This is a genomic window from Variovorax paradoxus (genome assembly GCF_040544635.1).
Classification (GTDB): domain Bacteria; phylum Pseudomonadota; class Gammaproteobacteria; order Burkholderiales; family Burkholderiaceae_C; genus Variovorax; species Variovorax paradoxus_R.
Window position 1 is genome coordinate 1 of the sequence record NZ_JBEPKJ010000018.1, and the last position, 53,707, is coordinate 53,707.

Annotated in this window: 59 protein-coding genes (1 of these 59 cut by a window edge); 34 read left to right on the forward strand and 25 right to left on the reverse strand. The window is 66.6% G+C overall.

What is annotated here, in order from left to right; translation table 11 throughout:
- The first annotated feature begins 306 nt into the window (after positions 1–306).
- The gene (locus tag ABIC94_RS25000; protein ID WP_354375691.1) at positions 307–1,044 is read left to right on the forward strand and encodes a metallophosphoesterase family protein; all 738 of its coding nucleotides are present in this window, start codon (positions 307–309) and stop codon (positions 1,042–1,044) included.
- A 10-nt stretch (positions 1,045–1,054) separates the two neighbouring features.
- On the opposite strand, the gene ABIC94_RS25005 is transcribed toward ABIC94_RS25000, so the two are convergent.
- Complete coding sequence (locus ABIC94_RS25005; RefSeq protein ID WP_354375692.1) at positions 1,055–1,591, reverse strand: isochorismatase family protein; 537 nt, start codon at positions 1,589–1,591, stop codon at positions 1,055–1,057.
- Between the two features lie 209 nt (positions 1,592–1,800).
- Here ABIC94_RS25005 and ABIC94_RS25010 point away from each other — a divergent pair, with 209 nt between their 5' ends.
- Entirely contained in the window at positions 1,801–2,931 is a 1,131-nt protein-coding gene (locus tag ABIC94_RS25010; RefSeq protein ID WP_354375693.1) for an MBL fold metallo-hydrolase, read from the forward strand.
- Between the two features lie 19 nt (positions 2,932–2,950).
- Here ABIC94_RS25010 and ABIC94_RS25015 read toward each other — a convergent pair whose 3' ends face one another.
- From ABIC94_RS25015 to ABIC94_RS25040, 6 genes are all read right to left on the reverse strand, one after another.
- Entirely contained in the window at positions 2,951–3,139 is a 189-nt protein-coding gene (locus ABIC94_RS25015; RefSeq protein WP_354375694.1) for a hypothetical protein, read from the reverse strand.
- On the reverse strand, positions 3,139–5,538 hold the full coding sequence (parC, locus tag ABIC94_RS25020; protein ID WP_354375695.1) for a DNA topoisomerase IV subunit A: 2,400 nt from the start codon (positions 5,536–5,538) through the stop codon (positions 3,139–3,141). The genes ABIC94_RS25015 and parC overlap by 1 nt, the downstream gene beginning before the upstream one ends.
- Positions 5,539–5,584: 46 nt before the next feature.
- Positions 5,585–6,706 carry a Kelch repeat-containing protein gene (locus ABIC94_RS25025; protein WP_354375696.1) on the reverse strand — a complete coding sequence of 374 codons (1,122 nt, stop codon included), beginning with the start codon at positions 6,704–6,706 and terminating at the stop codon, positions 5,585–5,587.
- A 41-nt stretch (positions 6,707–6,747) separates the two neighbouring features.
- A complete protein-coding gene (locus tag ABIC94_RS25030; protein WP_354375697.1) occupies positions 6,748–7,650 on the reverse strand; it encodes a lytic transglycosylase domain-containing protein in 903 nt (300 codons plus the stop codon).
- 26 nt (positions 7,651–7,676) lie between these two features.
- Positions 7,677–9,674: a DNA topoisomerase IV subunit B gene (locus tag ABIC94_RS25035; protein ID WP_354375699.1), complete on the reverse strand. Its 1,998-nt coding sequence runs from the start codon at positions 9,672–9,674 to the stop codon at positions 7,677–7,679.
- 91 nt (positions 9,675–9,765) lie between these two features.
- Complete coding sequence (locus ABIC94_RS25040) at positions 9,766–10,227, reverse strand: DUF2846 domain-containing protein (protein WP_354375700.1); 462 nt, start codon at positions 10,225–10,227, stop codon at positions 9,766–9,768.
- A gap of 183 nt (positions 10,228–10,410) precedes the next feature.
- Between ABIC94_RS25040 and ABIC94_RS25045 the strand changes: the two genes are divergently transcribed.
- From ABIC94_RS25045 to ABIC94_RS25070, 6 genes are all read left to right on the forward strand, one after another.
- Positions 10,411–11,634 (forward strand): MFS transporter, encoded by a 1,224-nt coding sequence (locus ABIC94_RS25045; RefSeq protein ID WP_354375701.1) that lies wholly within the window; start codon positions 10,411–10,413, stop codon positions 11,632–11,634.
- Positions 11,635–11,660: 26 nt separating this feature from the next.
- Positions 11,661–11,801: a hypothetical protein gene (locus tag ABIC94_RS25050; protein ID WP_354375702.1), complete on the forward strand. Its 141-nt coding sequence runs from the start codon at positions 11,661–11,663 to the stop codon at positions 11,799–11,801.
- Between the two features lie 5 nt (positions 11,802–11,806).
- Positions 11,807–12,376: a class I SAM-dependent methyltransferase gene (locus tag ABIC94_RS25055; protein WP_354375703.1), complete on the forward strand. Its 570-nt coding sequence runs from the start codon at positions 11,807–11,809 to the stop codon at positions 12,374–12,376.
- 80 nt (positions 12,377–12,456) lie between these two features.
- A complete protein-coding gene (gene dapA, locus ABIC94_RS25060) occupies positions 12,457–13,347 on the forward strand; it encodes a 4-hydroxy-tetrahydrodipicolinate synthase (RefSeq protein WP_354375704.1) in 891 nt (296 codons plus the stop codon).
- A gap of 145 nt (positions 13,348–13,492) precedes the next feature.
- Positions 13,493–14,581 (forward strand): outer membrane protein assembly factor BamC, encoded by a 1,089-nt coding sequence (gene bamC / locus ABIC94_RS25065; protein ID WP_354375705.1) that lies wholly within the window; start codon positions 13,493–13,495, stop codon positions 14,579–14,581.
- Between the two features lie 5 nt (positions 14,582–14,586).
- The gene (locus ABIC94_RS25070) at positions 14,587–15,363 is read left to right on the forward strand and encodes an MBL fold metallo-hydrolase (protein WP_354375706.1); all 777 of its coding nucleotides are present in this window, start codon (positions 14,587–14,589) and stop codon (positions 15,361–15,363) included.
- A gap of 104 nt (positions 15,364–15,467) precedes the next feature.
- Here the strand turns inward: ABIC94_RS25070 and ABIC94_RS25075 are convergent, their stop codons facing one another.
- The 3 genes from ABIC94_RS25075 to ABIC94_RS25085 all read right to left on the reverse strand — a co-directional run bounded on the left by ABIC94_RS25075 (position 15,468) and on the right by ABIC94_RS25085 (position 17,504).
- A complete protein-coding gene (locus tag ABIC94_RS25075) occupies positions 15,468–15,743 on the reverse strand; it encodes a hypothetical protein (protein ID WP_354375707.1) in 276 nt (91 codons plus the stop codon).
- 92 nt (positions 15,744–15,835) lie between these two features.
- Positions 15,836–16,372 (reverse strand): hypothetical protein, encoded by a 537-nt coding sequence (locus ABIC94_RS25080; protein ID WP_354375708.1) that lies wholly within the window; start codon positions 16,370–16,372, stop codon positions 15,836–15,838.
- On the reverse strand, positions 16,362–17,504 hold the full coding sequence (locus ABIC94_RS25085) for a JmjC domain-containing protein (RefSeq protein ID WP_354375709.1): 1,143 nt from the start codon (positions 17,502–17,504) through the stop codon (positions 16,362–16,364). The genes ABIC94_RS25080 and ABIC94_RS25085 overlap by 11 nt, the downstream gene beginning before the upstream one ends.
- A gap of 14 nt (positions 17,505–17,518) precedes the next feature.
- On the opposite strand from ABIC94_RS25085, the gene ABIC94_RS25090 reads away from it, so the two are divergent.
- Positions 17,519–18,043: an FKBP-type peptidyl-prolyl cis-trans isomerase gene (locus tag ABIC94_RS25090; protein WP_354375710.1), complete on the forward strand. Its 525-nt coding sequence runs from the start codon at positions 17,519–17,521 to the stop codon at positions 18,041–18,043.
- Positions 18,044–18,131: 88 nt separating this feature from the next.
- Here ABIC94_RS25090 and ABIC94_RS25095 read toward each other — a convergent pair whose 3' ends face one another.
- The 4 genes from ABIC94_RS25095 to coaBC all read right to left on the reverse strand — a co-directional run bounded on the left by ABIC94_RS25095 (position 18,132) and on the right by coaBC (position 20,923).
- Complete coding sequence (locus ABIC94_RS25095; RefSeq protein WP_354375711.1) at positions 18,132–18,632, reverse strand: glycine zipper 2TM domain-containing protein; 501 nt, start codon at positions 18,630–18,632, stop codon at positions 18,132–18,134.
- Positions 18,633–18,810: 178 nt separating this feature from the next.
- On the reverse strand, positions 18,811–19,257 hold the full coding sequence (gene dut, locus ABIC94_RS25100) for a dUTP diphosphatase (RefSeq protein ID WP_021008098.1): 447 nt from the start codon (positions 19,255–19,257) through the stop codon (positions 18,811–18,813).
- A gap of 2 nt (positions 19,258–19,259) precedes the next feature.
- Positions 19,260–19,700 carry a hypothetical protein gene (locus tag ABIC94_RS25105; RefSeq protein ID WP_354375712.1) on the reverse strand — a complete coding sequence of 147 codons (441 nt, stop codon included), beginning with the start codon at positions 19,698–19,700 and terminating at the stop codon, positions 19,260–19,262.
- Positions 19,700–20,923 (reverse strand): bifunctional phosphopantothenoylcysteine decarboxylase/phosphopantothenate--cysteine ligase CoaBC, encoded by a 1,224-nt coding sequence (gene coaBC / locus ABIC94_RS25110; protein WP_354375713.1) that lies wholly within the window; start codon positions 20,921–20,923, stop codon positions 19,700–19,702. Before coaBC ends, ABIC94_RS25105 begins: the two co-directional genes overlap by 1 nt.
- A 175-nt stretch (positions 20,924–21,098) precedes the next feature.
- On the opposite strand from coaBC, the gene ABIC94_RS25115 reads away from it, so the two are divergent.
- Genes ABIC94_RS25115 through ABIC94_RS25150 form a run of 8 tightly spaced genes read left to right on the forward strand, consistent with a single transcriptional unit; the run spans position 21,099 to position 27,886 of the window.
- A complete protein-coding gene (locus ABIC94_RS25115) occupies positions 21,099–22,778 on the forward strand; it encodes a CTP synthase (RefSeq protein WP_354375714.1) in 1,680 nt (559 codons plus the stop codon).
- Positions 22,775–23,629, forward strand: coding sequence for a 3-deoxy-8-phosphooctulonate synthase (kdsA, locus tag ABIC94_RS25120; RefSeq protein ID WP_337315002.1), 855 nt, complete (start codon positions 22,775–22,777; stop codon positions 23,627–23,629). The genes ABIC94_RS25115 and kdsA overlap by 4 nt, the downstream gene beginning before the upstream one ends.
- 29 nt (positions 23,630–23,658) lie before the next feature.
- Positions 23,659–23,964 (forward strand): DUF1330 domain-containing protein, encoded by a 306-nt coding sequence (locus ABIC94_RS25125; protein WP_319426735.1) that lies wholly within the window; start codon positions 23,659–23,661, stop codon positions 23,962–23,964.
- 26 nt (positions 23,965–23,990) lie between these two features.
- Positions 23,991–25,274 carry a phosphopyruvate hydratase gene (gene eno, locus ABIC94_RS25130; RefSeq protein ID WP_055805298.1) on the forward strand — a complete coding sequence of 428 codons (1,284 nt, stop codon included), beginning with the start codon at positions 23,991–23,993 and terminating at the stop codon, positions 25,272–25,274.
- 17 nt (positions 25,275–25,291) lie between these two features.
- Entirely contained in the window at positions 25,292–25,570 is a 279-nt protein-coding gene (gene ftsB / locus ABIC94_RS25135; RefSeq protein ID WP_354375715.1) for a cell division protein FtsB, read from the forward strand.
- Positions 25,571–25,587: 17 nt separating this feature from the next.
- Positions 25,588–26,208, forward strand: a complete 621-nt coding sequence (gene pnuC / locus ABIC94_RS25140; protein WP_354375716.1) for a nicotinamide riboside transporter PnuC — start codon at positions 25,588–25,590, stop codon at positions 26,206–26,208.
- Positions 26,205–26,903 (forward strand): ATP-binding protein, encoded by a 699-nt coding sequence (locus ABIC94_RS25145; RefSeq protein ID WP_354375717.1) that lies wholly within the window; start codon positions 26,205–26,207, stop codon positions 26,901–26,903. The genes pnuC and ABIC94_RS25145 overlap by 4 nt, the downstream gene beginning before the upstream one ends.
- Positions 26,903–27,886, forward strand: coding sequence for a hypothetical protein (locus tag ABIC94_RS25150; RefSeq protein WP_354375718.1), 984 nt, complete (start codon positions 26,903–26,905; stop codon positions 27,884–27,886). Before ABIC94_RS25145 ends, ABIC94_RS25150 begins: the two co-directional genes overlap by 1 nt.
- 48 nt (positions 27,887–27,934) lie before the next feature.
- Here ABIC94_RS25150 and ABIC94_RS25155 read toward each other — a convergent pair whose 3' ends face one another.
- A complete protein-coding gene (locus ABIC94_RS25155) occupies positions 27,935–28,732 on the reverse strand; it encodes an AraC family transcriptional regulator (protein WP_354375719.1) in 798 nt (265 codons plus the stop codon).
- Positions 28,733–28,876: 144 nt separating this feature from the next.
- On the opposite strand from ABIC94_RS25155, the gene ABIC94_RS25160 reads away from it, so the two are divergent.
- Together ABIC94_RS25160 and ABIC94_RS25165 are read left to right on the forward strand one after the other, a co-directional pair.
- Positions 28,877–29,656 carry an SDR family oxidoreductase gene (locus tag ABIC94_RS25160; protein ID WP_354375720.1) on the forward strand — a complete coding sequence of 260 codons (780 nt, stop codon included), beginning with the start codon at positions 28,877–28,879 and terminating at the stop codon, positions 29,654–29,656.
- Between the two features lie 29 nt (positions 29,657–29,685).
- The gene (locus tag ABIC94_RS25165) at positions 29,686–30,552 is read left to right on the forward strand and encodes an NAD(P)-dependent oxidoreductase (protein WP_354375721.1); all 867 of its coding nucleotides are present in this window, start codon (positions 29,686–29,688) and stop codon (positions 30,550–30,552) included.
- 22 nt (positions 30,553–30,574) lie between these two features.
- On the opposite strand, the gene ABIC94_RS25170 is transcribed toward ABIC94_RS25165, so the two are convergent.
- Together ABIC94_RS25170 and ABIC94_RS25175 are read right to left on the reverse strand one after the other, a co-directional pair.
- Entirely contained in the window at positions 30,575–31,585 is a 1,011-nt protein-coding gene (locus tag ABIC94_RS25170; RefSeq protein ID WP_354375722.1) for an Hsp33 family molecular chaperone HslO, read from the reverse strand.
- 34 nt (positions 31,586–31,619) lie between these two features.
- Positions 31,620–32,144: a gamma carbonic anhydrase family protein gene (locus ABIC94_RS25175; RefSeq protein ID WP_354375723.1), complete on the reverse strand. Its 525-nt coding sequence runs from the start codon at positions 32,142–32,144 to the stop codon at positions 31,620–31,622.
- A 37-nt stretch (positions 32,145–32,181) separates the two neighbouring features.
- On the opposite strand from ABIC94_RS25175, the gene ABIC94_RS25180 reads away from it, so the two are divergent.
- Positions 32,182–32,994, forward strand: coding sequence for a ferritin-like domain-containing protein (locus ABIC94_RS25180; RefSeq protein ID WP_354375724.1), 813 nt, complete (start codon positions 32,182–32,184; stop codon positions 32,992–32,994).
- Between the two features lie 11 nt (positions 32,995–33,005).
- On the opposite strand, the gene ABIC94_RS25185 is transcribed toward ABIC94_RS25180, so the two are convergent.
- The 5 genes from ABIC94_RS25185 to ABIC94_RS25205 all read right to left on the reverse strand — a co-directional run bounded on the left by ABIC94_RS25185 (position 33,006) and on the right by ABIC94_RS25205 (position 37,310).
- Positions 33,006–33,482, reverse strand: coding sequence for a MaoC family dehydratase (locus ABIC94_RS25185; RefSeq protein ID WP_354375725.1), 477 nt, complete (start codon positions 33,480–33,482; stop codon positions 33,006–33,008).
- 72 nt (positions 33,483–33,554) lie between these two features.
- Complete coding sequence (locus ABIC94_RS25190; protein WP_354375792.1) at positions 33,555–34,529, reverse strand: Bug family tripartite tricarboxylate transporter substrate binding protein; 975 nt, start codon at positions 34,527–34,529, stop codon at positions 33,555–33,557.
- 17 nt (positions 34,530–34,546) lie between these two features.
- Positions 34,547–35,320 carry a DUF72 domain-containing protein gene (locus tag ABIC94_RS25195; RefSeq protein ID WP_354375726.1) on the reverse strand — a complete coding sequence of 258 codons (774 nt, stop codon included), beginning with the start codon at positions 35,318–35,320 and terminating at the stop codon, positions 34,547–34,549.
- An 11-nt stretch (positions 35,321–35,331) separates the two neighbouring features.
- Positions 35,332–36,243 (reverse strand): site-specific tyrosine recombinase XerD, encoded by a 912-nt coding sequence (xerD, locus tag ABIC94_RS25200; RefSeq protein WP_354375727.1) that lies wholly within the window; start codon positions 36,241–36,243, stop codon positions 35,332–35,334.
- 92 nt (positions 36,244–36,335) lie between these two features.
- Positions 36,336–37,310: a tripartite tricarboxylate transporter substrate binding protein BugE gene (locus ABIC94_RS25205; protein ID WP_354375728.1), complete on the reverse strand. Its 975-nt coding sequence runs from the start codon at positions 37,308–37,310 to the stop codon at positions 36,336–36,338.
- A gap of 102 nt (positions 37,311–37,412) precedes the next feature.
- Between ABIC94_RS25205 and ABIC94_RS25210 the strand changes: the two genes are divergently transcribed.
- The gene (locus ABIC94_RS25210) at positions 37,413–38,330 is read left to right on the forward strand and encodes an AEC family transporter (RefSeq protein ID WP_354375729.1); all 918 of its coding nucleotides are present in this window, start codon (positions 37,413–37,415) and stop codon (positions 38,328–38,330) included.
- Here the strand turns inward: ABIC94_RS25210 and queG are convergent.
- Positions 38,278–39,405, reverse strand: coding sequence for a tRNA epoxyqueuosine(34) reductase QueG (gene queG, locus ABIC94_RS25215; protein ID WP_354375730.1), 1,128 nt, complete (start codon positions 39,403–39,405; stop codon positions 38,278–38,280). The two genes, ABIC94_RS25210 and queG, sit on opposite strands and share 53 nt — an antisense overlap.
- Here queG and tsaE point away from each other — a divergent pair.
- From tsaE to ABIC94_RS25230, 3 genes are all read left to right on the forward strand, one after another.
- Positions 39,391–39,900, forward strand: a complete 510-nt coding sequence (gene tsaE / locus ABIC94_RS25220) for a tRNA (adenosine(37)-N6)-threonylcarbamoyltransferase complex ATPase subunit type 1 TsaE (protein WP_354375731.1) — start codon at positions 39,391–39,393, stop codon at positions 39,898–39,900. The two genes, queG and tsaE, sit on opposite strands and share 15 nt — an antisense overlap.
- A complete protein-coding gene (locus ABIC94_RS25225; protein WP_354375732.1) occupies positions 39,897–41,489 on the forward strand; it encodes an N-acetylmuramoyl-L-alanine amidase in 1,593 nt (530 codons plus the stop codon). Before tsaE ends, ABIC94_RS25225 begins: the two co-directional genes overlap by 4 nt.
- Before the next feature lie 133 nt (positions 41,490–41,622).
- Complete coding sequence (locus ABIC94_RS25230; RefSeq protein ID WP_354375733.1) at positions 41,623–41,919, forward strand: glycine zipper domain-containing protein; 297 nt, start codon at positions 41,623–41,625, stop codon at positions 41,917–41,919.
- A gap of 62 nt (positions 41,920–41,981) precedes the next feature.
- Here ABIC94_RS25230 and ABIC94_RS25235 read toward each other — a convergent pair whose 3' ends face one another.
- Complete coding sequence (locus tag ABIC94_RS25235; protein WP_354375734.1) at positions 41,982–42,650, reverse strand: DedA family protein; 669 nt, start codon at positions 42,648–42,650, stop codon at positions 41,982–41,984.
- Between the two features lie 104 nt (positions 42,651–42,754).
- On the opposite strand from ABIC94_RS25235, the gene mutL reads away from it, so the two are divergent.
- The 4 genes from mutL to ABIC94_RS25255 all read left to right on the forward strand — a co-directional run bounded on the left by mutL (position 42,755) and on the right by ABIC94_RS25255 (position 47,508).
- On the forward strand, positions 42,755–44,647 hold the full coding sequence (gene mutL / locus ABIC94_RS25240; RefSeq protein WP_354375735.1) for a DNA mismatch repair endonuclease MutL: 1,893 nt from the start codon (positions 42,755–42,757) through the stop codon (positions 44,645–44,647).
- A 185-nt stretch (positions 44,648–44,832) separates the two neighbouring features.
- A complete protein-coding gene (locus ABIC94_RS25245) occupies positions 44,833–45,831 on the forward strand; it encodes an alpha/beta hydrolase (protein WP_354375736.1) in 999 nt (332 codons plus the stop codon).
- 37 nt (positions 45,832–45,868) lie between these two features.
- The gene (gene miaA / locus ABIC94_RS25250; RefSeq protein WP_354375737.1) at positions 45,869–46,861 is read left to right on the forward strand and encodes a tRNA (adenosine(37)-N6)-dimethylallyltransferase MiaA; all 993 of its coding nucleotides are present in this window, start codon (positions 45,869–45,871) and stop codon (positions 46,859–46,861) included.
- Positions 46,858–47,508, forward strand: a complete 651-nt coding sequence (locus tag ABIC94_RS25255; protein WP_354375738.1) for an ABC transporter ATP-binding protein — start codon at positions 46,858–46,860, stop codon at positions 47,506–47,508. Before miaA ends, ABIC94_RS25255 begins: the two co-directional genes overlap by 4 nt.
- A 1-nt stretch (position 47,509) precedes the next feature.
- Here ABIC94_RS25255 and ABIC94_RS25260 read toward each other — a convergent pair whose 3' ends face one another.
- Entirely contained in the window at positions 47,510–48,466 is a 957-nt protein-coding gene (locus ABIC94_RS25260) for a threo-3-hydroxy-L-aspartate ammonia-lyase (protein WP_354375739.1), read from the reverse strand.
- A gap of 114 nt (positions 48,467–48,580) precedes the next feature.
- Here ABIC94_RS25260 and ABIC94_RS25265 point away from each other — a divergent pair, with 114 nt between their 5' ends.
- The 6 genes from ABIC94_RS25265 to ABIC94_RS25290 all read left to right on the forward strand — a co-directional run.
- The gene (locus ABIC94_RS25265) at positions 48,581–49,282 is read left to right on the forward strand and encodes a GntR family transcriptional regulator (RefSeq protein WP_354375740.1); all 702 of its coding nucleotides are present in this window, start codon (positions 48,581–48,583) and stop codon (positions 49,280–49,282) included.
- The gene (locus tag ABIC94_RS25270) at positions 49,279–50,154 is read left to right on the forward strand and encodes a phytanoyl-CoA dioxygenase family protein (RefSeq protein WP_354375741.1); all 876 of its coding nucleotides are present in this window, start codon (positions 49,279–49,281) and stop codon (positions 50,152–50,154) included. The genes ABIC94_RS25265 and ABIC94_RS25270 overlap by 4 nt, the downstream gene beginning before the upstream one ends.
- Positions 50,155–50,158: 4 nt before the next feature.
- Positions 50,159–51,520, forward strand: coding sequence for an NAD(P)H-dependent oxidoreductase (locus ABIC94_RS25275; RefSeq protein ID WP_354375742.1), 1,362 nt, complete (start codon positions 50,159–50,161; stop codon positions 51,518–51,520).
- 141 nt (positions 51,521–51,661) lie between these two features.
- Positions 51,662–52,024: a YciI family protein gene (locus tag ABIC94_RS25280; RefSeq protein ID WP_354375743.1), complete on the forward strand. Its 363-nt coding sequence runs from the start codon at positions 51,662–51,664 to the stop codon at positions 52,022–52,024.
- Entirely contained in the window at positions 52,021–53,253 is a 1,233-nt protein-coding gene (locus ABIC94_RS25285) for an RNA polymerase sigma factor (RefSeq protein WP_354375744.1), read from the forward strand. The genes ABIC94_RS25280 and ABIC94_RS25285 overlap by 4 nt, the downstream gene beginning before the upstream one ends.
- A gap of 29 nt (positions 53,254–53,282) precedes the next feature.
- Positions 53,283–53,707 carry the 5' portion of an FtsX-like permease family protein gene (locus ABIC94_RS25290; protein WP_354375745.1) on the forward strand. It continues 2,176 nt past the right edge of the window, so only the first 425 of its 2,601 coding nucleotides appear in the window; its start codon is at positions 53,283–53,285; its stop codon lies beyond the right edge, outside the window.

A 53,707-nucleotide genomic window follows, 5' to 3' on the forward strand; every position in this document is an offset into this window, starting at 1 on the left:
CCGCCGACGGGGTACCTTGCTCCGCGAATGTCCCCCGGCCTGCGGCCTCCTCCTTTATTTCGCTGCGCAAGGCACCCCATCAGCGGGAGCGTTATACGGAGCAGTCGTTGATCAGCGGTGCACCAGCAGCGTGCCCCAGTGCACAGGGCATCGGGTGCTCCCCGCAGCGAAATAAAGGAGGAGGGCGAAGCCCGGGGGGACATTCGCGGAGGGGAGTACCCGGTGGCCTGTGCACGCGCCCTGAAACAAAGGCCCAAAACGCACCTCAGGACTAAGATCGCCTCGCCCCAAAGACGAAGCCCACCAATGCGCATAGCCCTAGTCTCCGACATCCACGGAAACCTCCCCGCACTCGAAGCCGTGGTCGAAGACATCGGCCGCCGCGGCGCAGATGTCATCGTCAACCTGGGAGACAGCCTCTCCGGTCCGCTGATGCCGCTGGAAACCGCGCAGTTCCTGATGGCGCAGGACTGGGTCCATCTCGCGGGCAACCATGAACGCCAGCTGCTTACAACGCCCATAGACAAGCGCGGCGCGTCCGATGCGTTCGCCCATGCCCGGCTCGGCACCAAGGAGTTCGAGTGGATGGCGTCACTTGGGCACAGCCTTCGCTTCAGTCCCGAAGTCCTCCTCTGCCATGGCACGCCCGCGAGCGACCTCGAATACTTTCTGGAGACCGTGGAGCCCGCAGTGTTCCGCGCCGCAACGCAGACGGAAATCGATGCACGGCTCGGCGAGGTCGATGCGCAGCTTGTTGCCTGCGGTCATACGCATGTGCCACGCGTGGCATATGCATCCGGCGGACAGTTGATCGTCAATCCGGGCAGCGTAGGCCTGCCGGCCTACGACGACATTCACCCGTATCCGCACGCCGTGGAAATCGGCTCGCCGAATGCGCGCTATGCCATCGTGGAGCGGCACGAAAGCGGTTGGTCTTCCCGGCTGATTGCGGTGCCTTACGACCACACGGCGATGGCGTCACTGGCGCTGAGGAACGAACGGCCGGACTGGGCCCATGCCCTTGCCACCGGGCGCATGCCCTAGCGTCCTGGAGTCAGTCGCCGAACGCAATCTGCGCGCTGGCCACCGCGCGGATCGGCACATCAAAGCTCGTGATGTCCGACAGCGTGGCGTTGTGGTGCGCACGAATGAAGGCGCCCGTGGCGTGCGGCTTGTCGTGCGAGGTGTGCGCATCGGCCGCAAGCACCACCTCGTAGCCCAGCGCGGCGGCACGCCGCACGGTGCTGTCTACGCAGAACTCCGATGAATAGCCGCAGATCACCACCCGCTGCACCGCATGGCTGGTGAGCCACGCTTCGAGCGGCGTGCGCAGGAACGAGTCGGAGGTGGTCTTGCGGATCTTCGTATCGCTCGCATCCACGCGCAACGCATCGGCCAGTTGCCACCGCTCGGAATCGAATTCCAGGTCGATGGTGTTCTCGTGCTGGATGAAAGCCACCGGCACTCCCGCGGCGCGGGCACGCTCGGTCAGGGCATTGACCCGCTGCGCGACCTCGCCGGCTTCGTGAGGGCGCGGCAGGTCGTCATAGAGGCCACGCTGCATGTCGATGATGAGAACGGCGGTTTTCATGATGGATGGAAAGCAGAGCCTTGAACCACCCGAGTATGACGCCGGAGCCAGCCTGGGTTCTGCCTCAATCCCAGGCGCTCACGTAGATGATGGGATAGCGGTTGCTGCTCACGAAATATCCCTGTGCGCCGAATGTTTCTGCCGTTGAAACCATTGGCAACGGCGACCCGGCTAAGCTCGCGCCGCAAAACCCCGGAACATCCGAATCCATGAACGACGCCGCACCCACTCCGACTCTTCCGAAGCGCCGTTTCGGCCGTTTTCGCCGCTATGGCACTTCGCTCTTCGCGGCAAGCTGCGCACTGGTCGCCGGCTGCGTGAGCAGCAGCGGATGCGAGGCACGCTACGACGCATCGCCGCAGTTCAAGGGCTGCAGCTTCCAGAATTCGCCGAACCCCGAGGTCCTGCCTTCCGCGAGCGCATGGCGGATCTGGTCGCGCTTCATCGTGGGCAGCAAGGTCGACACCGTGCCGGTCGACCCCATTCCCGTGCGCATGCTGAGCACCGCCGACCTGGACGCGCTCGATGCCAAGGCCAACCACGTGGTGCGGCTCGGCCATTCGTCGCACCTGTTCAAGCTGCAGGGCAAGTACTGGCTGATCGACCCGGTGTTCAGCGAACGGGCCTCGCCATTCAGCTTCGCCGGGCCCAAGCGCTTCCACAAGCCGCCGCTCAGGCTCGAGCAATTGCCGCCGATAGAAGGACTGATCCTCTCGCACGACCACTACGACCACCTCGACGTGGCCACCATCGAGTACCTTGCACTGCGCGTGAAGCACTACTTCGTGCCGCTGGGCGTGCGTGCGCGGCTCGTGGCCATGGGCGTGCCCGCGGAGCGCGTGACGGAGTTCGACTGGTGGCAAAGCGGCGAGCACGACGGCGTGAAGCTCACCGCCACGCCGGCCCAGCACTTCTCGGGCCGCACCCTGACCGACCGGGACCGCACGCTGTGGTCCTCATGGGTGGTGCAAAGCGGCGACCAGCGCATCTTCTACAGCGGCGACTCGGGCTACTTCCCGGGCTTCAAGCAGATCGGCGAACGCTTCGGCGGCTTCGACCTGGCACTGATGGAAAACGGCGCCTACGACGCCTACTGGCCCGCCGTGCACATGACGCCCGAGCAGAGCGTGCAGGCGTTCGAAGACCTGCGCGGCAAGGTGCTCTACTCGGTGCACAACAGCACCTTCGACCTCGCCTTTCACACCTGGCACGATCCGCTGGACCGCATCGCCAACCTGTCGCAGGCGAAGAAGATCGAGCTGGCAACGCCGGTGATCGGCGAAGTGCTGACGATAGGGAAGGCGCGCACCAACGAGCGCTGGTGGCAGGGCCTGCACTAGCTGCCGCCTGCCCAAGGCCCTAGCCGCGCTCCTTGCGCTCCCGAGCCCGGCGCTGCTGCCGGGTTTCGTTGGCCTGCGCCGCGATGCGGTCCTTCTCGCGCTGCTTGGCCCCACGCTTCAGGCGCATGCGGCGGCCGAACCAGAAACTGCCGATACCCGTGACCACCGCAATGAAGAGGCCGATGGTGCTGATGTCGATGCCGCCCATCACAGAACCCGCACGATGCTCGTCGGCTTGAAGCCGAGGTCGGCCGCCTTGCCCTTGCGCGCGCGGCTGCCGCGCGCGTTGTTCAGCGTGCGGATTTCCAGGGTTTCGTCGCGCTCCTTGCCGCCGCGGCCGATGCCCTCGATCTTCACGCTGCGCGTGTAGGCTGCGGCGCCGGCGAGCGTGTCCTTGGCGTCGAGGTCGATCAGCGTCAAGCCGCGGCCGCCCTTGGGCAGGCTCTTGAGCTCGGTGATGTCGAAGGTCAAGATGCGTCCGCCGGTCGAGGCGCAGGCCACGTGCGTGGCGGCGGGCATCGGCTCGGCGCCGCTTGCGCCGCCTACCAGCGAGGGACGGCAGAGCTGTTCGCCCTCGCCCACGTCGATAAAAGCCTTGCCGCCGCGCTGGCGCGACATCATGTTCTCGACCGTGGCGATGAAGCCGTATCCGCCGGTGTTGGCCAGCAGCACGCCGGCGCCTGCCGGGCCTGCGAAGAAATGCGTGACGTGCGTGCCGGCATCGAGCTCGATGAGCGTGGTGACGGGCTGGCCGTCGCCGCGTGCGCCGGGCAATGAGGCCACGGGCACGGTGTAGACGCGCACGGTCTTGTCCTTGGCGGAGCCGAACACCAGCAGCGTGTCGACGCTGCGGCATTCGAAGGCGCCATAAAGCGAGTCGCCGGACTTGAAGCTGTATTCGGGCGTTGCCGAACCATTGCTGCCGTTCGCTGCCTTCTCGCTGGCCCAGCCCTTCTGCGCGCGCACCCAGCCCTTTTGCGAGACGATGACGGTGACGGGCTCGTCGACCACCTTCACTTCGGCCACGGCGCGCTTCTCGGCCTGGATCAGCGTGCGGCGCGGGTCTTCGAAGGTCTTGGCGTCGGCTTCGATTTCCTTCACCAGCAGGCGGCGCAGGGCCGCAGGGCTGCCGAGAATGTCTTCGAGCTTTTTCTGATCGGTGCGCAATTCGTCCAGTTGCTGCTGGATCTTGATGGCTTCGAGCCGCGCAAGCTGGCGCAGCCGGATTTCGAGAATGTCTTCCGCCTGCACGTCGGAAAGATTGAAGCGCGCGATGAGCGCGGCCTTCGGGTCTTCCGCCGTGCGGATGATCGCAATCACCTCGTCGATGTTGAGCAGCACCAGCTGCCGGCCTTCGAGAATGTGAATCCGGTCCAGCACCTTGTTGAGCCGGTGTCGCGAACGCTTTTCAACCGTGATCTCGCGGAACGCGATCCACTCGTTGAGCATCTGGCGCAGCGACTTCTGCGTCGGCTTGCCGTCGATGCCCACCATCGTGAGGTTGATCGGCGACGAGGTTTCGAGCGAGGTCTGCGCGAGCAGCGTGGTGATGAATTCTTCCTGGCTGATGCGCGAGGTCTTGGGCTCGAACACCAGGCGCACGGCGGCATCCTTGCTCGACTCGTCGCGCACCACGTCGAGCACCGACAGCATCGCGGCCTTGAGCTGCGTCTGCTCGGCACTCAGGGCCTTCTTGCCGGCCTTGACCTTCGGATTGGTGATTTCCTCGATTTCCTCGAGCACCTTCTGCGTGCTGACGCCGGGCGGCAGTTCGTTGACCACCAGCTGCCACTGGCCGCGCGCGAGGTCTTCGATTTTCCAGCGCGCGCGCACCTTGAGCGAGCCGCGGCCGGTGCGGTAGGCATCGGCAATGTCGGCCGGGCCGCTGATGATCTGCGCGCCGCCCGGGTAGTCGGGGCCGGGCACGATCTGCAGCAGCTCTTCTTCGCTGAGCTTGCCGTTCGACTTGATCAGCGCCACGCAGGCATCGGCAATCTCGCGCAGGTTGTGGCTCGGGATTTCGGTGGCCAGGCCCACTGCGATGCCGCTCGCGCCGTTGAGCAGCGTGAAGGGCAAGCGCGCGGGCAACAGGCGCGGCTCTTCGGTGCTGCCGTCGTAATTGGGAATGAAGTCGACCGTGCCTTCGTCGATCTCGTCGAGCAGCAGGCTGGTGATGCGGGCCAGGCGCGCCTCGGTGTAGCGCATGGCCGCGGCGCCGTCGCCGTCGCGGCTGCCGAAATTGCCCTGGCCGTCGACCAGCGGATAGCGCTGCGAGAAGTCTTGCGCCATGCGCACCAGCGCGTCGTACGCCGCCTGGTCGCTGTGCGGGTGAAAGCGGCCCAGCACGTCGCCGACCACGCGCGCGCTCTTGACGGGCTTGGCGCCCACGGTGCCGTTGGTGCCGCCGAAGCCAAGCCCCATGCGCGACATCGAATAGAGAATGCGCCGCTGCACCGGCTTCTGGCCGTCGGACACGTCGGGCAACGCGCGGCCCTTGACCACGCTGAGCGCGTATTCGAGATAGGCGGTTTGCGCGTAATCGGCAAGGGTGAGTGTGGTGTCGCCGTCGGTGGGACCCTGGAGATCGAGCGGAGGTTGGGAATCCATGGAGAAAGGAGAAAGAGAAACAGTTGCGGGCCGTGCGCTTTCGCGTTCAGCCTAATGTGAAGGCCTCGTGCACCGCGGATTGCACGGAGCCGCCGAGCACCGCGCCGCCGCCGGCCACGTAGATCCAGTCGCCGACGACTGCGGCGCCGACGGCATGGCGCGGGGTGGTCATCGGTGCATGGCGTTGCCAGGTGTCGGCCACGGGATCGTAGCTTTCCATCTGGCCGAAAACCTTGGCCTGGCGCGGCACGCCGCCCACCAGGAAACCGCCCTCCCCGCCCATGGCGAAGAGGCGGCCCCGGTAGACCACGAGGCCGTGGCCCGATCGCGCGGTGGGCAGCGGCGAGCGCAGCTCCCAGGTGTCGCGCGCGGGCAGGTAAACGTGGTGCAGGTCGGTGTTGTATTCGAAGGTGTTGAAGCGCCCGCCGATCACGTGGATCTGGCCGCCGTGCGCCACGCAGCCGACGTGGTCGCGCGCGCCGGGCAGCGGCTTGCGGGTGCTCCAGCGGTCGGCCTTCGGGTCGTAGACCTCGTGCCAGCCGACGCTCGCGCGCTCGGCTGCGGGCTCGGAGGCGCCGCCAATCAGGTGCAGCTGCCCATCCAGCATCACGGCGGCCGCCGCGCCGCGTGGACGCGGCAACGGCGCGATGGCGGTCCAGCGGTTGGCCGCGATCTCGTAGACGTAGGCGTTGGTGTCGGAACGGCGGTTCTGCTCGACGAAGCCGCCGAGTGCATAGACGCGGCCTTCGTCCGCCGCAACCGCCACATGGTTGGCGCCGCGAGGCAGCGGCGCGCCGTCGAGCCAGCGGTCGGCCTTCGGGTCGTAGATGTGGTGGTAGTCGCGGTTCACCGCGCCTTCGCCGTAGCCGCCGACCACGTGCATGCGTCCCTGCGCGGCGGTGGCCCAGGCCATCTCGCTGCGCGGAATCGGCAGGGACGCGCGCGGCATCCAGCGTCCGGCAAGCCCGGCCGGTGCAAGACTATCCGTGACGCGCTGCGCCTCCTGCTCGGGCGTCATGTGATGCGGAACGCCGCCTTGCAGCCGCGCGTACGGCTCTTTCGACGAAGGCGCCGGCGGCAGCGTGTCGTGCGTGGCCGCATGTTGGGCGCGCGCAGTGCCGGCGATCGCGCAGGCGGCAGTCGCCAGCACCAAGCTTCGACGTTGCATGAAGGGCTCCTTCACCGACGAGGACAGGCGGGCGTGCGGCATCAGGACACCGGTGCTTCCGACGCGCCGCCCGGCACCGCCGGCTGTTCGGAGAGCTCGGGCATGGCCGGCATGCTGCTCGGCGATTCGGACGGCATGTTGCCACGCCCCACCGCCCCGCCCTTCGGAACCACCAGTTCCATGCGGATGCGGCCCGGCGTCTTGCCGCCACGCACGCCGCTCGCACCACCACCACCGCCGTCCATTGCCACCGCCGCCGACGGCTTGAGGTACGCGTAGAGCCGCAGCACCGTCTGCACGTAGTTCTGCGTTTCCTTGTAGTTCGGGATCTTGTTGCCCGCGCGCTGCACCGCACCTTCGCCGGCGTTGTAGGCGGCAAGCGCCAGCTCGATCTGGCCTGGGAACATCGTGATCAGGTCGCGCAGGTAGCGCGAGCCGGCGGCGATGTTGATGCGCGGATCGAACAGCTTCTTCTCGATGGTACTGCGCTTGTCCGCCGCGACGCCGTAGCGCTGCGCCGTTGCCGGCATGAGCTGCATGAGGCCCATCGCACCCTTGGGCGAGACGGCCTGCGCGTCGAAACCCGATTCGGTGGCGATCAGCGCCTGCAGCAACTCATAGTCGATCGAATGCTTGTTCGATGCATCGCGCAGCGCCGCCTTCGCGGTCTTGTAGCTCGGCGATGCTTCGAACAGCGCGAGCAATGTCTGCGACGCGGGCGGCACCTTGCCGTCGAGCCTGCGGCCGCCACGCCCGAGCGGCGAAATGCCCTTGGCCGTGTCGAAGCTCTGGCCGCCGCGAAAGAAGATCTGGTATCGCTCGTCGATCTTTTCCGAGGCGAAATGGGCAATGCCCTTGCTGTCGATATAGCCGTAGATGTCAGCGGCGTGCGCAAGCAGCCCCTGCTGCATGCACAGCAGCAAGGCCAGGAGCAACGGACGCATGAAATCTGAAGTTTTCACGAGGGTGGTCAAACATCGATATCGACATCGTCGGCGCGCAGTTCCATCAGTTCGCGCCGTGCGGCTGCCTCGCCCTTGCCCATGAGCTTGGTGATCTCCCCTTGCGTGGACGTGAAGTCGAAGCGCCCCAGCTGCACCTTCATGAGGCGCCGGGTATCCGGATTGAGCGTGGTTTCCCACAATTGTTCCGCGCTCATTTCGCCAAGGCCCTTGAAGCGGCTGATGCTCCACGCGCCTTCGCGCACGCCATCTTTACGCAACTTGTCGAGTGTGGCGGTCAATTCGCCCTCGTCAAGCGCATAGACCTTGGAGGCCGGCTTCTTGCCGCGCGCCGGGGCGTCAACACGGAAAAGTGGCGGCTTTGCGACATACACATGGCCGGCTTCAATGAGTTTCGGAAAGTGCCGGAAGAACAGCGTGAGCAGCAGCACCTGGATGTGCGAGCCGTCCACGTCGGCATCGGAGAGGATGCAGACCTTGCCGTAGCGCAGGCCGCTCATGTCGGGCGTGTCGTTGGGGCCGTGCGGATCGACGCCCACGGCCACCGAGATATCGTGGATTTCGGTGTTGGCAAAGAGCCGGTCGCGCTCGACTTCCCAGGTGTTCAGCACCTTGCCGCGCAAGGGCAGGATGGCCTGGCTTTCCTTGTCGCGGCCCATCTTGGCGCTGCCGCCGGCCGAGTCGCCCTCGACCAGGAAGACTTCGTTGTGGCTGATGTCCTTGCTCTCGCAATCGGTCAGCTTGCCGGGCAGCACGGCCACGCCGGAGCCCTTGCGCTTCTCGACCTTCTGGCCGGCGCGCTGGCGCGTCTGCGCGGCCTTGATGGCCAAGTCGGCGAGCTTCTTTCCGTAGTCGACGTGCTGGTTGAGCCACAGCTCGAGCGCGGGGCGCACGAAGCTCGACACCAGCCGCACCGCGTCGCGCGAATTGAGGCGTTCCTTGATCTGGCCCTGGAACTGCGGGTCGAGCACCTTGGCGCTCAGCACATACGAAGCGCGCGCGAACACGTCTTCGGGCAAGAGCTTCACGCCCTTGGGCAGCAGCGAGTGCAGTTCGATGAAGCCCTTCACCGCGGTGAAGAGGCCGTCGCGCAGGCCGCTTTCGTGCGTGCCGCCGGCGCTGGTGGGAATGAGGTTGACGTAGCTCTCGCGCACCGGCTGGCCGTCTTCGGTGAAGGCCACGCACCAGTCGGCGCCCTCGCCTTCGGCGAAGTTGTCGGCGTTCTTGTCGGCATGGCCGCTGCCTTCGAACAGCGGAATCACCGGGTCGCCGTTGAGCGTCTGCATCAGGTAGTCGCTCAGGCCGCCCTTGTAGAGCCACTGCTGCGTTTCCTTGGTCTTCTCGACTGTGAGCGTGACGCTCACGCCCGGCATGAGCACGGCCTTGCTGCGCAGCAGGTGCATGAGTTCGCTCATCGGCAGTGCGGCGGTCTCGAAATACTTGGCGTCGGGCCAGGCACGCACCGTGGTGCCCTGCTTGCGCTCGCCGGCCTCGAGCTTGCGGATTTCGAGCGCCTCGATCACGTCGCCGGCGCTGAAGGCCAGCTTGGCCATCGAGCCTTCGCGGTGGGAGGTGACTTCGAGCCGCTTCGAAAGTGCATTGGTCACCGATACGCCCACGCCGTGCAAGCCGCCCGAGAAGCTGTAGGCGCCGCCGGAGCCCTTGTCGAACTTGCCGCCCGCGTGCAGGCGGGTGAACACCAGTTCGACCACGGGGGCCTTTTCTTCAGGGTGCAGGCCGAACGGAATGCCGCGGCCGTCGTCTTCGATGCTGACCGAGTTGTCGGTGTGCAGCGTGACCTTGATCTTCTTGCCGTAGCCCGCCAACGCCTCGTCGGCGGCGTTGTCGAGCACTTCCTGGATGATGTGCAGGGGGTTGTCGGTCCGGGTGTACATGCCCGGGCGCTGCTTCACGGGCTCGAGGCCCTTGAGCACGCGGATGGAACCTTCCGAGTACCCGGAGGACGCGGACGATGAACTGGGAGGAGTCTTGGGGGGAGTCGCCATGGGGGCGGATTGTAGTCAGTCGATGCGAAATGACTGGATACCCATACAGGAACGCCGACCCGCGCCGGCCGGCGCTCAGCCCGAGCCCGGCTTACTTGTCGACGATGACCTGGCCCGCGTAGGCCAGCCAGCCCATTTCGGCCCTGGCCTTCTCGGGCGCCTCCAGATCGAGAACGATGCTCCCGACCACCAGCCCGAACGAAGGCGACATGCGCACGTACTTCGTCTCTCCCTCGGCAAGCGGCACTTCGAGCGTCTTGCGCAGGTCGCTGGTCGTGGCGGCCTGGTAGGTGCCCGCGGGACGGTCGATGAAAAAGAAGCTGCCGGGCTTCGAGGAGCCGACGCCAAATTTGTCGATGCGGACGCCGGGCTGCAGCGACGCACCGAAGGGCCCCGCGGCGCGGAAGAAATAGATGCGGCCGTTGCCCGGCTTGATCTTCGGAATGACGTTGCCCATTTCCTGGAACTTGGGGCCGGTCGGGCCGCTGGCACAGCCTGCAACTGCGATCGCAAGCACCGTGATGGCGGCGAACTTCAGGGCGGTTCTTCTCATTGTTCGGGGTCCTTGGGAGAGCGAGCGCATGGAGACTCAAATGTAACCATTACAAACAAGAATCCGCCGGGTGCAGAGCCGGCGCTTTGATGCTGGTTGCGCATCGATCCGGCCCTCACAAATCATCAATGGCATTGCCCGCACCACCGCTGCCAACCTGCGCGAATCGGTACATTCGACGGCATGCAAGCCCCCTCTCCCACTCTCTCGGTCAAGCAGGTGCTGATCTGCGGCGCCATGATCGTCACGCTCTCCATGGGCATCCGCCACGGCTTCGGCCTCTGGCTGCAGCCCATTACGCAGGCGCAGGACTGGACCCGCCAGACTTTCTCGTTCGCGCTCGCCATCCAGAACCTTTCGTGGGGCATCTTCGGCGTGTTCGCGGGCATGCTGGCCGATCGTTTCGGGGCCTTCCGGGTTCTGATTGCGGGCACGGCGTTCTATGCGCTGGGCCTGCTGGGCATGGCGTATTCGCCGACGCCGCTGCTGTTCACCCTGAGCGCGGGCGTGCTGATCGGCGCGGCGCAGGCGGGCACGACCTATGCCGTGGTCTACGGCGTGATCGGGCGACAGATTCCGGCCGAGCGGCGCTCGTGGGCCATGGGCGTGGCGGCGGCGGCCGGCTCGTTCGGCCAGTTTTTGATGGCGCCCATCGAGGGCCGCTTGATCGGGCACCTGGGCTGGCAAACCGCGCTGGCGGTGGTTGCGGTGCTGGTGCTGGTGATCGTGCCGCTGGCCTTCGGCCTGCGCGAACCGCGGCAAGGGGCCCTGGCCGGGCACCGCGAACAGTCGGTGCTGCAGGCAGTGGGCGAGGCCTTCCGCTACCCGAGCTTCGGCCTGCTGATGGCGGGATATTTCGTCTGCGGCTTCCAGTTGGCATTCATCGGCATCCACATGCCGACCTACCTGCGCGACCAGAACCTGCCGGTCGAGGTGGCGGGCTACGCGCTGGCGCTGATCGGGCTCTTCAACGTGTTCGGCACCTACACCGTGGGGCTGCTGGGGCAGAAGCTGGCCAAGCGCAAGATCCTGGCGGCCATCTACTTTGCGCGAGCAGTCTCGATCATGCTGTTTCTGCTGGTGCCGATCTCGCCGCTCAGTGTGTATGTCTTTTCGGCGGCCATGGGTTTTCTCTGGCTTTCGACCGTGCCCGCCACCAACGCGATCATTGCGGGCATCTTCGGGGTGGCGCATTTGTCGATGCTCAGCGGCTTCGTGTTCCTGAGCCACCAGGTCGGGTCGTTCATCGGCGTGTGGCTTGGCGGCTACCTGTACGACACCACGGGCAGCTACGACATCGTCTGGTACATCGCGATTGCCCTTGGCGTGTTCGCGGCGCTGATCAACCTGCCGGTCAAGGAAGGCGCCATTGCGCGCGGAGCGCGGCCGGCCGCTGTGCCGGGCTGAGCCGACGGCGGACAATGGTGACGACAATGACTCCCCAGATGCGCCATCACCTCGTGCACGCCGGCTGGCTGGCCGCCGCGCTGGCGGCTTTGGGCGGTGTTTTCGCGCTTTACGTTCATCCGGAGTTTCTGGTCACGCTGGTCGACCAGGTCTGGTCCTGCTTCTGATTGCCATGAAAGACATGGCGACCTTACACAGCGGACTGGCAGCCTCGGAATGGATCGTCAGGTGGTCGCACCTGCTCGCGCCCGCCGCCACCGTGCTCGACGTGGCCTGCGGCCACGGGCGGCACATGCAATGGTTCGCGGAGCATGGCCATGCGGTCACGGGCGTCGATCGCTCGACCGAGGCCACCGAAACCGCGAGCGCCTTCGGCTGCACCGTGACGGCCGACATCGAATCGGGCCCCTGGCCCTTCCCGGGCCAGGTCTTCGGCGCAGTGGTCGTTACCAACTACCTCTGGCGGCCGCGCATGGCCGACATCGTGGCCGCGGTGGCGCCGGGCGGCGTGCTGCTCTACGAAACCTTTGCCGCCGGGAACGAAACGGTGGGCAAGCCCTCGCGCCCGGACTTCCTGCTGCAGCCCGGCGAGTTGCTCGCCGCATGCCGGGACCTGCGCGTGGTGGCTTACGAAAACGGCTTTCTTGCCGGGCCGGAGCGCTTCGTGCAGCGCATTGCCGCGGTCCGAGCCGGCAACGCCGCATCCGGCCAGCCCGAACGCCATCTCCTGCGGGGAAACTGACCCCGCCGGGGCGGGCGTTTCCGGAGGCTCCGGAGTAAGTAGAATCGGCGCTTTCGTCCACCCGACAGAGAGATTCCCCCTTGGAGCAACTGACAGGCAGCATCGTCGCTCTCGTCACGCCGATGCACGACGACGGCAGTGTCGACTACCCGGCCCTGCGCCGATTGATCGACTGGCACATCGACGAAGGCACCGATTGCCTCGGCGTGGTCGGTACCACCGGCGAATCGCCCACGGTCGACGTGGAAGAGCACTGCGAAATCATCCGCGTCTCGGTCGAGCAGGCCAAGGGCCGCGTGCCCGTGATGGCCGGCTGCGGCGCCAATTCGACCAAGGAAGCCATCGAGCTCGCCAAGTTCGCCAAGGGCGTGGGCGCCGATTCGCAGCTGCAGGTCGTGCCCTACTACAACAAGCCGACGCAAGAAGGCCAGTACCAGCACTTCAAGGCCATTGCCGAAGCCGTGGGCGACCTGCCCATCGTGCTGTACAACGTGCCGGGCCGCACCGTGGCCGATATGGCGCACGACACCGTGCTGCGCCTCGCCCAGGTGCCGGGCATCATCGGCATCAAGGAAGCCACCGGCAACATCGAGCGCGCCCAGTGGCTCATTCGCGACCTGCCCAAGCACTTTGCCGTGTATTCCGGCGACGACCCGACCGCGGTGGCCCTGATGCTCTGCGGCGGGCAAGGCAACATCAGCGTCACGGCCAATATTGCGCCGCGCAAGATGCACGAACTGTGCGTTGCGGCCATCGCGGGCGACGTGCGCAAGGCCATGCAGATCCAGTTCGAGCTCATGCCGCTGCATCGCAACCTGTTCGTCGAACCCAACCCGATTCCTCTCAAGTGGGCCATGTCCAGGCTCGGACTCTGCGGCGGCACCCTGCGGCTTCCGCTCACCGAACTGGCCGAAACGAACCAACCCGTGGTCGAAGCCGCCCTGCGCGCCACCGGCCTGCTCAAGGGCTGAGCCCGCTCCCTCCCCTGAACACACCCCATCTCTTTTCTCCCTGCCGCATCGAGGTTACGCAACCTTTTGCCTGAACCGTGCTCAGAGAGTGCGGGCACTGCGGCCCCATAGATTGACCGAACCCATTCCAACAAGGAAGACGACGTTGAAGAACCTTTCGCACATTTCGCGATTCGCACTGCTGGCCCTCGTTGTCAGCCTCGCCGCCTGCTCCGTTCTCGAGAGCGACAAGATCGACTACAAGAGCGCCGGCAAAGCCCCGACGCTCGAAGTCCCGCCCGACCTGTCGCAGCTTTCGCGCGAAAACCGCTATGCGGTGCCGGGCGGCGCGGTCACCGCCAACGCCTACCAGGCGGGCGCCACCAATGCGCCGGGCATTCCCACGGCGGTTGCCAACATCGGCGACGTCCGCATGGAACGCTCGGGCACGCAACGCTGGATCGTCATCAACCGCTCGCCCGACCAGCTCTGGGACCCGGTGAAAGACTTCTGGCAGGAAAGCGGCTTCCTGCTGACCACCGAGCAGCGCAATCTCGGCATCATGGAAACCGATTGGGCCGAGAACCGCGCCAAGCTGCCGCAGGACATCATCCGCGGCACGCTGGGCAAGCTGGTCGATTCGGTCTACTCGACCGGCGAACTCGACCGCTTCCGCACCCGCCTGGAGCGCACGCCCACGGGCACCGAGATCTTCGTCAGCCACCGCGGCATGCAAGAGGTCTACAACAACAGCCGCCAGGACCAGACCGTGTGGCAGCCCCGCCCGAGCGACCCTGAACTCGAAACCGAGTTCCTGCGCCGCCTGATGGTCAAGCTCGGCGTTTCGCAAGAGCAGTCGAAGATCCTGGCCGCCACCACCGCGCCGACCAAGACCGCGACTGTTGCCAGCGTGAGTGGCCAGCCGGTCGTGCAGATCAGCGAAGGCTTCGACCGCGCATGGCGCCGCGTGGGCCTGGCGCTCGACCGCACCGGCTTCACCGTGGAAGACCGCGACCGCAGCGCCGGCATCTACTACGTGCGCTACGTGACCCCGAACGCTGACAAGAAGGAACCCGGCTTCTTCGGCAAGCTGTTCGGCAGCTCCAGCAAGAACGAAGCACCGATCAAGTTCCGCATCCTCGTGAAGAGCCAGGGCGAATCGACCACGGTCTCGGTGCTGAACGAATCCGGCGCACCCGAAACCTCGGCCAATGCACAGCGCATCGTCCAGGTCATTGCCGACGACCTGAAGTAATCCCCATGCTCCGCTTCCGAAGCCTCGGCAGCGGCAGCACGGGCAATGCCGCGTTGGTCGAGGCGACCAGCGGCGGCCGCACCTCACGGCTCCTGATCGATTGCGGCTTCGGCTTGCGGCAACTCGATCTGCGGCTTGCCAAGGCCGGCCTCGCGGCCGGCGACATCGACGCGATTTTCGTCACCCACGAGCACGGCGACCACATCGGCTGCGCCCATTCGCTGTCGCGGCGCAACCGCATTCCCGTGTGGATGAGCGAAGGCACCTGGCTCGCAACCGGCGGCCGCGATTTCGAAGGCCGGCTCAACCTGGCGCGGGACGAAGCGGAGTTTGCGGTCGGCGATATTGCGGTGCGGCCCTTTACCGTGCCGCACGACGCGCGGGAGCCGCTGCAACTGCGCTGCTCCGATGGCGCGCGAACCCTGGGCGTGCTCACCGACCTGGGCCATGCCACGGCCCACGTGCTCTCCAGCCTGCGCGGCGTGCACGCGCTGCTGCTCGAGTTCAATCACGACAGCGAGCTGCTGGCCAATTCGGCCTATCCGGCCTTCCTGAAATTGCGTGTCGGCGGCAAGCACGGCCACCTGTCGAACGAAGCCGCCGCGGAAATTGCTCGCGCGGTTCGCCACGAGGGCCTCCGCCATGTGGTGGCAGCGCATCTGAGCGAGCAGAACAATCGCCCCGACATCGTGCGGCGTCTCATGGCCGAAGCCCTTGGGGGCCACGAGGCCGAAATGCTCACGGCCAGTGCGTTGGAAGGCTCGCCCTGGCTGGACGTGTGATCGCTGGCTCGCCCCCCGGCCCGTTCTGCTGTGGGCACCATGCAAAAAGCCGCCACCAGGCGGCTTTTTGCTGGGCGAATAATTCCCGCTTGCTTCGGCGCTCGTTACTGCTTGGGTGCCTGATTCTTCTTGGCCTCTTCCGTCGCGGCGTTGGCCGCATCGAGGGCCGAGGAAGCGCCCGGCGAAGGCGTTGTGGCGGCCGACGGATCGGTGGTCGAAGGCGCTGGAGCAGCCGCGGGCGGTGCAGCCGGTGCCGGCTCGGTCACCGGAGCGGGCGGCGGGGTCACAACCGCCGGCGCGGCGTCCTCTTTCTTTCCGCAAGCCACGAGTGCGGCAGCGGCGATCAACGAAGCGAGCAGGACGGATGACGACTTCTTCATGGAGACTCCTTTGGCAATGATGTCTGAACGAAAAAATTCTAGACCCGCATCACTGCCCGTTTGTGTCTCGCCCCCTCATTCGCGGCATTGGCTTACAAGCCCAGTGCCGATGCCGGAAACGCAGGCCTTCCCGCTCGCCACGACTCATCAATGGCTTCGCGCAACTCGCGCCGCGCGCGCGGGTCGAAGCCGCACACGCCGCGGCTGCGCTCGGGGTCGGTCCGGTGGGCAAACCACCCGGGCGTCCAGATGGCGCTCGGCACCGCGTTGCCGGCCTCTGCGCGCACAGCGCGGCATTCGACGATGTGATCCCACATGCGCCGCCAGGGAACAAGGCGCGCGTGGTTACGTTCGACGACATCGAAGCGCTGCGCCAGCAGGATGAAACGGCGGCCGGTGGCCGACCAGGCTTGAAGCGCCTCGATGCTGGCCCGCTCGCCCAGAGGCCAATCGGCGAAGTCAGGATCGCAGAAAACCAGCTCTCTCCAGCCCTGCCGGGCCGCGGCAGAGAGCGCGGCCCGCACAATGCCGCCGAAGGCCTCGCGGCCATCGAAACGGCCTTCTGGGAGGGGCGGGAGGGGCGGGAGGGGCGGGAGAGACGGTTCTGCCGCCGTATGCTCAATCTGCATGAAGCCACCCCGCTTCGCACCACTCGGCCAGCAGGGCGAGTGCGCCTTCGCTCGCGCGCGCCAGTTCGCGCGGGCCGAGCGCGCGCCGGTCGGCCAACCGGCGCATCAACGTTGCATCGGCCCCGCCGGCGCGAAAGCTCTCGCCGTTGATGTAGAGATGCCGCGCGTCGTAAAGCATGCGCGTGCGGCGGTCGAGCGCCACGTTTTGCAACATGCCTGGCGCCTCGGCACCTTCGTCGAACCAGACGTTGGCCTTGGGCTCGGTCAGCGATTCGCCCAAGGCACGGTCGATGGCGTCGGGGTCGCGCAGCGCGGCATCGACGGCCTTGCGCGCAAAGGCCTGCAGCGCGGCCGGCATGGCGGCCGGTGCATCGACCGCGGGCTGCGTCGGATCGCGGTAGCGCGCCAGTTCGGCGGGGCCGGCGTCTTCCAGCGCTTCCGAATAGGCCTGCGCCATGCGCGCCAGAAGGTCGGCGCCGAGCTCGCCCGCGGCGGACGACCGCAGGCCGATGGAGCAGGTCATGCAGTCGTCGCCGACGGCCACCCCGTCGTGCGCATAGCGCGGCGGCAAATAGAGCATGTCGCCCGGCTCGAGCACAAAGCTTTGTTCGGGCTCGAAATGTTCGAGGATCTTGAGCGGCACGCCCTGCTGCAGGCGCAAGTCGCTCTGCTTGCCGATCGACCAGCGCCGCGTGCCCTGCGCCTGGAGCAGGAACACGTCGTAGCTGTCGAAATGGGCGCCGACGCCGCCCTTGTCGCTGGCATAGCTGATCATCAGGTCGTCCAGGCGCGCATCGGGCAGAAAGCGGAACTGCTGCAGCAGCGCGTGCACGCCGTCGTGATGCAGGTCGACGCCCTGCACCAGCAGCGTCCATTCGGGCTGCTTCAGCGGCGGCAGCGCGCGGCGCGCGAGCGGCCCGTGCTTGAGCGTCCAGCCGGTCTTGCCATGGCGGATAAGGCGCGATTCGACCTCCTCGCGCTCGGCCAGGGCAAAGAGCGCACCGCGCTCGATCGGTGGCACCATGGCGGGTATGGCCTGGCGCACCAGCAACGGCTTTTTCTGCCAATACCGCCGCATGAACTGCGCGGCGCTCAGGCCGCCGAGCAACGGCAGCGGTTGTGTAATCTCCATGGGAGAATTCTGCAATGGAAATCTCTGAACAATGCGTGGTCGGCCTGACCTGGACGATGAAAGACACTTTGGGCGAAGTGCTGGACGTGCTCGACGAGCCCGTGGAATTCATGGTGGGGGGCGACGACCTCTTCGACGTGATCGAAGCCGCCCTGCAAGGCCATGAGCCCGGCGCCCGGGTGCAATTGCAGCTCGAGCCCGAACAGGGCTTCGGCGACTTCAACGACCAGCTGCTCTTTCTCGAGCCGCGCTCGCTGTTTCCCGAAGGCACCGAAGAAGGCATGACCTTCGACGGCGCCGCGCTGCCCAAAGGCGTGAGCGAAGACATACCCAAGGACGTGATCTACACCGTGGCCGAGACTTACCCCGACCACCTGGTGCTCGACGGCAACCATCCGCTCGCGGGCATTGCGATCCGGCTCGACATCACGGTGCGTTCGGTGCGCGAAGCAACCGAGGAAGAAGTCGGCAGCGGAACAGCCGGCACAGCCTTTTTCAAGGTGCCGCCGACCGCCCCCGGCAACGATCTGCTGCACTGAGAGCGGCGAGCGGGAAACCGCTGCAGCCAGCAAAAAGCCGGGCACTGCCCGGCTTTTTGTTGCCCGCGAAAGCACCCTGAAAAACGGCCTACATGCGCGAGATCTGGCCGTTGTCGATGCGCACGCGGTCGCCAATGCGCAGATCGCCCGGGTGCTGCACGTCGAAGGCACGGTAGCCGCCGCGATCGGTTTGCACCGAGATGCGATAGCTCTCGTAGGCGCGAGGGCCGTTGTTCTGTGCCTCGATGGTGTTGCCCAGAAGCGCACCGCCCACAATGCCCAGGGCGGTCGCCGCGGCGCGGCCGCTGCCGTGCCCGAACTGGTTGCCCACCACGCCGCCGACGACACCGCCTGCCACGGCACCGCCGCCGGTGGTGCCGGTGCCCCTGGTTTCGCTGCGCAGCACTTCGATATTGGCCACGTGGCCGTATTCGACGTACGCCGCTTCCTGGTATGGAACGGCTTGCGGCGGAGCCTGGTAAGGGTAGCGCGTGGTGTGATAGACCGGCGCGGGGGCGACGCAGGCCGTGAGTGTGGCAAGCGCCAGCACGGAAGCGCCGATGGAAACGAAGCGCGTTGAAATTTTCATGTTGAGAGCTCCTCGAAATAATCGGTGCATCCGAATGCACCAAGCCTGCATCTAACGTCTTTCCCGCAAGGGGGATGACGCATGACACATACCGGCACGTAGGAGCAGGCCGCGAATCGATCGGTTCCGATCTTTACTGGCCCGATACGAAGCGGCTCCGAGGTGAGGGAGCAGGTCGTCAGTGCTTGCCGGTCGACCCATAGCCGCCTTCGCCGCGTTGCGAGGCTGCAAATTCTGTGACTACGCGAAACTGCGCCTGCACTACCGGCACGATCACGAGCTGGGCGAGCCGCTCCATCGGCTGGAGCACGAAGGGCGTGTCGCTGCGGTTCCAGGCGCTGATCTTCAGTTCGCCCTGGTAGTCGCTGTCGATCAGGCCCACGAGGTTGCCCAGCACGATGCCGTGCTTGTGGCCCAGGCCCGAGCGCGGAAGGATCAGCGCCGCATAGGCCGGGTCCGCCAGATGAATCGCGATGCCCGTGCCCACGAGTTGCCAGGCGTTGGGCTCCAGCGTGATCGGCGCATCGAGGCAGGCCCTGAGATCGAGCCCTGCGCTGCCGGGCGTGGCATAGGCGGGCAATTGATCCACCATGCGCGGATCGAGGATACGAACGTCTACTTTCACTTCTACTTGCCTTGCTTTTGTTGCTGTTCTCTTTGCTTGCGGGCGGCTTCCTCGAGCACCTGCTGCCACTTGGCGACACCGGGCGATAGCTTCAGGCCCTTGAACTTGCTGACGAGCCACAGCGCCGCACCGAACAGCACGATCAGCACGACGACGGACACGCCGGCCGACCACAGCGCCAGCAGCACCAATGCGCCCACGGCGGCCATGACCTTGAACGCGGTGGGCGTGAGTGCCCCGCTTGGCGCAGGAGTGTCCTCGTTCGACGATGCCCGCCGCTGCGCCGCCGCGGTGCCCTGCGCGCCCGGTGCGGGCGTGATACCTACATCCAGCCCATGATCGCCTTCGTGCGCGGCCCGCTTGGGCAATGCGGCCTGGGCCGACAGCCGCTCGACGTAGCTCGCGAAATCGCCGTTGGGCGGTGTATTCCATTGGGGATTCATCAGACTCTCCAGTCAGGCAGGCGTGCGGCGATCTCGGCCATGAGTTCACGTGCCAGGGTGAGCTTGGGCGCGCGCGGCAATTCGCGCGTACCGTTGGCGTCCACCAGCAGCAACGCATTGTCGTCCTGGCCAAAGGTCAGCGGGCCGATGTTTCCGACCAGGAGCGGAATTCCCTTGCGCTGGCGCTTGGCCCTGGCGTGCTCGGCCAGGTTCTCGCTCTCGGCCGCGAACCCCACGCAGAACAGCTTGCGGGACTGCGCGCGCTCGCTCTTCGCCACCGCAAGGAGGATGTCGGCGTTCTCGACGAAATTCAGCACAGGTGTCTTGCCGCTGCCGTCCTTCTTGATCTTTTGTTCGCTGTGCGTCGCCGGGCGCCAGTCCGCGACGGCGGCGGTCGCTACAAAAATGCTAGCAAACTGCGCCGCACGCAGGGTCGCTTCGAGCATGTCCTGCGCCGAAAGCACATCGATGCGGTTCACCCCGCGCGGGGTCGGCAGATGCACCGGGCCGGCCACCAGCGTGACTTCGGCTCCGGCCTCGCGCGCCGCGCGCGCAATGGCAAAACCCATCTTGCCCGACGAATGGTTGGTAATGCCGCGTATCGGATCGAGCGGCTCGAAGGTGGGGCCTGCGGTCACGAGCAGCTTCTGGTCCGCGAGAAGCTTGGGCGCGAAAAAGGCGGTGATGTCTTCGAGCAACTGCGCCGGCTCCAGCATGCGCCCGTCGCCCGTCTCGCCGCAGGCCTGCCATCCGCTGCCCACGCCCAGCACCGTGGCGCCGTCGGCCGACACCTGCATCAGGTTGCGCTGGGTGGCCGGGTGCGCCCACATCTCGCGGTTCATGGCCGGCGCAATCAGGAGCGGCACGCGGTCCATCGGGCGGGCCAGGCACATCAGGCTCAGCAGGTCGTCGGCCCGGCCCTGCACGAGCCGCGCGATGAAGTCTGCGCTGCAGGGCGCGAGCACGATGGCGTCGGCCTCGCGGCTCAGGTTGATGTGCGGCATGTTGTTGGGCTCGCGCGCGTCCCACTGCGAGGTATAGACCGTGCGCCCCGAAAGCGCCTGCATCGTCACCGGCGTGATGAACTGCTCGGCCGCTTCGGTCATCACGACCTGCACCGTGGCACCGGCCTTCACCAGGAGGCGGCACAGCTCGGCCGATTTGTAGCAGGCGATACCACCGGTAAGGCCCAGGACGATGTGTTTGCCGGCGAGATCTTGCATATCGCCGAAGTGTAATGACACCGCCTTCGCGCCGTGGCCGCCGCGCACGGCCGCCCGAAACGGCCGGCCTGCCCCCGGCAGGTGGAAGGAGAAGCGCATGCAGTGCGCGGAGCCTGCAGGCGGGCCATATACAATCAGCATTTCCCACTGCCCGGTCCTCGCGTCCGGAACTGGCATGACCAAATTTGTCTTCGTCACCGGTGGTGTCGTATCTTCCCTTGGCAAGGGAATCGCCTCCGCCTCCCTCGCCGCGATCCTCGAATCGCGCGGCCTCAAGGTCACTCTCATCAAGCTCGATCCGTACATCAATGTCGACCCCGGCACGATGTCACCGTTCCAGCATGGCGAAGTGTTCGTCACCGACGACGGTGCCGAAACCGACCTCGACCTCGGCCACTACGAGCGCTTCATCACCACGCGGATGCGCAAGGCCAACAACTTCACCACCGGCCAGATCTACAAGACCGTGCTCGAAAAAGAGCGCCGCGGCGACTACCTCGGCAAGACGGTGCAGGTGATTCCGCACATCACCAACGAAATCCAGGAATACATCAAGCGCGGCGCAGGCCTGGGCACCGCGCATGAAGTGGACGTGGCCATCGTCGAAATCGGCGGCACCGTGGGCGACATCGAATCGCTGCCTTTCCTTGAAGCCGTGCGCCAGATGAGCCTGCGCATGGGCCCGAACAATTCGGCCTTCGTGCACCTGAGCTACGTGCCCTGGATCGCCGCCGCCGGCGAGCTCAAGACCAAGCCCACGCAGCACACCGCCAAGGAACTGCGTGCCATCGGCATCCAGGCCGACGCGCTGCTGTGCCGCGCCGACCGCCCGATTCCCGACGACGAGCGCGCCAAGATCTCGCTGTTCTCGAACGTGCCCGAATGGGGCGTCATCTCGATGTGGGACGTCGACACCATCTACAAGGTGCCGCGCATGCTGCACGAGCAGGGCCTGGACGGCCTCATCTGCGACAAGCTGCGCATCAACACGCCGCCGGCCAAGCTCAACCGCTGGGACGAGCTGGTCTACGAAGTCGAGCATCCGCAGCAGGAAGTGAGCATTGCCATGGTCGGCAAGTACGTCGACCTGTCCGACAGCTACAAGTCGCTGAACGAAGCACTGCGCCACGCCGGCATGAAGAACCATGCGCGCGTGAAGATCGACTACATCGATTCCGAAACCATTTCCCCGCAAGACGTTTCGCGCCTTGCCAAGTACGACGCCATCCTGGTGCCCGGCGGTTTCGGCCAGCGCGGCGTCGAGGGCAAGATCTCGGCCGCCCGCTTTGCGCGCGAAAGCAAGGTGCCCTATCTCGGCATCTGCCTGGGCATGCAGGTGGCCACCATCGAATACGCACGCCACGTGGCGGGCCTGAAGAACGCCAACAGCACCGAGTTCGACCCTGAAACGCCCTGCCCCGTGATCGCGCTGATCACCGAGTGGAAGGACGCCGACGGCACCGTGAAGACGCGCAACGAGAAGTCCGACCTCGGCGGCACCATGCGCCTTGGCGCGCAAAGCTCCGACGTCTCGGCCGGCACGCTGGCCCACAGCATCTACGGCGACGTGGTGACCGAGCGCCATCGCCACCGCTACGAAGCCAACGTCAACTACCTGGACGAACTCCGCGCCGCCGGCCTGGTGATTTCCGCGCTCACGCAGCGCGAACACCTGACCGAAATCGTCGAGCTGCCGCAAGACGTGCACCCCTGGTACATGGGCGTGCAGTTCCACCCCGAATTCAAGTCGACGCCGTGGAGCGGGCACCCGCTCTTCAACGCCTTCATCAAGGCGGCGCTCGACCACAAGGCCCAGAGCGCGGGCGGTGCAAAGAACCTGAAGGCGGTAGCATGAAACTCTGCGGATTCGACATCGGGCTCGACCAGCCCTTCTTCCTGATTGCCGGTCCCTGCGTGGTCGAGTCCGAACAATTGCAGATGGACACGGCCGGCACGCTGAAGGAAATCACTTCCTCGCTCGGCATTCCGTTCATCTTCAAGAGCAGCTTCGACAAGGCCAACCGCTCTTCGGGCACCAGCTTCCGCGGCCCGGGCCGCGAAAAGGGCCTGGAAATTCTTGCCAAGGTGAAGCGCGAACTCGGCCTGCCCGTGCTGACCGACGTTCATACCGAAGACGACATCACCGAAGCCGCCAAGGTGGTCGACGTGCTGCAGACGCCCGCCTTCCTGTGCCGCCAGACCGACTTCATTCGCGCGGTGGCGCAGTCGGGCAAGCCGGTGAACATCAAGAAGGGCCAGTTCCTCGCGCCGCACGACATGAAGAACGTGATCGACAAGGCGCGCGCGGCGGCCAAGGAAGCCGGGCTGCCGGAAGACAGCTTCATGGCCTGCGAACGCGGCGCGAGCTTTGGTTACAACAACCTGGTGTCGGACATGCGTTCGCTCGCCATCATGCGCGAGACTGGCGCCCCCGTGGTGTTCGACGCCACGCACTCGGTGCAGCTGCCGGGCGGCCAGGGCACGAGCTCGGGCGGCCAGCGCGAAATGGTGCCGGTGCTGGCACGGGCTGCCATCGCGGTGGGCGTGGCCGGTGTCTTCATGGAAACGCATCCCGACCCTGCCAAGGCCCTGAGCGACGGCCCCAACGCCGTGCCGCTCAAGCACATGAAGGCCCTGTTGGAAACACTGCTCGAGCTGGACCGCATCACCAAGAAGAACGGCTTCCTCGAGAGCTCTTTCAACTGAGCCCCGCAACAAGACTATTGGAGAACACCGTGGCCCCCGCCTACATCATCGTCGACATGAAGATCACCGATCCCGAACAGTACAAGCAGTACATGGCTGCCGCACCCGACGCAGTGAAGGCAGCGGGCGGCGAGTACCTGGTGCGCGGCGGCCGCTTCGAGACCATGGAAGGCAGTTGGCAGCCCGCGCGCGTGGCCATGCTGCGCTTCCCCAGCTATGAGAAGGCCAAGGCTTTCTACGACGACGAGTTGTACCGTGCCGCGCGCGCCAAACGCGCCGGCGCGACCGAATTCTTCAATATGGTTCTGGTCGAGGGCGTTTCCGCCCCGGTCTGAGATTCAGTTCAAACGAAAGGCAATAAGTGAGTGCAATCGTAGACATCGTCGGCCGCGAAATTCTCGACAGCCGAGGCAATCCCACAGTCGAGTGCGACGTGCTGCTCGAATCGGGCACCATGGGCCGCGCAGCCGTGCCCTCGGGCGCATCGACCGGTTCGCGCGAAGCCATCGAGCTGCGCGACGGCGACAAGAAGCGCTATCTCGGCAAGGGCGTGCTCAAGGCCGTGGAGAACATCAACACCGAAATCTCGGAATCCGTGCTCGGCCTCGATGCCAGCGAACAAGCCTTCCTCGACCGCACGATGATCGACCTGGACGGCACCGACAACAAGGGCCGCCTGGGCGCCAACGCCACCCTCGCCGTTTCGATGGCCGTGGCACGCGCCGCGGCTGAAGAGTCGGGCCTGCCGCTGTACCGCTACTTCGGTGGCATGGGCGGCATGCAGCTGCCGGTGCCGATGATGAACGTCATCAACGGCGGCGCGCACGCCAACAACAGCCTCGACCTGCAAGAGTTCATGATCATCCCCGTGGGTGCACCGAGCTTCCGCGAAGCCGTGCGCTACGGCGCCGAGGTGTTCCACGCGCTCAAGAAAATCCTGGGCGACCGCGGCATCAGCACGGCTGTGGGCGACGAAGGCGGTTTCGCGCCCAGCGTCGAGAGCCATGAAGCGGCCATCCAGCTGATTCTCGAAGCCATCGACAAGGCCGGCTACGTGGCGGGCGAGCAGATTGCGCTCGGCCTCGACTGCGCCGCCAGCGAGTTCTACAAGGACGGCAACTACGTGCTCTCCGGCGAGAACCTCACGCTGTCGGCCGGCAACTGGGCCGACATGCTGGCCACATGGGTCGACAAGTACCCGATCATCAGCATTGAAGACGGCATGCACGAAGGTGACTGGGACGGCTGGAAGCTGCTCACCGACCGCCTCGGCAAGCGCGTGCAGCTGGTGGGCGATGACCTGTTCGTCACCAACACCAAGATCCTGCAGGAAGGCATCGACAAGGGCATTGCCAACTCGATCCTGATCAAGATCAACCAGATCGGCACGCTGACCGAAACCTTCGCCGCCATCGAAATGGCCAAGCGCGCGGGCTATACGGCCGTCATTTCGCACCGCTCGGGCGAAACCGAAGACAGCACCATCGCCGACATCGCGGTGGGCACCAACGCGGGCCAGATCAAGACCGGTTCGCTCTCGCGCTCCGACCGCATCGCCAAGTACAACCAGCTGCTGCGCATCGAAGAAGACCTCGGCGACATCGCCAGCTACCCCGGCCGCGGCGCGTTCTACAACCTGAAGTAGCGCCCGAAGCCGGCGGCATGCGCTCGCGCCTCGTTCCACCCATCGTGCTGTTGCTGCTGCTGGTCATCCTGCAGTGGCAGCTGTGGAACGGGCGCGGCAGCGTACGCGATGTGTCGCAGCTGCAGACCAAGCTGGCCGCGCAGAAAGAGGCCAATGCCAAGGCCACCGTGACCAACGAGCGGCTGGCCTCCGAGGTCAACGACCTCAAGGTGGGCCTCGAAATGGTCGAAGAGCGCGCGAGGCAGGAGCTGGGCATGGTCAAGCCCAACGAAGTGTTCGTTCAAGTCACACACTGAACGAAACGGCACTGTTGATGCCCGAGTTCTTCTCGGCCCCCGCCTTCGCGCTCTGGGGCTCCCCGGTCAGCTGGCTCGAACTCGTGGCGGCCGTACTGGCGCTGGCCATGGTCGGCTGCAACATGCGCGAGATTCATTGGGGCTGGCCGCTCGCCATCATCAGTTCGCTGCTTTACGTGGCCGTGTTCGCACGGGCACACATCTACGGCGATGCTTCGCTCCAGGTGTTCTTCGCGGTCGTCGCGTTCTGGGGCTGGTTTCAGTGGCTGCGGGGCCATCGCGCCGATGGCAGCACATTGAGGCTCAGCCGGCTTTCGCCGCGCGGCATTGCGTTTGCACTGTTGGCCTGTGCAGTGGCATGGCCCGCGGTCGCCCTCTTCCTGCGTCGTTTCACCGACACCGATGTGCCCTGGTGGGACGGCTTCTCCACCGGGCTCAGCCTGGTCGGCCAGTTCCTGCTCGGACGCAAGTTCATCGAGAACTGGCTGGTGTGGCTGGCGGTGAACATCGTGAGCGTGGGCCTGTTCATCCACAAGGGCCTGTGGCTCACGGTCGGCCTCTACGCCGTGTTCGCAGTGCTCAGCGTGGCGGGCTTTCTTGCATGGCGCACGCGCATGCACGAGGCTGCGCGCGCATGACGCCCATGCTGCCGGCCGGATGCGTCATTGCCCTGCTCGGTGCCGAGAGCACCGGCAAGACCGAACTCGCCCGCGCGCTCGTGCAGCGCATGCAGGAGCGCGGCATTGCAGCCACGCTGGTGGAGGAGTACCTGCGCGAGTGGTGCGACCGCGAAGGCCGCACGCCCCGCCCCGACGAGCAACGGGCCATCGCGGACGAGCAGACGCGCCGCATCGATGCCGCGGCGGCTTCTGGTGTGGTGGTCGCCGACACCACGGCTCTCATGACCGCTGTCTACAGCGAGCAGCTGTTCGGCGACACCTCCCTTTACGCCAACGCACTCGCCGCGCAACGGCGCTATGCCATCACGCTGCTCACCGCCCTCGACATCCCCTGGGTGGCCGATGCACTGCGCGACGGCGACCAGGCGCGCGAACCGACCGACACGCTGGTGCGCGCGGCCCTGACCGGTGCGAAGCTTTCTTTCGCCGTGGTGCACGGCACCGGCGGCGAAAGGCTCTCCAATGCGTGGAACGCCATCATTTCCATCGCCGGTAGCGAAGGCCGGGCCCGGGCACGGGGCCGCGCCGATTCGAAACCCTCTTCCTGGTCATGGCCTTGCGAGAAGTGCTCCGACCCGGAATGCGAACATCGTCTTTTCAGCGACCTGCTCGGACGCCGCGACAACCCGCCAACCTCCAGTTCGGAAATTTGATGTCCCCGCTTCGTTTCTCTCGCCTCTCTGGTTCCGCCCTTCGATACATCTGTCTGGCCGCGCTGCTGGCAGCGGGTGCCGCCTCGGCCGAACCCGTTGCCGCCACCGTGGAAAACGCCACCACAACCACCGCCTGCGCCGAGGAAGACAACGTCTCGCTGGTGCTGCGCGGCGAAGGCATCCGTCGCATGCGCATCGAGGCGCTGCAGCCGGCCTACCTCGACAGCATCGGCAACGACACCACCGCGCCCGACTTCTCAGGCTGCAACTTCGACGGCGGCGCCCACCCCACCGACCCCGCGCACAAATTCAAGCCGCGCCGCGTGGTGCTGCTCGACGACGCGCAGTGGCGCATCGTCGGCATGACGCTGCCCAGCTTCTGGCGCCCGCAGCAGGTGCCGGTGCGCGTGGGTGCGCGCACGGACCGCGGTTTTCACCTGCTGCAGGTCTTCCGCAAGGAAGAAGGCAAGGTGCTCGAGGCGCTGGTGCTCTACCCGGCTGACGGCTACTGGCGCATCAAGCCGCTGCCGGAAGAACGCTTTGGCGACGGTGTCTACGGTTCGTCGTTCCTGCTCGGCCCGGTCGAGCAAGGCAGCCGGCCGGTGGTGGACATTGCATCGATCCGCATCGTGCCCAAGCCGTTGGCCATTCACCTGCGCTTTGCCAGGGGCGGCAGCGCCGTGGCCAAGGTATCTGAAATCAGCCGTGCGCGCACCGCGCTCGACGTGAGGCTTTCGTCGCCGACGGCGAATGCGCGGCCCTTCGCGGTGCTGCGCTCGATGTATGTCACGCCCGACAACGCCGATGTGAGCGAGGTCCGCTGGCAAGAATCGCCCGAGGCCGCGGAGCAGGTGCTGCCCCTGCCCGACGTGAAGACATTGAACGGCACGCAAATGCGCTTCGGGCGCAGCCTGCCTTCGCGCCACAACACAAGCGCACCCGACATCGCGTTCAGCGACTTCGACGACAAGGTGCCGCGCTGATCGACGCGCGCGTGCCAACAAGCACCGTTGATTGACTTCGCCGGCTAGCTAGCCGGCGCGCCGGACATCGCTTGGCGTGGCACCGAGCACACGGCGCATGCAGCGCGCCATGTGGCTCTGGTGCGAAAACCCGCTCTCCAGCGCCACCTGGCTCGCGGCCATGCCGCTGCGCAACAGCAGGCTGCGCGCGCGGTCGACACGCCGGTGAACCACGTACTCGTGCACCGGCAGGCCCGTGGAGCGCTTGAACTGCGTCTTCAGGTGAGAAGCGCTCAGGCCCGCCACCTCGGCCAGCCTGGCCAGTGAAAGATCGCCTTCGAGGTGGGTTTCGATGTAGTCCGTCACGCGGCGCAGCTGCGGCCGGGTGAGCCCCTGCACCGGCGCGGCTTCGTGCTGCCGCTGGCCGCCGAGCAGGTGCGCCGCCAGCGCGATGCCCAGGCTGTCCGTGTAGAGGGTGCCGTTGGGAAAGCCGGCGCGCCTTTCGGCATCGAGCGCCCAGAGAATGTGCTCGATGTGCGCGTCGCGCAGCTGGTGGCGCTCCACCAGGCTCGCGCGGTCGGCCGGCAGTTCCATTTCTTCGGCGGTGCGCCGCAGCAGTGAAGGCGGCATGCGCACGACCAGCGACGTGCTCGCGGTTTCTTCCTGCCAGACATCGGAGGTGCCGGCGGGCAGGATGTCGATGTCGCCGCGCGTGTAGCGGAACTTGTGCAGCCGGCAGGCGCCGTTCACCGGCGCGCCCGCATGCACCTTGATGCGGTGGTCGGGCACGGCTTCGAAGCCGACCACGCCGCCGGGCGTGTGGCGCACCTGCACGTTCAGATGGGTGTCGGAGGGAGCGTGGCTCATCGGGCAATTATCCGGCGCTCCGGCAAGGCGTGCTCGCGCGTCTTCGTCCATTCGTGCTGCACCGTGGCCGAATGTGCGCGACCGGGCCGGCCGCTTTCCGGATCATCCGCTGCCATGAACACAAGCATTCAAGACACGCGATCCATGAACACCCCCGTGAACAACAGATACGCCGGCAAGAAGGCCGTCATTACCGGCGGCACGCTCGGCATGGGCCTGGCCACCGCGCAGGCACTGCTCGAAGGCGGCGCCGAAGTGCTCGTCACCGGCCTGAACCCGAAAAACCTGGAGGCCGCGCGCCGCACCCTGGGCCCGCGCGCCCATGTCGTCGCATCGGACACCGGCTCGCTGGCCGACATCGACGCGCTCGCGGCGCTCGCCCGGAAAAAGCTCGGCCACATCGACCTGCTGCACATCAACGCGGGCATCTCGACACTGGAGCCCTTCGAGCAGGTGACCGAAGCGGGCTACGACCGCGCTTTTGCGATCAACACCAAGGGGCCGTTCTTCACCGTGCAGCGCCTGGTGCCGCTGATACGCACGGGCGGCGCGATTGTTGTCACCTCGTCCATTGCGGACAAGGGCGGCATGCATGGGCTGAGCGTCTACAGCGCGACCAAGGCGGCACTGCGTTCCTTCGCTTCGGGCTTTGCCGCGGAACTGGTGGGGCGCGGCATCCGGGTCAACGTCGTAAGCCCCGGCTTCATCGACACGCCCACGCTCGGCATTGCCGATGCGACGACCGAAGAGCGCGCCGAATTCATCCGGCTGGGCGACCAGATCACACCGATGCGGCGCCACGGCACGGCCGAAGAGGTGGCGCGCGCGGTGCTCTTCTTCGCTTTCGAGGCGACCTTCACGACCGGTGCGCGGCTCACCGTCGATGGCGGGCTGGGCCAGAACCTCACACCGGCCGCCGCCTGAGTCTGCAATCAAGAAGAAAGAAAGAACACATGACCGACGTTTCTCTCATCGGCCTCGGCCCCATGGGCATCGCACTCGCGCGGGCCCTTCAATCCGGGCACACGCTGACCGTCTGGAACCGCACTGCCAAACGCGCCAAACCCATCCTGAACCAAGGCACCGTGCTCGCGCCCGACGCCCTCGCCGCTGTTCAAGCCAGCCCCGTGGTGCTGATCTGCGTGGCCGACTACGCGGCGTCGCGATCGATCCTCGCGATGCCCGGCGTGGCCGATGCCCTGCGCGGCAAGGTGCTGGTGCAGCTGAGCACGGGCACTCCGCAGGATGCGCGCGACGACTGGGCCGCCCTGAGCGGCGTGGCCTACCTCGACGGCGCCCTGCTCGCCACGCCCAGCCAGATCGGCCGGCCCGACACGCCGCTCTTCATTTCCGGCGAAGAGCGCGCGCTGGCTGCCTGCCGGCCGGTGCTCGAAGCCATTGCCGGCAACATCCTGTACATGGGCGAGCCCATCGGCAACGCGGCGGCCTGGGACCTGGCGACGCTCTCGTGCATGTTCGGCGCCATGAGCGGGTTCTTCCACGGCGTGCGCATCTGCGAAGCCGAAGGGCTGAAGGTGAACGAATTCGCGCAGATGATCGGCGCGATTTCTCCGGTGCTCGGCGAAATGATCAGCGCCGAGGGCGAAGCCGTCCACGCCGGCCGCTACGGCGAACCCGAAAGCTCGATGGCCACCTGCGCGGGCTCGGGCCGGCTCTTCGTGAAGCAGGCGCGCGAGGCGAAGCTCGATGCGAGCTTTCCGGATTTCCTGATGGGCTTGTTCGACCGCGCGCTGGACGCGGGATTCGCCAACGAGCGGCTGGCCGCCATGGTCAAGGTGCTGCGACAGCCCGCCCGATGAAGATGCGGGCCCCGCGAGCTGCTTACTGCACGACAGGGCTGGCCGGAACCTGGTCGCCCGGCGGCCTGAAGATCTGGGCCGTGTCGACGGCATCGAAGCGATATTGCTTTCCGCAGAAGTCGCAGCCCACCTCGATGTCGCCACGCTCGGCAAGAATTTCCTCGGCCTCTTCCACCCCGAGGCCGCGGATCATCTGCGCCACGCGATCGCGCCCGCAGGTGCATGCGAAATGCGGCCCCAGCAGGCCGGCCTGTGGCTCGAAGCGCAGCAATTTTTCTTCCCAGAACAGGCGGCGAAGAATGGTCTCGATGTCGAGCGTGAGCAGCTCGTCGCGCGTCAGTGTCGACGCAAGAATCGAGATGCGGTTGTAGTCCTCGTTGCGGCCGATCTCGTCCTCGTTGGCCTGGTCGTGGTCCTTGCCGGAAGTACCGCTTGACGCACCTTCGAGATTGCCCTCGCCCTTCACCGGCAGGCGCTGGATCAGCAGGCCCGCGGCCACCTTGTCGTCCGCCGCGAGCACCAGCGTGGTGTCGAGCTGCTCGCTCTGCAGCATGTAGTGCTGCAGCACGTCGCTGAGCTTGTCGAGCTTTTCGCCGTCGTCGTCGAAGAGCGGCACCACGCCCTGGTACGGCGTTGTGCCCGGCAGCTTGTCCTTGGGGTCGAGCGTGATGGCGCAGCGGCCCTTGTTGTTCTCGTTGACCATGTCGGGCAGGCGCGCATCGGCTGGCAGGTCGCCGATGACCTTGGCGGTGGCGCGCAGGCTCAGGTCGGGCTTGGCCTCGGCCACAGCCACCTTGACCGGACCGTCGCCGAAGATCTGCAGGATCAGCGCACCGTTGAACTTGATGTTGGCCTGCATCAGCGTGGCCGCGGCGGTCATTTCGCCGAGCAACTCGGCCACGGGCGGCGGATAGGCGCCAGTGCTGGTGTTGGAGGCGCGCCGCGCCAGGATTTCCTGCCACGCATCTGTCAGGCGCACGATCACGCCGCGCACCGGCAGGCCATCGAACAGGAATTTGTGCAGCTCGCTCAAAACGGATTCTTCTTTCTGTTGGGCCTGCGCGGTGTCAGGCAATTTTCTTGAGGCCCTTCGCATAGCGAATGGCGTTCTGTACGTAATGGTCGCAGCCGTGGCGCAACCGGGCGGCGTCTTCGTCGCTGATCGTGCGCATTACCTTGGCGGGCGAACCGAAGATCAGGGAATTGTCTGGAAACTCCTTGCCCTCGGTCACGACGCTGCCGGCGCCAACAATCGAATTGCGGCCGATCTTCGCGTTATTCAAGACCACCGCCTGGATGCCGATCAGCGAGTTGTCGCCGATGGTGCAGCCGTGCAGCATGACCTGGTGGCCGATGGTGACGTTCTCGCCGATGGTCAGCGGGCTGCCGGGGTCCGAATGCAGCATCGACATGTCCTGCACATTGCTGTTGCGGCCGATGGTCATCGTCTCGTTGTCGCCGCGCAGAACGGCACCGAACCAGATGCTCGCGTTTTCACCCAACTGCACGTTGCCGATCACCTCTGCGCTGTCTGCGACCCATGCGCCGGTGCCGAGTTGCGGCGCAACGCCGTCGAGTTCATAAAGGGCCATCGTGGAGTCTCCGGGGGCAAAAACTAGAATTGTAGGGATGCACCCCCGATTGAGCGCGCTGGCCGCGCTGCGACTCACCGACCCTGAAGCCAAGGTGGCTGCAACACGCGCCACTGTTGCATTGGCAGCTACCGATTCCATAGCAATTGAACCCCTGCGCACCGAAGGGGACGAGCTTGGCGTGCCGGGCCGTCCCGAGCGGCCGCTGCGCGTGGCCGCCACCGCCGTGCAAAAGCGCTCGCCTTTCACGCCCGAAGGCCGCGCCGCGCTGATCCATTCCATCTGCCACATCGAGTTCAACGCCATCAACCTCGCGCTCGATGCGGTGTGGCGCTACGACGGCATGCCCGAGGCCTATTACCGCGACTGGCTGCGCGTGGCCGACGAAGAGGCGCAGCACTTCACGCTGCTGCATGCGCACCTGCAAGGCATGGGATACCGCTACGGCGACTTCCCGGGCCACGACGGGCTATGGAGCATGTGCGAGAAAACGAAGACCGACGTGCTCGCGCGCATGGCGCTGGTGCCGCGCACGCTCGAAGCACGCGGGCTCGACGCCACGCCGCTCATCCAGGCCAAGCTGAAGCGCGTCAACACGCCGGATGCACTGCGCGCGGTCGAGATCCTCGACATCATCCTGCGCGACGAGGTCGGCCATGTCGCCATCGGCAACCGCTGGTACCGCTGGCTCTGCGAACGCGCCGGCCGCGACCCCGAAACGACCTACCCCGAACTCGTGGCGCACTACGAAGCGCCGCGCCTGAAGCCGCCCTTCAACCTCGAAGCACGCGGGCGCGCCGGCTTCAGCGCCGAAGAGTTGCGCGCGCTTTCGGCCGGCGGCAAGGACTGAACGCAGGAGGCCTATACAGGCCGAGCGTGCACCACCAGCTTGGGCGCGAAATTCTGCACCACCTCGCCATTCTGGTTGAGCGTGCGGCAGCGCATCGTCACCATCGCGCGGCCGGGCTTGGAGCGCGAAGGCACGATCTCCACCACCTCGCTCACCACGTGCAGCACGTCGCCGGGGCGCGTGGGCTTGGGCCATTGCAGGTCGCCGCCCGAGCCGATGATGCCTTCGGCCAGCGGAATGCCGCTCTCCACCAGCAGCTTCATCGTGAGCGCGGCGGTGTGCCAGCCGCTTGCCGCGAGGCCGCCGAAGAAAGTGTTCTTCGCGGCCTCTTCGTCGATGTGGAAAGGCTGCGGATCGAACTGAAGCGCAAAGGCCTTGATCTGCGCCACGTCCAGCACGTGTTCGCCACTCTGGAAACGGTCGCCGACCGACAGGTCTTCGAGATACAGCGCGCGCTTGGCGCCGGTGTCGTCAGGGGGTGCCGCCATGGGAGCTCCTTGTAGTGCCTGCGCGCATTCTCGGACTTTCCGCAGCGGCCTTCTCGCGCGCCAGGCGCAAGGTCAATCGGCCTTGATGTTCGCAGCCTTGATGATCCGCCCATTGCTCTCGAACTCCGAGGCAATCTCCTTGGCAAAGGCCGCGGGGGTACCGCCGGTCGGCACGTTGTCCGTGGCCGTGAGCTTGGCGCGCAACTCGGGGCTGGCGAGCGCCTTGTTGATCTCGGCGTTGTATCTGGCGATCAGCGCGGGCGGTGTTGCCGCGGGCGCGAAAACGCCGAACAGCGAGTTGATGTTCGCCGCGTTGTAGCCCAGCTCGCCCAGCGTGGGTACCTGCGGCAGGCTTTCGAGCCGCGCGGGCGCGCCTACCGCCAGCGGACGCAGCTTGCCCGACTGGATGTGCGAAGAAAGCGTGGGGCTCGCATTGGTCGAGAGAATTTCGAACTGCCCGCCGAGCGCATCGTTGAGCTGCTGGCCGCCGCCCTTGTACGGCACATGCGTGATGTCCACACCCGCGGCCGAGCGCACCTGTTCGAGCACGATATGCCCAAGGGATGCCGGGCCGGACGTGGCCCAGCGCACCGCTCCCGGCTGGGCCTTGGCATCGGCCAGCAGCGCGCGGAAGTCCTTGGCATTGCTGGCCGGCGTGGCGATCAAAAGCACCGGCGAATACATCACGCTGGCGACCGGCGCCACATCTTTCAAAGGATCGAAGGGCAGCTTGCCCAGGTGCGGGCTGAGTACCAGCGGGCTGATGGCCGAGAAGCCGAGCGTGGCACCGTCCGGCGCGGCCTTGGCCACGGCGTCCATGCCGATGGAGCCACTGGCGCCGGCCCGGTTTTCCACCACCACGGTGGTTCCCAGCTGGCTGGCGAGCTTGTCGCCGAGTGCGCGCGCGACCACGTCGCTGACGCCGCCCGCAGGGTACGCCACGATGAGGCGGATGGTCTTGGGAACAGTTTGAGCCTGTGCACCGGCCACTGCCACACAGAGCGCCGTGCCGGCAAGGAGCCACGCGGGCTTGAACGAGAAATTCATATCGAGTCTGGAAAAATTCATGGATGTTGCGCTGAAGAGCGCGCCGATTCTGAGGCAATGCGCAACAGCGTGAGTGCGTTGCCCGCGGCCTCCCCGCCCGCCGTGTTGTCGAAGATGCACCAGCACGCCCCACCTTCGCCCCGCGCCTGCCGCAATCGCGTTGCGAGCCGTGCCAGCAGTGCATCGTCATAGGCCGACCAATACCGGCGCGGCGAGCCGTGCAGGCGCAGGTACACCAGCGCGGGCCAGCCGCCGGGGGCCGCGGCCTCGTCGAACAGAACCGGGTCGGCCAGCACGCGGGCGACACGAAACTGCGACAGCACGGCGTCCGCCTGCGGCGCGAACCAGCTGCGATGCCGCGGCTCGAGTGCAACCAGGCCTTGATGCCGGCGCCGCAGCGCCGATAGAAAACGCTTCACCGCGCTGGCATCGAACGGCAGGCTGGGCGCGAGCTGAACAACAAGGCAGCCGAGCTTGGCGCCCAGCCCGTCGACCTGCCCGAGAAAGGCCTCGAACTCGGGCATCGCATCGACCAGTCGTTTCTCGTGCGTGATGGATTGCGGCAGCTTGACCGAGAAGCGAAAGCCCTCGGGTGTGCTGGCAGCCCATCGCTCGTAGGTTTCGCGCCGGTGCGGCCGGTAGAACGAGGTGTCGATTTCCACCGCATCGAAGCGCTGTGCGTAGCGCGCGAGGTGCGAACCCTCAGCGGGAAACGCCGCCCGCCATGCGCGCGGCAGGCTCCAGCCGGCACAACCAATGCGCAGTGGCGGCAGCGGCGTCGCGTGGTCCATTCGCCCTGCCTTCAGCCCCGCGGATGGTGCTGGGAATGCAGTTGCTTGAGCCGCTCGCGCGCCACGTGGGTGTAGATGGTGGTCGTCGAGATATCGGCATGGCCCAGCAGCAGCTGCACCGCGCGCAGGTCGGCGCCGTGGTTCAGCAGGTGGGTGGCAAAGGCATGACGCAAGGTGTGCGGCGACAGCGGCACGTGAATGCCCGCCGCGGCCGCCTGCTTCTTCACGATGACCCAGAACATCACGCGCGTCATGCCCGCGCCGCGCGAGGTCACGAACAGGTCGGGCGTCTGCTGTCCATCGAGAATGACGGGCCGCGATTCCTCCAGGTAACGCTCGATCCAGCGCCGCGCCTCGCCGCCGAACGGCACCAGCCGCTCCTTGTTGCCCTTGCCCAGCACGCGCAGCACGCCGTCGTTCAGGCTCATGTCGATGGCCTTGAGCGCGACGAGTTCGCTCACGCGCAGCCCGCTCGCATACATCAGCTCGAGCATGGCGCGGTCGCGCAGCCCGAGCGGCGTTTCCACGTCCGGCGCGGCCAGCAGATCGTCGACCTGCTTTTCCGACAGGGTCTTGATGGCGCGCGGCATCTGCCGTGCCGGCGCGAGCCGCAGGCTGGGGTCGGCCACGATGCGCCGCTCGCGCAACGCCCAACGGTAATAGCGCTTGAACACCGTGAGCCGCCGGTTGGCCGATGTGGCTTTGCCCTTGGTGGAGAGGCGCACGCCCATGTAGGCCTGCAGATCGTTCTCCTGCGCGGCGTCGAGCAGCGCGCCGCTGCGCTCCTTGCGAAGCCACTGCGCGAACAGCGCCAGGTCGCGGCGGTAGGCGGCCAGCGTGTTCTTCGACAGCCCATCCTCGAGCCAGAGGGCATCGATGAAGTCGTCGATTTCAGGGGTTTGCACGGCGGCGGCCTCGGTCATGTTCGCAAGATAGCAAAAAAGAAAATCGCCAAAGAAAAGCCCCAAAAAAAAGGCCGCCCGTGGCGTGGGCGGCCTTGCTCGGAAGAAACGAATCAGTCGAGCTTCAGCTTCTGCTTGGCGACCACCTGCTTGTAGACCTCGTACTCGGCCTTGATCTGCGCGGCGAACTGCTCGGGCGAGTTGGCCACGATCAGCGAACCCGTGTCTTCGATGCGCTTCTTCACGGCCGGGTCTTCCACGGACTTCTTCACGCCGGCGTTGATCTTGTCGACCACGTCCTTCGGCAGGCCCTTGGGGCCGAGGATGCCGTAATAGGCCATGCGATTGACCGGCTCGAGCCCCACTTCCTTGAAGGTGGGCACGTTGGGCAGCGCGGCCAGGCGCTGCGGCGCCGACACCACGATGGGAATCAGGCGGCCGCTCTGGATGAAAGGCATGGCCGACGGAATGTTGTCGAACATGATCGGCACCTGGCCCGCCACCACGTCGTTGAGCGCAGGGCCCGCGCCGCGGTAGGGAATGTGCGTGACGAAGGTGTTGGTGAGGCTCTTGTAGAGCTCCATCAGCAGGTGGCCGATGCCGCCCGTGCCGGACGAGGCATACGAATACTTGCCGGGGTTCTTCTTGAGCTCGGCCACGAACTCGGCGTAGTTCTTGGCCGGGAAGCTCGGGTTCACCGCAATGATGTTCGGCGTGGCCGCGATGTTGATGATCGGCGTGAAGTCGTTGATCGGGTCGTACGGCACCTTGGGGTTGATGGCCGGGTTGGCCGCCGTGCTCGATACCGTGGCAACGCCGAGCTTGTAGCCATCGGGCGTGGCGCGCGCCGTTTCGGCCGCGCCCACGATGCCGCCGCCACCGGCGCGGTTGATCACCACCACCGGCTGGCCCAGCACCTTGCCCAGGGGGTCGGAAATCACACGCGCCACGATGTCGGTCGTGCCGCCCGGTGCAAAAGGCACGCTCAGTTCGACCGGCTTGTTGGGATAGCCCTGCGCGAAGCTCTGGCCCGCGGCCGCGACCAGCGCGGCGGCACCCACCATGGCGCCCCATTGACGACGTTGCATCTATAACTCCTTGGTTGACTGATGTCGAAAAAGCAAAGCCCCGGATGCTAGCCGCTTCGCAGATCGCCGGTGCTGTGGATTACCCATGGCCGGCGACGGTTTATGCTCGAAGCGGTGAACTTCGCCCAGCTGCTCTTCCCGGATTTTTCTCTCATTGCCATCGGTTGGCTGCTTTGCCGCTACACCGCACTCGACCGCCGCGTGTGGGACCAGGTCGAGAGCCTGGTGTACTACTTTCTTTTTCCGGTGCTGTTGTTCCATTCGATCGTGCGCAGCCCGCTCGATTTTGGCGCCACTTCGAGCCTGCTTACCGCGGGCGTGGGCGTCGGGCTCAGCGGCATCGCGCTGGCCTATGCGCTGCCCTACGTGCCGGGCCTCGGTTCGCACATCGACCGCCGCGACCATGCGGCAAGCGCGCAGATCGCGTTCCGCTTCAACTCCTTCATCTGTCTTGCGCTGGCCGAACGGCTGGCCGGCCCGCAAGGCCTGTTGCTGATCGCGGTGCTGATCGGCGTGTGCGTGCCGATGTTCAACATCGCGGCCGTCTGGCCGATGGCGCGGCATGCCCAGACCGGCTTTGCGCGGCAGTTGGTGCGCAACCCGCTGATCGTCGCCACGCTGGCCGGGCTGCTGGCCAACCTGCTGGGCTTCACCGTTCCGAACTGGGCCACGCCAACGCTCACGCGCATCGGCGCCGCATCGCTCGCGCTCGGCCTGCTGGCGGCGGGCGCGGGCATGCAGTTCGCAACACTGGGGCGCGGCAAGGTGCTGGCGGTTTCGGTGCTGTCCATACGGCACCTGTTCTTGCCGCTGGTTGCCTGGGGCCTCTCTCTTGCGCTGCGCCTGGACGCCACGCAGGCTTCCGTGCTGATGGCGTTTTCCGCCGTTCCCACGGCCTCGAGCGCCTATGTGCTGGCGGCCCGGATGGGCTACAACGGCCCGTATGTGGCGGGCCTCGTGACGCTGTCTACGCTGCTGGGGATGGCGAGCCTGCCGTTTGCCCTGGCCTTGCCGCGCTAGCCGCCTCGGGGCGCTGCGCCAGCGCCCACGCCACGTGCTCACGCACCAGCTCGCTCGCATCCGATGCCCGCGTGGCCAGCGCCTCGGCAGCCCCGCTTTCCCCCGCGCGCAGTGCGTTGCCCAGCGCCACGGCGATGTTGCGCAGCCAGCGCTCGTGCCCGATGCGCCGGATGGGGCTGCCTTCGGTAAAGCGCAAGAAATCTTCCTCGCTCCACGCAAAGAGCGAAGCCAGCGCCTGCCCGGTCAGCCCTTCGCGCGCATCGAAATCGGGCAGTGCGCTTTTCTTCGCGAACTTGTTCCAGGGGCAGATCAGCTGGCAGTCGTCGCAGCCGTAGATGCGGTTGGCCATCAACGGCCGAAGCTCCAGCGGAATGGGGCCACTGTGCTCGATGGTGAGGTACGAAATGCAGCGCCGTGCATCGAGCCGATGCGGCGCGATGATGGCCTTCGTCGGGCAGACGTCGATGCAGGCGCTGCAGCTGCCGCAATGCGCGGTGACCGGCTCGCTCTCGGGCAGCGCCATGTCGACATAGATCTCGCCGAGAAAAAACATCGAACCCGCGCTGCGGTCCAGCACCAGCGTGTGCTTGCCGCGCCAGCCCTGGCCGCTGCGCGATGCGAGCTCGGCTTCGAGCACGGGCGCCGAATCGGTGAAGGCGCGATGCCCGAACGGGCCCACCTCCTCGGCGATGCGTTCGGCCAACTTCGCCAGCCGCGCACGCAGCACCTTGTGATAGTCGCGGCCGCGCGCATACACAGAGACGATGGCTTCGCCGGGCCGTGCGAGGCGTTCGAATTCCATAGCCTGCCAATCGTCCAGCGGCGTGTCGCGCGGCAGGTAGTCCATGCGCGCCGTGATGACGCTCACCGTGCCCGGCACCAGCTCCGCGGGCCGCGCGCGGCGCGTGCCGTGCGTTGCCATGTATTTCATCTCGCCATGGAACCCATGGGCCAGCCATTGCATCAGACCTTCCTCGGCGCTCGATAAATCGACGCCCGCGATTCCGATTTGGGAGAATCCGAGTTCCCGGGCCAATGCCTGAATACGAGCAACGAGTGGATGGTTGACGATCACTTGCCGATTGTAGAAACGCCGAAGAACGCCGGCCGCACGCTGCGCTGGCGCAGCGAGGAGGACACCGGCGCCTTCGCGCGCGCCCTCGCGGCCTCGCCCGCGCTGCGCGATGCCTTCATTGCGCTGCACGGCGACCTCGGTGCCGGCAAGACCACCTTCGTGCGCCACCTGCTGCGCGCGCTCGGCATCGAGGGCCGCATCAAGAGCCCGACCTATGCCGTGGTCGAGCCGCACGAGGCGCCGGACGGCCTCGCCATCTTTCACTTCGACTTCTATCGCTTCAACGATCCGCGCGAGTGGGACGACGCCGGTTTCCGTGACATTTTTGCCGGACCGGGGCTCAAGCTCGCCGAATGGCCCGAAAACGCTGCGGGCCGCACACCAATTGCCGACCTCGCTATTAAAATAGAAGCAATGACAGACGACACACGCAGCGTGACCCTTCTTGCGAACACTCCTCGCGGCGGCGATCTGCTGACGCACATCGCCACATGAAGGCGAGCGGCCTCAAACGGCGCGTACTGCTGCAGGGCGGCAGCATTGCGCTGATGCTCGGCGTGCACCAGATTGCGCGCGGCGCCACCATCCTCGCCGTGCGCGTGTGGCCCGCGGCCGACTACACGCGCGTCACCATCGAGTCCGATGCGCGGCTCCACTCGCAGCAACTGGTGGTCGGCAGTCCGCCGCGGCTGGCGGTGGACATCGAAGGTATCGACCTCAACCCGGAGCTGCGCGAGCTGGTCGGCAAGATCAAGCCCGGCGACCCGTACATCAACGGCCTGCGCGTCGGGCAGAACGCGCCGAAGGTCGTGCGCATCGTGTTCGACCTCAAGCAGGCCGTGGTACCCCAGGTCTTCTCGCTCGCGCCGATTGCCGCGTACAAGCACCGCTTGGTGCTCGACCTCTACCCCGAAAAAGCCATCGATCCGATGGAAGCGCTGATCACCGAGCGCCTGCGCGAGGCGCCGCGCGGCAACGGCGGCGGCAGCGACACCGCCGTGGCCAGCGCGCCCTCGGTGCCGCCTCCCGCCGCGCCTTCTGCGCGCCTTGCACCTGACGGAGGGCCGCCGATCCTCGTGCGGCCTTCGCCCAATGTGCCCGCGCCGCGCCCTGCGCCGGGCAGCATCGCGCCTCCCGCAACGCCCGCCCGGCCGCCCGCCGTGGCCATGCCCCCGTCCGCACCCGCACCCGATCCGCTGGGCGAGCTGATGACGCAACAGGCCACGCGGCCTGGCCCTGCCGCGCCGCCGGCGCCCGTCGCACCTCCCGCAGCACCGCCCGTGGCACCTTCCGTGGCGGTGGCGCCGCCTCCCGCGCCCGCCCCGGCCTCGCGCGGCGGCGCCACCGCAAGCCGCACCGACCGCATCATCATCGTGGCGCTCGACCCGGGCCACGGCGGCGAAGACCCCGGCGCCATCGGCCCGAACGGCACGCGCGAGAAAGACATCGTTCTGCAAATTGCGCATCGCCTGCGCGACCGCATCAACGCAAGCAGCGTCGGCGGCAACCCGATGCGCGCGTTTCTCACGCGCGATGCCGACTTCTTCGTGCCGCTCGGCGTGCGCGTGCAGAAAGCACGGCGCGTGCAAGCCGACCTCTTCGTGAGCATCCACGCCGACGCGTTCACCACACCGGCCGCGCGCGGCGCGAGCGTCTTTGCGTTGAGCCAGAGCGGTGCCTCGAGCAGCGCCGCGCGCTGGCTTGCCAACAAGGAAAACGAAGCCGACAAGGTCGGCGGCGTGAATGTCGGCAACCACGAAGCGCAGGTACAGCGTGCATTGCTCGACATGAGCACCACGGCACAGATCAACGACAGCCTCAAGCTCGGCGGCGCCATGCTCGGCGAGATTCGCGGCATTGGCGCGCGGCTGCACAAGCCGCAGGTCGAACAGGCCGGTTTCGCCGTGCTCAAGGCGCCCGATATTCCGAGCGTGCTGGTCGAGACGGCATTCATCAGCAACCCCGAGGAAGAAGCCAACCTGCGCAGCGTGAGCTACCAGGAAAGCCTGGCCGATGCGTTGATGCGCGGCATCCAGCGCTACTTTGCGCAGAACCCGCCGCTCGCGCGCAGCCGTCAGCTTTAAACCCTTGCTCGCCGCCCTGCTGTCCCACGCAGGGCGGCCCGTGGCACCGCACAGTCAAGCGCGGCAGGCTCCTACACAGGGGCCGGGCCGCTTTTGCCCATCATGAGCCCATCACTCTAGAAAGGTGGACATCATGAAAGCACGCATCTGGATTACCGCTGCAGCGGCGACCTCGGTCATGGCGCTCGCAGGTTGCGCGTCCGGCCCCAACCAGAATCTGGGTACCGGGATTGGCGCACTCGGCGGCGCGGCGGTCGGCCACGCCATCGGCGGCAACACCGGCAGTACTTTGGGTGGTGCAGCCATCGGCGGCGTGATCGGTAACCAAGTGGGCCGCGGCGTCGACGAACGCAATGAGCGCAACTATTACGAGAGCCAGCGCGCCTACCCGCCGGGCACCTACTACCCGCGCAACGGCCCGACCTACTGACCCTCTACCAACCCATGTTGAAGCGCGCCATCATTGGCGCGCTTTTTTTATGGGCGCGGCGCTCAGGCCTTCGAGGGCAATTGCGCACGCGCCTTTTCCGCGCGCGACGCGCGCCAGGCGCCGAAGATCGCGATCAGGCCAGGCACGAAGATCAGAGCCCAGATGATCTTGTCGAGATGTTCGCGCACGAAAGGCAGATTGCCGAAGAAGTAACCCGCCGTTGCAATGCCAAGCACCCAGAGCAGCGCGCCGCCCACGTTGAACATCGTGAACTTCGCGCGGTTCATTTCAGCCACGCCGGCCACGAAAGGCGCGAAAGTGCGAATGAACGGCATGAAGCGCGCCAGCACGATCGTGACGCCGCCGTAGCGCTCGTAGAACGCATGCGCCTGGTCGAAGGCCTTGCGGTTGAAAAAGCGCGAGTTCTCCCACTTGAAGACCTTGGGCCCGAAATAGCGGCCGATGCTGTAGTTGCACTGGTCGCCCAGAATGGCCGCGACGATGAGCACGGCGCACGCGATCGGATAGCTCATGAGTCCCACGCCGCACAGCGCCCCCACGATGAAGAGCAGCGAATCGCCGGGCAGGAACGGCATCACCACCGCACCTGTTTCCACGAACACGATCAGGAAGAGCAGCGCATAGACCCACGGGCCATAGGCAACGACGAAGGCCTCGAGGTGTTTGTCGACATGCAGGATGAAGTCGATGAGAAAGCTGATGATTTCCATGGTGGCGGATTATCCGTGCTGCATGCCAACCGATGTCCCGTGACGGATTCGGACACGCTCCATGACAGGTCGATACATCCCGGCAGGCCTTCTAGAATGCTCGCGTGAGCGCCCTTCCCTCCTCCATTCCCGCCCTCGAACGCCGGCCGATCCGCGAGCTCCCCGACGAGCTGATCAGCCAGATCGCCGCCGGCGAAGTGGTCGAGCGGCCGGCTTCGGTGGTGCGCGAACTGCTCGACAACGCACTCGATGCGGGCGCGAGCCAGGTCACGGTGCGGCTGGCGTCGGGCGGCGTGCGGTTGATCTCGGTCGAAGACGACGGCCTTGGCATTCCGCGCGAGGAACTCACGGTGGCCTTGCGCCGCCATGCGACCAGCAAGATCGCGAGCCTGAACGATCTCGAAACCGTCGGCACCATGGGCTTTCGCGGGGAAGCGCTCGCGGCCATCAATGCGATTGCCGAACTCAGCATTCTTTCGCGCTTTACCGGCGCCGACAGCGCCTTTGCGCTCGACGGCCGCACCGGCGAACTGCGCCCGGTGGCCCGCTCCGTCGGCACCACGGTCGAGGTGCGCGAGCTTTTCTTTGCAACGCCCGCGCGCCGCAAGTTCCTGAAGACCGACGCCACCGAGCTGGCCCACTGCATCGAGGCCGTGCGCCGCCATGCGCTGGCGCGGCCCGAGGTCGGTTTTTCGGTATGGCACGACGGCAAGCTTATGGAACAGTGGCGCGCCGCCGACAAGCGCGAGCAGCGCCTGGCCGATGCGCTCAGCGACGACTTCGTGACGCAAAGCGTGGCGGTCGATCACATCGGCGGCGCGGTACGCGTGGTCGGCCGTGCGGGCATTCCCGACGCGGCGCGCTCGCGCGGCGACCAGCAGTTCTTTTATGTCAACGGCCGCTTCGTGCGCGACAAGGTGCTTTCGCACGCGGTACGCAGCGCCTATGAAGACGTGCTGCATGGCCAGCGCCAGCCTGTGTATGCGCTCTACCTCGAAATCGATCCGTCGCGCGTCGACGTGAACGTGCATCCGACCAAGATCGAAGTGCGCTTTCGCGACGGCCGCGAAGTGCACCAGGCGGTGCGCCATGCCATCGAGAACGCCCTTGCCGCGCCGCGCGCGGGCGATGCAGTCGTGCCGGCCTCCGCGCAGCAGCCCTTCTTCAAGCCGAATGTGCCGGCCTCGGGGGCCACCTGGGCGCAACCCGCCATGAATTTCGTGGCGGCGGAGCGCGGCGTGGGCGACTTCGACGCCATGTGGCCGCGGCGGTCCGACGAATCGGCGCTCGAGCCCTCTGGGTCCGCGGCCTCCCGCTGGCCCGTGATCGGCACGCCGCCCATGTTGTTCCGGGCGCCTGTCGGGCTGCCGGAAGGCTCGGCACCCGCCGAACCCCTTGCCACCAACGAACAAGCCTGGCCGCTGGGCCGCGCGCTGGCGCAGCTGCACGGCATCTACATCCTGGCCGAGAACAACCAGGGCCTGATCGTGGTCGACATGCACGCGGCGCACGAGCGCATCGTCTACGAGCGGCTCAAGACGCAGCTCGACGGCGCCGCCATCACGAGCCAGCCCCTGCTGATTCCGGCCACTTTCGCGGCCACGCCCCAGGAAGTGGCCACGGCCGAGGCCTGCGCCGCGGTGCTACCCACGCTGGGGCTGGAAATTACCCCCTTTTCGCCGCGCACCCTTGCGGTGCGCGCGGTGCCGGGCACCTTGGCGGACGGCGATCCGGTCGAGCTCGCCCGCAGTGTGCTGGCCGAACTGGCCCAGCACGACGCCAGCACTGTGGTGCAGCGGGCACAGAACGAACTGCTCTCGACCATGGCCTGCCATGGCGCGGTGCGGGCCAATCGCAAGCTCACCGTCGACGAAATGAACGCTTTATTACGCCAGATGGAGGCAACCGAGCGTTCCGACCAGTGCAACCATGGCCGCCCCACGTGGCGGCAGCTGTCGATTCGCGAGCTCGACGCGCTTTTTATGCGCGGCAGATAGCAAATTGGGGGCTTTTGAGGGTTTTTCCGGAGTTTTGGCCGGTCATCCGTGAAACGGGCACGGGCGTTGCATGTGTAGAACAAAGTGCCCTTCGAGGCACTGTGGGGAGGTCCTGAGGCGCAGTGTCGGCGCGTTTCAGTCGAAAGCGTATGAACTTTCTGCCGGCTCCGCTGTCCCTCTAGCTCATGAAACGCTGGTCACTGCTTGCCTCCGTTATTTCGCTGTGCGCCCTTCTGGCCGCCGGCTGCTCCACGTTCGACGAGCAGCAACGCGAATGGATCTTCCAACCCAGCGACCGCAGCTGGGGCAATACCGCCACCATGACCGAGGGCATGCAGGACGTCTGGATCGACTTCCAATCGTCCATTACCGGCGAATCCGTGCGTCTGCACGGCCTCTGGCTCGGCGGCGAACCCGAAACCACCGACAGGCCCGTCATGCTGTACCTGCACGGCGCCCGCTACAACGTGGCCGGTTCGGCCCCGCGCATCCAGCGCATGCACGAACTCGGCTTTTCGGTGCTGGCCATCGACTACCGGGGTTTCGGCAAGAGCTCCAAGGGCCTGCCCTCGGAAGAATCGGCGCGTGAAGACGCCCGCGCCGCCTGGATGTGGCTCGCCGCGCGCCACCCGCGCCAGCACCGTTACATCTTCGGCCACTCGCTCGGCGGCGCCATCGGCATCGACCTGGCCGCAAACGTCAAGGACGAGAGCGGCACCATCGTCGAAAGCACCTTCACCTCCATCGCCGACGTGGTGAGCGGCTTCAAGTGGGGCTGGCTGCCGTTCGGCCCGCTCATCACGCAGCGTTTCGAGGCGATCAACCGGGTCAAGGACATTGGCGCGCCGCTGCTGGTGGTGCACGGCACGGCCGACAGCCTGATCAACCCTACGCTCGGGCGCAAGCTCTACAACGCGGCCACCGTGCCCAAGCTCTTCGTGCTGGTCGAGGGCGGATCGCACCACAACACCAATTCGGTCGGCGAGGCGCAGTACCGCTCGGCGCTCTCGCAGCTGTTCCGCATGAAGCCCGAGACCGCCTTGGCCTCGCGGCAAACGGAAGGCGCCCCCGTTGTGCACGGCGCGCAGCCGGTGCCGGTGCTGCCGGCAACCCGCCGCGCGGATTCGGCCGTCCAGCCGCCAGAGGTGACCGGAAAGGCCGCTGCGAGCGAGCAGGCGATCTGAAGGCCCGCCTTCATTTTGTTGTTACCCTCGGGCGCTTATGCCGCCCTCCGTCGCCGCCTCCGGCCCTCCTGAAAACCTGAAATACATAGCGCTCGCGGGGCCCACCGCCTCCGGCAAGACCGCGGCGGCGCTCGCGGTGGCGCGCGTGCGCCCCGTCGAAGTCGTCAGCGTCGATTCCGCACTGATCTACCGCGGCATGAACATCGGCACCGCCAAGCCGAGCCAGGCCGAACAGGCCGCCGTGCCGCACCACCTGATCGATATTCGAGACCCGGCCGAAAGCTACAGCGCGGCGGCTTTCGTGGCCGACGCGACGCGGCTGATCGACGAGATCCGTGCGCGCGGCGCGTTGCCGCTGCTGGTGGGCGGCACCATGCTGTACTTCAAGGCGCTGTTCGACGGCATCGACGCCATGCCCGCCGCGGATGCCGCGGTGCGCGCGCGCATCGATGCCGAGGCCGCCGTGCGCGGTTGGCCCGCGATGCATGCACGGCTCGCCGAAGTCGACCCCGTGACCGCCGCGCGTCTCGCGCCGCAAGACAGCCAGCGCATCCAGCGCGCGCTCGAAGTGTGGGAAAGCAGCGGCAAGCCGCTATCGAGTTTTCATGCCGGCGAGAACAAGGCGGCGAAGGGCTTGGCCGGCGGTGCACTCTTCTCGCTGGAACCCACCGACCGCGCCCGGCTGCATTCGCGCATTGCCGAGCGCTTCGACGCAATGCTCGCCGCCGGCTTCCTCGACGAGGTGAAGGCGCTGCGCGCACGCGGCGACCTGTCGACCGAGCTTCCCTCGATGCGCTGCGTGGGCTACCGACAGGCGTGGGAGATGCTCGACGCCTGCGGCAATTCGCAGCCCGACGCCAAGGCCATGGCCGAGCTGCGCGAACGCGGCATCGCAGCCACGCGCCAGCTTGCCAAGCGGCAGATCACCTGGCTGCGCAGCATGCCGGCGCGCACCGTCATTGCCTGCGACGCGCCCGATGCGGTGCAGACCGCCGTCCAACTGATTGCAACGACTGCGATTGCCGCATGACGCTGCGCATTTCCAATCTGGCCAAGCACTACGGCGACGCGCCCGTCTTCGAGAAAGTGACGCTCACCGTCGAACCCGGCGAGTTCGTCGCCATCGTGGGCGAATCGGGCGTCGGCAAGTCGACGCTGCTCAACTGCATGGCCGGGCTCGACAGCTGGGACGCGGGCACCGTCACGCACGAAGGCACCGACATCGGCGCGCTCGACGGCGAAGCCCGTGCGCTCTGGCGCCGCCGCCATGTGGGCTTCGTGTTCCAGGCCTTCCATGTGTTGCCGCACCTCGACGTGGCGCAGAACGTTTCGCTGCCGCTGATGCTGCTCGGCCAGCATCGCGACGAAAGCCGCGTCGCGCACATGCTCGACGCAGTGGGTCTGCCGGGCATGGGCGCACGGCTGCCGCAGACGCTCTCCGGCGGTCAACTGCAGCGCGTGGCGATTGCGCGCGCGCTGGTGCACCGGCCGGCGTTGCTGCTGGCCGACGAGCCCACCGGCAACCTCGACCCGACCACCGCGGCCAAGGTGATGGAACTGCTGGTCGGCCAGACGCGCGAGCACGGCGCCTCGCTAGTCCTGGTGACGCATTCCGAGAGTGCGGCGGCCCGTGCGGACCGCCTGCTGCACCTTACCGCCGAAGGCATCCGCGCCTGAACTAGGCGAGCAGCGCCGCGTAGCGCGAGAGGTCGACGTTGCCACCGCTGATCACGATGCCGACGCGTTTTCCCGCGATGAGCTTGCCCGCTGCGATCGCGCCCGCGAAGGCGAGGCAACCGGTCGGCTCCACCACCATCTTCATGCGCTCCGCAAAGAAGCGCATGGCTTCAACGAGCTGCGCGTCCGTCACGGTAAAGACGTCGTCCACGTCGCGCCGGATGATGCCGAAGGTGTACTCGCCCAGGTGCTGCGTCTGCGCACCGTCGGCAATCGTCTTGGGCGTTTCGATGTGCACGATCTTTCCCGCGCGGAACGACTGCTGGCCGTCGTTGCCCGCTTCGGGCTCCACGCCGTAGACCTTGCAATCGGGGGCCAGCGCACGCGCCGACAGTGCCGAGCCCGACAACAACCCGCCGCCGCCCAGGCATACGAACAGGTGATCGAGCGGACCGGTTTCTTCGATCAGTTCCTTCACCGCGGTGCCCTGCCCCGTGAGAACGTCGGGGTGGTCGTAGGGCGGAATCATCGTCATCCCGCGCTCCTGCGCGAGCCGCTTCGTCAGTGCCTCGCGGTCTTCGGTGAAGCGGTCGTACATCACCACTTCGGCGCCGTAGCCCTGCGTGGCCGCAACCTTGGCGGCCGGCGCGTCCTTGGGCATGACGATCACGGCCGGCATCGACAGGAACCGCGCCGACAGAGCAATGGCCTGCGCATGGTTGCCCGAAGAAAAGGCGATGACGCCGCCCTTGCGCTGCGCCGCGTCGAACTTCGAGAGCGCGTTGAAGGCGCCGCGGAACTTGAATGCGCCCATGCGCTGAAAGTTCTCGCACTTGAAGAAGAACTGCGCGCCCCAGCGCGCGTCGGCGGTGGTCGAACGCAGCACGGGCGTGCGGTGGGCATGGCCTTCGAGCCGCGCGGCTGCGGCAATGACGTCGTCGTAGGTGGGGAGTTGCATGCGCCGAGCTTAGCGGCGCCTTACGTTTTCTTGCAGGCCCGATGGGTAAAAACCCGGAATACACCGCGCCCGCAACTTTGTACTCTGTATACAGAGTTCAGAGAAAGACGATCCATGCCCGCCCACCTCGTCAGCATCGAAGCCGCGCCCGACCTTGTCGACCAGGTCTACCGCGCCCTGCTCGGCGCCATCAGCAGCGGCTCTCTGGCACCCGGCGAGCGCATCACGCAGGAAGACATCGCGCAGCGCCTTTCGGTGTCGCGCCAGCCGGTGCTGCAGGCGCTGCGCCTGCTCAAGAAAGACGGCTTCGTGCACGATGCACCGGGCCGCGGCGTGCTGGTGGCGCCGCTCGATGCCGAGTGGATGCGCAAGATCTACCAGGTGCGCGGCGCGCTCGACGTGCTGGCCGCGCGGCTCGCCGCACAGCAGCGCTTTCGCATCGACCCCAAGCTCATCGAGCGTGGCCGCCGCGCCGCGCGCGGGCGCAATGTCGAAGCCATGATCGATGCCGACATGGCCTTTCACCAAGCCATCTACGAAGCATCCGGCAACCCGCTGATCGGCCAGAGCGCCGACCAGCACTGGCGCCACCTGCGCCGAGCGATGGGCGCGGTGCTGCAGGCCGAGCCGCAGCGCGAATCGCTCTGGGACGAGCACGAAGCCATCGCTGCCGCCATTGCCGCCGGCCATGCGCAACGCGCCGCGCATCTGAGCGAGGAACACGTCGCGCAGGCCAGCGAGGCACTCAGCCGGCGGCTCGCGCAGCAACTTGCGCGCGCCGAATCCACCCTCACCCGCAAAGGAGACAAGGCATGAAGTTGACCCCCGAGCAACGCGCGCAGTTCGAGCGCGACGGCTACCTGTTCTTCCCCGGCCATTTTTCGGCCGAAGAAACCAAGGCGCTGACCGATGCGGTTCCCGATCTGTACAGCAAGCGCGAGGCCTTCAACGTGCGCGAGAAAGGCTCCGACGCGGTGCGCACGAACTTCGCTGCCCACCTGATCAGCGAGCCCTTCGCGCGGCTCGCGCGCCATCCGCGCATGGTGGGCCCGGTGATGGACCTCTTCGACGAAGAGGTCTACATGCACCAGTTCAAGATCAACGGCAAGATGGCCTTCGAGGGCCAGGTGTGGCAGTGGCACCAGGACTACGGCACGTGGCTCAACGACGACCTGATGCCCACCGAGCGCGCGATGAACGTCGCAATCTTCCTGGACGACGTGAACGAGCACAACGGCCCGCTGATGTTCATTCCGGGCAGCCACCGCAAGGGCGTGGTGGATGCGAAGCACGACCTCACGACCACGAGCTATCCGCTCTGGACGGTCGACAACGAACTGATCTCGCAACTGGTCGACCGTGCCGGAGGAAAGAACGGTGGCATCGTCTCGCCCAAGGGCCCGGCCGGTTCAATGATCCTGTTCCACAGCTGCCTCGTGCACGCCTCAGGCAGCAACCTCTCGCCCTTCAACCGCGTGGCGGTGTACTTGAGCCTGTGCGCCGTCAGCAACCACATTCGGCGCCACAAGCGGCCCGAGTACATCGCGCACCGGGACTTCACGCCCATCGAGATGCTGCCGGACGACTGTCTGCTGAAGCCCTATCCGGTCGAGGTGCCATGGAAGAACGGCCTGCCCGAAAGCGCGCTGCAGACTTCGCTCGAAGTCCTCGACACTGCGGAGGCCTGACCCCATGAGCCTTTACACCCGCCTGCAGCAGCGCGCCGCAGAAGGCCGCCCCATCCGCATCGGCCTGATCGGTGCCGGCAAGTTCGGTTCGATGTACCTCGCGCAGATTCCGCGCACGCCCGGCGTGCAGCTGGTGGCTATTGCCGATCTTTCGCCTGCCGCGGCGCGCGTCAATCTCGAACGTGTCGGCTGGGATCCGACCCGCGCTGGGGCGGGCTCGGTGCAGGAAGCGCTGAAGACCGGCACCACCTGGATCACCGACGACTGGCAAGCCGTGACACGCGAGCCCTCCATCGACATTGTGGTGGAGTGCACCGGCAACCCGGTGGCCGCGGTCGACCACTGCCTCGATGCCTTCGCGCACGGCAAGCACGTGGTCAACGTCACCGTCGAGGCCGATGCCTTCTGCGGCCCGCTGCTCGCACACAAGGCAAGGCAAGCCGGCGTGATCTATTCGCTGGCCTTCGGCGACCAGCCGGCATTGATCTGCGACCTGGTCGACTGGGCACGCACCTGCGGCTTTCCGGTGGTGGCGGCCGGCCGCGGCCACAAGTGGCTGCCGCATTTCACCGAATCGACGCCCGAAACGGTGTGGGGCAACTACGGCCTCACGCCCGAGCAGGCGCTGCGCGGCGGGCTCAACCCGAAGATGTTCAACAGCTTTCTCGACGGCTCCAAGCCGTCCATCGAAAGCTCGGCCGTGGCCAACGCCACCGGGCTCACCGTGCCTTCGGACGGCCTGCTGTACCCACCCGCGAGCGTGGAAGACATTCCCTTCGTCACACGGCCGCAGAGCGAAGGCGGCGTGCTCGAGCGCAAGGGCATGGTCGAAGTCATCTCCTCGCTGGAGGCGAACGGGCGAAAGATTCCCTACGACATCCGCATGGGCGTGTGGGTCACGGTCGAGGCGGAGACCGACTACATCAGGAATTGCTTCGAGGAATACAACGCCCACACCGACCCGAGCGGGCGCTATTTCACGCTCTACAAGCGCTGGCACCTGATCGGCCTGGAGGTCGGCATGTCGGTGGCCAGCGTGGCCTTGCGCGGCGAGCCCACGGGCGTCGCCACCTGCTGGAACGCCGACGTGGTGGCCACCGCCAAGCGCGACCTGGCGCCCGGCGAAATGCTCGACGGCGAAGGCGGCTACACCGTCTGGGGAAAGCTGCTGCCGGCCGAGCGCTCCATGGGCCTGGGCGGGCTGCCGCTCGGGCTGGCGCACAACGTCAAGCTGGTGCGCGCGGTGAAGAAAGGCCAGAGCCTGTGCTGGGCCGACGTGGCCATGGACACCTCCACCCATGCCTACAAGCTGCGACACGAGATGGAGGCAATGTTCGCCCCACCGGCACAGGCCAGGGCTGCCTGAGCTATTGCCATTGCGCCCGCGGGCGTTTGGGGAAAGAATAATTTGCTCGATGCGCGGGGCGCGTGTCGAAATGACAGGCTGCGAGCCGTCATTGTGGTGAGCGATCTTGCTCGGCAAGCTTTTCCTTGACGGAGAAACACCATGCAGTACATGTTGATGTTCTATCAGCCCGCAGCCGAATTCGAACAACGCGACGATCCCCCCTCGCTGGCCTACCGCGCCAGCTGGGTGGCCTACGCCGACGCCGTGCGCAAGACGGGTATCGCGCTCGGCGGCCATGGGCTGTTCCCGCCCATGACCGGCACCACGCTGCGCGTGCGCGGCGACAAGCGCCAGGTGCAGGACGGCCCCTTCGCCGACACCAAGGAGCAGCTCGGCGGCTACTTCGTGATCGACGTGCCCGACCTCGATGCCGCGCTCGAGTGGGCGGCCCGAGCCCCATGCGCCACCAGCGGCGGCGTGGAAGTGCGCCCCGTGTTCACGGCAACGGCGGCCACACCGTGAACGACTCGGCGGCCCGGCAGGCCGCCGAACGGGCGGCACGCGAGTCGTATGGGCGGCTCCTCGCGATCCTTTCGGCGCGCACGCACGACATTGCGGCATCCGAAGACGCGCTGGCCGATGCTTTTGCGCGTGCGCTCGAACGCTGGCCCGCCGACGGCATTCCCGATCAGCCCGACGCCTGGCTGCTGAGCGTGGCGCGGCACCGCAGGCTCGACGCATGGCGCCATACCCGTGTACAGGATGCGGCCACGCAAACCCTGCTGCTGCTGGCCGGCGAGGTGGATGTGGGCACCACCGACGGCGCGGCCGTACCCGACGAGCGCTTGCGCCTGCTCTTCGTGTGCGCGCATCCCGCCATCGACGCGGCCGCCCGTGCCCCGCTGATGCTGCAGACCGTGCTCGGGCTCGATGCGGCCCGCATGGCCGGCGCCTTCCTGACCTCGCCCTCCACGCTCGGGCAGCGGCTGGTGCGGGCGAAGGCGCGCATTCGGGCCGCGGGCATTCCCTTCGAATACCCGCAGGCTCGCGACCTGGCGCAACGGCTGCAGGACGTGCTCGACGGCATCTATGCCGCCTACGGCACCGGCTGGGACGACGTCGATGGCGCGGACACCTTGCCCCGCAACCTCACCGCGGAAGCGATCGACCTCGGCCGCATCCTTTGCAGCCTGATGCCGGACGAGCCCGAGCCGCTGGGGCTCCTGGCGCTGATGCTGTTCTGCGAGAGCCGCGCGGCGTCCCGGCGCAGCGAGGCCGGCGCCTATGTGCCGCTCGACCAGCAGGACATGGCGCGCTGGGACCCCGCACTGCTCGCGCAAGCCGAGGAGTGCCTGCGGCGCGCCTCAGGCATGCAGCGCATCGGCGCTTACCAGTTGGAGGCAGCCATCCAGTCGGCCCACTGCGAGCGGCGCGTGGGAGCACCGGTATCGCCCGAAGCACTGGTGGCGCTGTATGAGGGCCTGCTGGCCCTTCGGCCCAGCGTCGGCGCGCAGGTCAGCCTGGCCTGCGCCTTGGCGAACGCGCGCGGTCCGGACATCGGCCTGCAGGCGCTCGATGCCATCCCTGCGGACGAGGTGGCAAGCTATCAGCCGTTCTGGGCGGCGCGCGCGCACCTGCTTGCGGCGGGCGGGGCGCGCGCCGCCGCACGCCAGGCGTTCGACCGCGCCATCGGCCTGAGCACGAACGCGGCGGTGCGTGCGTATCTCAACGGGATGTCCGAGCGGCTCTGACTTTTCTGCGCGCCGGCCACAATGGCGGCATGCGTGCCTTGCTCACCACCTTCTCTTGGCAGGAACTGCGCCACCACCCTTGGCGCAATGCCGCGGCCGTATTGGCCGTGATGCTGGGCGTGGCGCTCGCGTTCTCGGTGCAGCTGATCAATGCCTCGGCCCTCGACGAGTTCTCGAGTGCCGTGAGGTCGGTCAACGGCCAGCCGGACCTCGAAGTGCGCGCCGTGCAAGGCAGCTTCGATGAAGCGGTGTTCGGGCGCCTCGCACAGCATCCGCAGGTAACGCTGGCGAGCCCGGTGCTCGAGTTCCAGAGCCTCGCATTGGCCGGTGCGCGGCAAGTGCCGATGCGCGTGATCGGTGTCGACGCGCTGGCGCTGCCGACCATCGCACCGGCCCTGATGCCGCAGCCCGGCAAGAACGCCGACCGCTTCGCGATGTTGGCGCCGGGCCATGT

What these genes read in the sequence shown, in the direction of transcription:
- xerD (WP_354375727.1), bottom strand. Translation starts at nt 36,243, where the DNA reads ATGACCGAGGCCGCCGCCGTGCAAACCCCTGAAATCGACGACTTCATC.
- ABIC94_RS25180 (WP_354375724.1), top strand. Translation starts at nt 32,182, where the DNA reads ATGCACCCCCGATTGAGCGCGCTGGCCGCGCTGCGACTCACCGACCCT.
- ABIC94_RS25190 (WP_354375792.1), bottom strand. Translation starts at nt 34,529, where the DNA reads ATGAATTTCTCGTTCAAGCCCGCGTGGCTCCTTGCCGGCACGGCGCTC.
- ABIC94_RS25015 (WP_354375694.1), bottom strand. Translation starts at nt 3,139, where the DNA reads ATGGGCGGCATCGACATCAGCACCATCGGCCTCTTCATTGCGGTGGTC.
- ABIC94_RS25150 (WP_354375718.1), top strand. Translation starts at nt 26,903, where the DNA reads ATGTCCCCGCTTCGTTTCTCTCGCCTCTCTGGTTCCGCCCTTCGATAC.
- ABIC94_RS25255 (WP_354375738.1), top strand. Translation starts at nt 46,858, where the DNA reads ATGACGCTGCGCATTTCCAATCTGGCCAAGCACTACGGCGACGCGCCC.
- ABIC94_RS25275 (WP_354375742.1), top strand. Translation starts at nt 50,159, where the DNA reads ATGAGCCTTTACACCCGCCTGCAGCAGCGCGCCGCAGAAGGCCGCCCC.
- ABIC94_RS25030 (WP_354375697.1), bottom strand. Translation starts at nt 7,650, where the DNA reads ATGCGTCCGTTGCTCCTGGCCTTGCTGCTGTGCATGCAGCAGGGGCTG.
- ABIC94_RS25075 (WP_354375707.1), bottom strand. Translation starts at nt 15,743, where the DNA reads ATGAAGAAGTCGTCATCCGTCCTGCTCGCTTCGTTGATCGCCGCTGCC.
- ABIC94_RS25035 (WP_354375699.1), bottom strand. Translation starts at nt 9,674, where the DNA reads ATGGCGACTCCCCCCAAGACTCCTCCCAGTTCATCGTCCGCGTCCTCC.
- miaA (WP_354375737.1), top strand. Translation starts at nt 45,869, where the DNA reads ATGCCGCCCTCCGTCGCCGCCTCCGGCCCTCCTGAAAACCTGAAATAC.
- parC (WP_354375695.1), bottom strand. Translation starts at nt 5,538, where the DNA reads ATGGATTCCCAACCTCCGCTCGATCTCCAGGGTCCCACCGACGGCGAC.
- coaBC (WP_354375713.1), bottom strand. Translation starts at nt 20,923, where the DNA reads ATGCAAGATCTCGCCGGCAAACACATCGTCCTGGGCCTTACCGGTGGT.
- ABIC94_RS25010 (WP_354375693.1), top strand. Translation starts at nt 1,801, where the DNA reads ATGAACGACGCCGCACCCACTCCGACTCTTCCGAAGCGCCGTTTCGGC.
- ABIC94_RS25070 (WP_354375706.1), top strand. Translation starts at nt 14,587, where the DNA reads ATGCTCCGCTTCCGAAGCCTCGGCAGCGGCAGCACGGGCAATGCCGCG.
- ABIC94_RS25115 (WP_354375714.1), top strand. Translation starts at nt 21,099, where the DNA reads ATGACCAAATTTGTCTTCGTCACCGGTGGTGTCGTATCTTCCCTTGGC.
- ABIC94_RS25185 (WP_354375725.1), bottom strand. Translation starts at nt 33,482, where the DNA reads ATGGCGGCACCCCCTGACGACACCGGCGCCAAGCGCGCGCTGTATCTC.
- ABIC94_RS25055 (WP_354375703.1), top strand. Translation starts at nt 11,807, where the DNA reads ATGAAAGACATGGCGACCTTACACAGCGGACTGGCAGCCTCGGAATGG.
- ABIC94_RS25270 (WP_354375741.1), top strand. Translation starts at nt 49,279, where the DNA reads ATGAAGTTGACCCCCGAGCAACGCGCGCAGTTCGAGCGCGACGGCTAC.
- ABIC94_RS25050 (WP_354375702.1), top strand. Translation starts at nt 11,661, where the DNA reads ATGACTCCCCAGATGCGCCATCACCTCGTGCACGCCGGCTGGCTGGCC.
- ABIC94_RS25005 (WP_354375692.1), bottom strand. Translation starts at nt 1,591, where the DNA reads ATGAAAACCGCCGTTCTCATCATCGACATGCAGCGTGGCCTCTATGAC.
- ABIC94_RS25105 (WP_354375712.1), bottom strand. Translation starts at nt 19,700, where the DNA reads ATGAATCCCCAATGGAATACACCGCCCAACGGCGATTTCGCGAGCTAC.
- ABIC94_RS25280 (WP_354375743.1), top strand. Translation starts at nt 51,662, where the DNA reads ATGCAGTACATGTTGATGTTCTATCAGCCCGCAGCCGAATTCGAACAA.
- ABIC94_RS25205 (WP_354375728.1), bottom strand. Translation starts at nt 37,310, where the DNA reads ATGCAACGTCGTCAATGGGGCGCCATGGTGGGTGCCGCCGCGCTGGTC.
- pnuC (WP_354375716.1), top strand. Translation starts at nt 25,588, where the DNA reads ATGCCCGAGTTCTTCTCGGCCCCCGCCTTCGCGCTCTGGGGCTCCCCG.
- ABIC94_RS25195 (WP_354375726.1), bottom strand. Translation starts at nt 35,320, where the DNA reads ATGGACCACGCGACGCCGCTGCCGCCACTGCGCATTGGTTGTGCCGGC.
- ABIC94_RS25175 (WP_354375723.1), bottom strand. Translation starts at nt 32,144, where the DNA reads ATGGCCCTTTATGAACTCGACGGCGTTGCGCCGCAACTCGGCACCGGC.
- ABIC94_RS25225 (WP_354375732.1), top strand. Translation starts at nt 39,897, where the DNA reads ATGAAGGCGAGCGGCCTCAAACGGCGCGTACTGCTGCAGGGCGGCAGC.
- ABIC94_RS25095 (WP_354375711.1), bottom strand. Translation starts at nt 18,632, where the DNA reads ATGAAAATTTCAACGCGCTTCGTTTCCATCGGCGCTTCCGTGCTGGCG.
- ftsB (WP_354375715.1), top strand. Translation starts at nt 25,292, where the DNA reads ATGCGCTCGCGCCTCGTTCCACCCATCGTGCTGTTGCTGCTGCTGGTC.
- ABIC94_RS25145 (WP_354375717.1), top strand. Translation starts at nt 26,205, where the DNA reads ATGACGCCCATGCTGCCGGCCGGATGCGTCATTGCCCTGCTCGGTGCC.
- ABIC94_RS25260 (WP_354375739.1), bottom strand. Translation starts at nt 48,466, where the DNA reads ATGCAACTCCCCACCTACGACGACGTCATTGCCGCAGCCGCGCGGCTC.
- ABIC94_RS25085 (WP_354375709.1), bottom strand. Translation starts at nt 17,504, where the DNA reads ATGGAGATTACACAACCGCTGCCGTTGCTCGGCGGCCTGAGCGCCGCG.
- ABIC94_RS25230 (WP_354375733.1), top strand. Translation starts at nt 41,623, where the DNA reads ATGAAAGCACGCATCTGGATTACCGCTGCAGCGGCGACCTCGGTCATG.
- ABIC94_RS25210 (WP_354375729.1), top strand. Translation starts at nt 37,413, where the DNA reads ATGCTCGAAGCGGTGAACTTCGCCCAGCTGCTCTTCCCGGATTTTTCT.
- ABIC94_RS25045 (WP_354375701.1), top strand. Translation starts at nt 10,411, where the DNA reads ATGCAAGCCCCCTCTCCCACTCTCTCGGTCAAGCAGGTGCTGATCTGC.
- ABIC94_RS25160 (WP_354375720.1), top strand. Translation starts at nt 28,877, where the DNA reads ATGAACACCCCCGTGAACAACAGATACGCCGGCAAGAAGGCCGTCATT.
- tsaE (WP_354375731.1), top strand. Translation starts at nt 39,391, where the DNA reads ATGGTTGACGATCACTTGCCGATTGTAGAAACGCCGAAGAACGCCGGC.
- ABIC94_RS25080 (WP_354375708.1), bottom strand. Translation starts at nt 16,372, where the DNA reads ATGCAGATTGAGCATACGGCGGCAGAACCGTCTCTCCCGCCCCTCCCG.
- ABIC94_RS25000 (WP_354375691.1), top strand. Translation starts at nt 307, where the DNA reads ATGCGCATAGCCCTAGTCTCCGACATCCACGGAAACCTCCCCGCACTC.
- ABIC94_RS25090 (WP_354375710.1), top strand. Translation starts at nt 17,519, where the DNA reads ATGGAAATCTCTGAACAATGCGTGGTCGGCCTGACCTGGACGATGAAA.
- ABIC94_RS25235 (WP_354375734.1), bottom strand. Translation starts at nt 42,650, where the DNA reads ATGGAAATCATCAGCTTTCTCATCGACTTCATCCTGCATGTCGACAAA.
- ABIC94_RS25040 (WP_354375700.1), bottom strand. Translation starts at nt 10,227, where the DNA reads ATGAGAAGAACCGCCCTGAAGTTCGCCGCCATCACGGTGCTTGCGATC.
- ABIC94_RS25245 (WP_354375736.1), top strand. Translation starts at nt 44,833, where the DNA reads ATGAAACGCTGGTCACTGCTTGCCTCCGTTATTTCGCTGTGCGCCCTT.
- ABIC94_RS25155 (WP_354375719.1), bottom strand. Translation starts at nt 28,732, where the DNA reads ATGAGCCACGCTCCCTCCGACACCCATCTGAACGTGCAGGTGCGCCAC.
- kdsA (WP_337315002.1), top strand. Translation starts at nt 22,775, where the DNA reads ATGAAACTCTGCGGATTCGACATCGGGCTCGACCAGCCCTTCTTCCTG.
- ABIC94_RS25025 (WP_354375696.1), bottom strand. Translation starts at nt 6,706, where the DNA reads ATGCAACGTCGAAGCTTGGTGCTGGCGACTGCCGCCTGCGCGATCGCC.
- ABIC94_RS25265 (WP_354375740.1), top strand. Translation starts at nt 48,581, where the DNA reads ATGCCCGCCCACCTCGTCAGCATCGAAGCCGCGCCCGACCTTGTCGAC.
- ABIC94_RS25165 (WP_354375721.1), top strand. Translation starts at nt 29,686, where the DNA reads ATGACCGACGTTTCTCTCATCGGCCTCGGCCCCATGGGCATCGCACTC.